Source organism: Nonomuraea sp. NPDC050383 (genome assembly GCF_044459125.1).
Lineage (GTDB): Bacteria > Actinomycetota > Actinomycetes > Streptosporangiales > Streptosporangiaceae > Nonomuraea.
Genome location: NZ_JBITIP010000033.1, coordinates 1 through 56,562 on the forward strand (window position 1 = coordinate 1; position 56,562 = coordinate 56,562).

Below are 56,562 nucleotides of genomic sequence, written 5' to 3' on the forward strand. Positions count from 1 at the left end.
CTCTTCCTCACCACCGAGGCCGTCATCGCCGAGAAGCCGGAGAAGAACCCCGCCGCTCCCGCCGGTATGCCCGGCGGCGGCGACATGGACTTCTAAGTCCTTCTCGCAGCACTCTCACGCAGCATCAAGGGCGGCCTGTCCAGCACTGGACGGGCCGCCCTCGCGCGTTCAGCGGTTGGCCGTCCGTGTGTCATGCACGGGCGGTTCCCATGACAGGCTTCCTTTGCCGGCGGTAGGTACGGACACCTCCCTCTATGTAGGGAAAACGCCGATCATTACCGGCTGCCGGGAAGGACAGGGGACCGCACATGACGTCGGGCCGGCCTCCGCGGCGCGGTGGAGCGGCGGACGGCTCCACCCGGGCGGGACGAGGCAGGGGGGCGTGTTCAGGAGCGCGGTTCGGGGAGGCAGGGGGGTTGCTCAGGGGCGCAGTTCGGGAGGGAAGCCGGTCCAGCGGAGCTCCTCCGGCAGATGCGCGGTGTCGTTGAAGAACAGCACCGACGCCGGCCTGCCCGGCGTGTACCTGATGAGGGTCAGCGCCGCGTTGCAGTGGTTGAGGCCGAACCAGCGCCACCGGGGCGCGTCGAGCGCGGCCCGCACGAGCCAGCCGATCAGGAAGGCGTGGGTCACGACCAGCTCGTGGCGGGGTTCGTCCCCCGCGACCGGGCCGGTGAACCGGTGGATCGCCGCCCGGGCCAGCGCCGCGCCGTGCGCGCGCTCCTCGTCGGTGACCTCAGCCAGGAAGCCGAGCACCCGATCGACCGCCTCCGGCGGCAGCTCGTCCTTCTCCGGCACGTGGGGGACGTAGTCACCCGCCTCCTCCGCCATCCGGACCGGCACCCCGTCCAGCCGCTCACCGACCAGTCCCGCGGTCTGCGCCGCCCGGGGCAGCGGCCCATGGTGGACGGCCGAGAGCGGCACATCGCGCAACCGCTCGCCCAGCAGCACCGCCTGGCGACGGCCGGCCACCGTCAGCTCGCTCTCGTCCGGCGAAGCCTCTCCGTGCCGGGCGAGGTAGAGAAAGCGTGTGGCCGTGGCTGTCATGGGGCGGAATCCTCCATAGGTGTGTCTGAGTCGCTGGTCGAACAGGACGGGCACCACGGAGGTGGCCCACGAGGCGCCGTCACGGCGCCTCGCCACGTGCGGGTCAGAGGCCGTCTTCCTGGAGGCCCTCGGCCACGGTCGGCGGGTGGCGGCCTGCCGGGCTTCGCCGTACAGGATGGGGGTCTTACCGGTTGTGCTGTGAAGACCGACCAAGGCCGTGAAGACCGACCAAGGCCGTGAAGACCGACCAAGGCCGTGAAGACCGACCAAGGCCGTGAAGGCGGTGAAGAGCGGTCAGACGCCGTAATGGGGGACGAGGTGGCCGCGGGCGAGCGTGTTGGCCGTGATGTTGAAGCCGACCACCGCCGGGCTGGCGTCCTCGCCCACCTCCAGGCTGTCCACGCTCAGCGCGTGGACCGTGTAGACGTAGCGGTGCGGGTCTCCCGGCGGGGGAGCGGCGCCGCCGTACTCCCTGGTGCCGTAGTCGTTGCGGGCGTGCCTGGCGCCCTGCGGCAGGCCCTTGAACTCCGGGCCCGTGCCGGCGCCCGTGGGCAGCTCCGTGACGGAGGCCGGGATGTCGAACAGCACCCAGTGCCAGAAGCCGCTGCCCGTCGGCGCGTCCGGGTCGTAGCAGGTGACGGCGTAGCTGCGCGTCCCGTCCGGCGCGCCGGACCAGCTCAGCGCGGGCGACAGGTTCTGGCCGGTCATGCCCCAGTCGTTGAAGACGTGAAGGTCTCCCAGCCTTTCGCCGTCGGTGATGTCGTCGCTGCGCACCTGGAGCGCGGGGACCGACGGCAGGTGTTCGTGCGGCAGAGGTGCGGGCACGGTGTCCTCCTTGCTTGGCGGCCTTGAGAGGTCTCTCCGGACATCCTAGAAGCGCCCGTCCCGCCCCGATCACCGCCGCGGGCCCCGGTCAGGTCGTGGCGCGGTCAACCAGCTCCTGCACCCGTTCGGGCGAGTAGATGCCGTCCACCAGGAGCTGGGCGAGCCCGAGCACCCCCGCGCGCGGGTCGAGGCCGCTGCGGACGATCTGCAGGTTGCGCGTGGCGAGCGGCAGCGACCGCCGGTAGACGATCTCCCGGATGCCGGCGAAGAGCTGCTCGTCGGTGTGGGCGAGCTGGCCGCAGACCGCGATGACCCGCGGGTTGAACAGGTTGACCATGTCGGCGATGGCGCCCCCGAGGATGCGGGCGGCCCGCCGGGCGAGCCGCACCGCGACCGGGTCGCCGCCGCGGATCAGGCGCACGGCGTCGTCCACGGTGGCGACCTCCCGGCCCTGCTCCCGCAGGTCGCGTACCAGGGCCCAGCCGCCGGCGTACGCCTCCAGGCAGCCGGTGTTGCCGCACCGGCACGCGGGCGGCTCGCTCACGTCGTCGACCGTGACGTGGATGTGGCCGACGTCGCCGGCCGCACCGTCGGCGCCCCGGTGCACCTGCCCGCCCGCGATCAGGCCGGTGCCCACGCCGGTGCCGATCTTGATCATGAGGAGGTGCGGGACGCCGGGGTAGCACAGGCGCTGCTCGCCGTACGCCATGGCGTTGACGTCCTTGTCGACGAGTACGGGGCAGGAGTACTGGCCGGCGAACCAGCCGGGGATGTCGAAGCGGTCCCAGCCGGTCATGATCGGTGGGCTGATCACCCGTCCGGACGTGAAGTCGACCGGCCCCGGCACGTCGAGCCCGATGCCGAGCACCGCGTCGGGCGTCTGACCGGCGTCGTCCAGGACCTCGGCGAACAGCTTGTCCACGATCGTGAGGATGCTCTGCGGGCCCGAGGTGACGTCGGCGCGGGCCTCCCGCTCGATGCGGACGTTGCCGCCGAGGTCGCACACGGCGGCCCGCAGCGCGGTGGCGCCGATGTCGGCGACGAGCAGCACGCCGCGCTCGCGGTTCACCACGAACTGGCCGGCCGGGCGGCCGCGCGTCCTCGCCTCCTCCGGGCCCGGCACCAGCAGGCCGGCGGCGAGCAGCCCGTCGAGGCGCTGGTTGACCGTGGTGCGCGAGAGGCCGGTCAGGCGCACCACGTCGGCCTTGGTCAGCCCGTCGGGCTCGTCGCGGAACAGGCCGAGGATCTCGCCGCTGCTCACCCCCATCCTCGGTGCGATGGGGCCTGTGGTCGTCATAGCACCACTGTAGCTATGACGGTGACTGCTCGTAAGTCAAGCATGTTTCGTCAGAAAAAGTCGAAAGAAGGGTTGCCAGGCGTCAGAAGCGGGGATTACGGTCTGGACATCTACGCGGAAAGGGACAACCGATGTATGCCAACGCCAGAGGCCGTCGCGTGGCGGCAGTCGGTGCGATCGCGGCCGCCGGCGCGCTCGTACTGGGATCGTGCGGCTCCGGCCCGGCCACCCGAACCGTGGTCGGCGACACGCAGGCCGCCGCCGAAGCCGAGCCTCAGAACATGGCCGCGGTCATCAAGGGCCTCGACAACCCGTTCTTCCAGACGATGAAGCAGGGCATCGACGACCAGGCCCACACCGCCGGGGTGTCCGTCACCGTGCAGGCCGCCAACGCCATCACCGACACCACCGGGCAGGCGGACAAGCTCAACGGCCTGGCCGGCCAGGACTTCTCCTGCTACATCGTCAACCCGATCTCCGGCACGAACCTCATCCAGGGCCTCGCCAAGCTGTCCGCGCTCAACAAGCCCATCGTCAACATCGACAGTCCCGTCGACCCGACGGCGGCCAAGAGCGCGAACGTCAAGCTCGCCACGTACGTCGGCACCGACAACAGGGCGGCCGGCAAGATGGCCGGGCAGCGGATGACCGAGCTGCTGCCCTCCGGCGGCCCGGTCGCGGCCATCGGCGGCATCGCCGGCGACGTGACCAGCGGCGCCCGGATCGAGGGCTTCCAGCAGGGCATCGGCCCGAACCTCAAGGTGGTGCAGACCGTCGCAGCCGACTGGGACCGGCAGACCGCCCTCACCGCCGCCACCAACGTGCTGCGGGCGCACCCGGACCTGGCGGGCTTCTTCGTCGCCAACGACGACATGGGGCTCGGCGTGTCCCGCGCCATCGCCGACGCGGGCAAGACCGGCAAGGTCAAGGTCATCAGCGTCGACGGCATCAAGGACGCGCTGGAGGCGGTCAAGGCGGGCACGCTGGACGGCACCGTCGCCCAGTACCCGTACACCATCGGGATGATGGGCGTCGAGGCGTGCCAGGCCGCGGTGAGCGGCAAGACGCTGCCCGCCGGCGTCGCGGCCCCGGTGGAGCTCGTCACCAAGGACAACGCCGCGCAGGCGCTCGCGTCCACGCCCAAGCCGTTCGGACCGTACAACGATCCGTTCAAGGCTCTCACCAAGTAGCCGCGACGCATCCGCGGAGGAGAGACCTTCATGACCAACACCACCACGCTGAGGGCCGGTGAAGGACAGAACTGGTCCCACCGGCTGAAGGACGCCGGGTTCTGGGCGGAATGGGCCGCCCTGGTCGGGCTGATCGTCCTGGTGATCGTCTTTCAGGCGCTCAACCCGACGTTCCTCAGCCCCGGCAACATCGCCTCGATGCTCGTGGCCGCGGCCATCCTCATCATCCTGGCGGTGGGGCAGACGTTCGTGATCGCCACCGCGGGCATCGACCTGTCGATCGCCTCCGTGATGACGCTCGGCGCGGTCGTCTTCGGCCAGGCGTACGCGGCCGGGCTGGGGATCGGGATGGCGTCGCTGCTGGCCGTGGTCGCCGCGGCGGTGGCCGGCGCCGTCAACGGGATCATCGTCGCCTGGGGGAAGATCGCGGACTTCATCGTGACCCTCGGCATGCTGTCGGCGGCCTCCGGGCTCGCCCTGATCCTGTCCGACGGCAAGCCGGTCACCGTCATCGACCCGCTGCTCCTGCGCCTGTCCACGAGCGGCATCGGGATCTTCGGCTGGTCGTTCGTCATCGCGCTGGTGGTCGCCGTGGTGGCGCACGTGGTGCTCTTCCACACCCGCTTCGGCACCCACCTGCTCGCCACCGGCGGCTCGCCCGAGTCGGCGACGGCCATGGGCATCAGCACCGCCCGCATCAAGATCGCCGTCTACCTGATCAGCGGCCTGCTCGCCGGGCTGGGCGCGATCCTGCTGGTCGGCCGGATCGGCGCGGCCGAGCCCGCCGCCAACACGGCCTTCCTGCTCAACTCGGTGGCCGCGGTGGTGCTCGGTGGGGTCAGCCTCTTCGGCGGCCGGGGCACCATCATCGGGCCGATCTTCGGCGCCCTGCTGCTGATCGCCCTGGTCAACGGGCTCACCCTGCTCGGCGTCTCGCAGTTCTACCAGCCGCTCGCCGTCGGCATCGTCGTGGTGCTGGCCGCGCTCCTCATGAGGTTCCAGAAATGACCGACCAGCAGCAGAACGGCCGGCCCCAGCCCGGCGTGCTCCTGTCCTGCGAGGACGTGTCCCTGTCCTTCGGCAACGTCCGAGCCCTCGTCGACGTCTCGCTCACGCTGCGGCCCGGCGAGATCACCGCGCTCGTCGGCGACAACGGCGCGGGCAAGTCGACGCTGGTCCGCTGCATCTCCGGCATCCACCGGCCGGACAGCGGAAGCATCGCCTTCGACGACCGCCTGACGGACTTCCACTCGCCGGAGGACGCCCGCGAGGCGGGGATCGAGACCGTCCACCAGAACCTGGCCCTCGTCGAGGACCTCACGGTGTGGCAGAACCTGTTCCTCAACCGCGAGCTCGTCCGCAAACTCGGCCCCGTCGCCGTGCTCGACCGGCGGGCCATGCAGTCCCGGGCCCGCGAGATGGTCTCGGCGCTCGCCGTCAACGTGCCGGCCGTCGGGTCGCGCGTCCGGCGGCTGTCCGGCGGGCAGCGCCAGGCCGTCGCCATCTGCCGGGCCGCCGGCTTCAGCTCCAAGCTCGTCATCATGGACGAGCCCACGGCGGCGCTCGGCGTCCAGGAGACGGCCCGCGTCGAGGAGCTCGTCTTCCGGCTGCGCGACGAGGGACACGCCGTACTGATCATCAGTCACAACTTCGCCCAGGTCATGCGGCTCAGCGAGCAGGTGTGGGTCATGCGCGCCGGCCGCTGCGTGGGCGGCCGGCGCACCGCCGAGACCACCGGCGAGGAGATCGTCGGCCTGGTCACCGGCGCGATCGGCTCCTGAGAACATCCACCGAACGAAAGAAGGCATGCTCCGATGGCCACCGACAACCCGGCCAACCCGATCGGCGTTCACGCCCTGGTATGGGTCGGCGACACGAGTCCAGCCTCGCTGGACCTCGCCATCGGCAAGACGAAGGCCGCCGGGTTCGACCTGCTGGAGATCTCCCTGCACGACTCGGCGAACCTCGACGTCGCGGCGGCGCGCGAGTCGCTGCGCTCCGCCGGCCTGGGCGTGGCCTGCTCGCGCGGCCTCGCCTTCGACGCCGACGTCTCCAGCGACGATCTCGCCGTGGTCGAACGCGGCGAGAAGCTGCTGCACGACTCCCTCGCCGTCACGCGCGGCCTCGGCGGCACCCACTTCACCGGCGCCCTCTACAGCGCGCTGGGCAAGTACGGCCACCCGCTGACCGAGGCGGGCCGCCGCAACGTGGTGTCGGTGCTGCGCCGCCTGGCCCAGGAGGCCGCCGAGGAGGGCATGACGCTCGGTCTGGAGATCTGCAACCGGTACGAGACCAACGTGGTCAACACCGCCCGCGACGCGCTCCGCCTGGCCGACGACATCGGCGAGGACAACGTGCTCATCCACCTCGACACGTACCACATGAACATCGAGGAGGAGGATCTCGTCCGGCCCGTCCACGAGGTCGGGGACCGGCTAGGTTACGTCCATGTGGGTGAGAACCATCGCGGCTACCTCGGGTCCGGGCACATCGACTTCACCGCGTTCTTCCACGCGCTGGGCGACATCGGCTACCAGGGGCCGATCACGTTCGAGTCGTTCTCCTCGGCGGTCGTGATGCGCGGCCTGTCCAACGACCTGGCCATCTGGCGCAACCTGTGGACGGACGGGGAGGACCTGGCCCGCCACGCCCGCGCGTTCATCGGCGGCCAGCTCCACGCGAGCCGCTCCCGATGACCCTCGACGACCTGGCGGACCGGGCCCGCTCCCTGGTCCGGGGCGGCGGACGCGCGCTGCTCGGCATCACCGGCGGGCCCGGAGCGGGCAAGTCGACGCTCGCCGAGCACCTGGTGAGCGCGCTGCGGCAGGCCCCGCCCGCCGGCCAGCCGGCCGAGTGGGTGGCGCACGTGCCGATGGACGGCTTCCACCTGGCCGACGTGGAGCTCGACCGGCTCGGGCGGCGCGACCGCAAGGGCGCTCCCGACACGTTCGACGCGGCCGGCTACGCGGCGCTGCTGCGCCGGCTGCGCGAGGACGAGGACGAGGTGGTCTACGCGCCCGCGTTCGAGCGGGACCTGGAGCAGCCGGTCGCGGGCAGCATCCCCGTGCCCCGGGCCGCCCGGCTCGTCATCACCGAGGGCAACTACCTGCTGCTCGACGAGGGCGACTGGGCGCGGGTGCGGCCCGGTCTGGACGAGGTGTGGTACTGCGCGCTCGACTCCACGGAGCGGGTGCGCCGGCTCGTCTCCCGCCACACGCGGTTCGGCAAGGAGCCGGAGGCGGCCGTGGCCTGGGTGATGGGGACCGACCAGCGCAACGCCGATCTGATCGCCACCACCCGTGACCGCGCGGACCTCGTCGTCCCCGACCGGCTGCTCCGCTCGATCGGCAGGGACCCGATCGGGAGCGACCCGATCGGGAGCGACCCGATCGGGAACGACCCGATCGGGAACGACCCGATCGGGAGCGACCCGATCAGGGCCGACTCGGTCGGCGACGACCCGGGCGGGGCCGGCCTCAGGCCGTGAGCTGCGCCGGCAGCGGCTTGCCGTGGACGACCGTCAACGAGGTGACCGCGCGGGTCAGCACCACGTACAGCCGTGCCAGCCCCCGCGGCTCCGCCTCCACGATGTCGGCCGGCTCCACCACGATCACGTGGTCGTACTCCAGACCCTTGGCCAGCGTCGCGGGCACCACCAGCAGCCGGTGCTCCTCGGTCGAGTCGGGCCCGAGGACGGCGTGGGCGAGGCCGGCTTCCGCCAGCGCTCCCGCCACCTCGGCCACCAGGGCATCGGGCGCGATGAGGCCGATCGACCCCTCGCGGCCGAGCGCGTCACGGACGGCCGTGACGAGGTCGCCGCCCTCCCGTACGCTCAGGGAGCCCGCGCCGGGACGCAGCGAGCGGGGCGCGGCCAGGCCGGGCGCGATGGAGGGCAGCAGGCGGGCGGCGTAGTCGAGCACCTCGCGAGGCACGCGGAAGCCGAGGGTCAGCTCCGTGACCTCGCCCTCCTGCCCGAGGTGCGCCAGCACGGCCTCCCACGTGGTGGCCGACCAGGGCGTGGTGCCCTGGGCCAGGTCGCCGAGGACGGTGGCCGAGCCGTTGCGGCAGCGGCGGCCGAGCGCGCGCAGCTGCATCTCCGACAGGTCCTGGGCCTCGTCCACGACCAGGTGGCCGAGCGACGGCGTGCGCTCCATGAGGTCGGCGAGCTCGTCGAGCAGCGCGGCGTCGGCCGCCGACCACTTCGCCGACTTCCATCCCCGGTACGGCTTGGGCCAGAGCAGCCGCTGCTGCTCCTCGGGCGACAGGTCGGCCTTGGCGGCGCGGGTCAGGAACTCCGGGTCGGACAGCAGCCGGAAGAGCACCTGCTCGGGCGTCAGCTTGGGCCAGACCGCGTCGACGAGCTGCCGCACCGGCTTGGAGCGCGCCACGGCGTCCTGCACCCGGTCGTCGGGCGACTCGCCCCGCTGCTCCATGCGGACCAGCACCTGGTGCGCGAGGCGCTGCGCCAGCGCGGCCCGGCCGGGCGCGTAGCGGGTCGTGCCGCGCAGGGAGGCGACGATCTCGCGGACCTCGTGGTCGGCCACCCGGAAGCGGTAGGCGCCCTTGGTGAAGACCACGCCCTCCTCGGGCTTGACGACGTGCAGCCACAGGGCGCGGTGGAGGACCTTGGCCATGCGCGCGTCGCCCTTGAGCGCCGCCACCTCGGGGGCCTCGGGGGCGGCGTGCTCGCCGAGCAGCCCGGCGACCGTCGTCTGGTCCACCTTGACCTCGCCGAGCGCGGGCAGCACGGAGGAGATGTAGGACAGGAACGCCCGGTTCGGCCCGACGATCATCACGCCGGACCGGGCCAGCCGCTCGCGGTGGGTGAACAGCAGGTAGGCGGCCCGGTGCAGGCCCACGGCCGTCTTCCCGGTGCCTGGCGCCCCCTGGACGCACACGGTCTGGGCCAGCGTGGAGCGGACGATCTCGTCCTGGTCGGGCTGGATCGTGGCGACGATGTCGCGCATCGGGCCGGTGCGCGGGCGCTCGATCTCGTCGGTGAGGATCCGGGACGGCCCGATCTCACGGCCCTCGGCCAGCGGCTCGTCCTCGTACGCGGTGAGCGCGCCGCCGTGGTAGCCGAAGCGGCGCCGCCGTACGACGCCCATGGGCTCGGCGGGACTGGCCTGGTAGAACGCGCGGGACACCGGCGCCCGCCAGTCGATGACGAGGGGGCGGCTGGTGCCGTCGTGGACGTGGCGGCGGCCGACGTAGATGGTGGAGGGCAGGTCGTCGCCGCCGGCGCGGTCGAGGCGGCCGAAGAACAGCGGAGTGTCGGGGTGGTCGGCCAGGGCGGCCACCCGCTGGTCGAGCAGGCCCTGGAGGACCTGCTGGGAGACCCAGTCGCCGGCCGCGTCGGCCGACAGGGACTGGGCATGGGTGCGCATCGCGCGCAGCGCGGTCCGTGACTCGGCCAGGTGGGCCTGCTCGGCGGCGAGCACGTCGGCGGGGGCGTCGGGTATGTCGGGGGCCAGCTGGTGTGCGGGCATGCGAAAGCGCCTCCCTGAGGAGCGTCGGCGGTGGTGGTCATGCAAGGTAGCGAGCCGGACAGTTTAGTGGGGGCTCCGGCATGCTTCCAATGGATTTACCCGGGGTAGGCACAGGGCGTGGGACGCGTTCAGCTTCGCTTCTCGCCGATCATCCCGACCATCGCCAGCTTCCTGCTGGCCGCGTTGTGGGGATTGTCGGTGTTCGCCGGTTGGGGCACGGAGGCGTTCTGCTCGGGCGGCCGGTCCGAGGTCTGCACGCAGCGGCTGGACGCGGTCTCGACGGTGTCGGGACTGTTCGCGGTCCTGGCGGCGTGCTGCACGGCCGGGGCGTGGCTGATCCCGACGACCAGGCGTGATTCGCACGCGTTCACCTGGCTCATGGGGGCGGGTGTGGCGGCCTGGATCGCCGCCGAGGGAGTGCTGTTCCTGGGCGGCATGCTGGCCGGGTAATCAACCTGGAAGAAGGCTGGCAAAACCAAGAAATTGGGACATATCAGGTGGGATTGCCCGATCATGGGGGTATGTCGCCAGCGGTTCGGCTACGGCGGCGGATCGCACGCAGAGGGGGGTGGTTCGATTGTCGACGGCCCGCGGAGTCTCGTGGACGTGACGGACACCGGTGCCCGGCCGCGCAGCGGCCGGGTCATCAGCCGGTGAGGCCGGTGAGGCCCCTGAGCCCGGTCAGCCTCACACCCCGCCCAGCACGTCGTCCGCGTCGATGATCTGGTACGCGTACCCCTGCTCGGCCAGGAACCTCTGGCGGTGCGCCGCGAACTCCTGGTCGACCGTGTCGCGGCTGACCACCGTGTAGAACCGCGCCCCGCCGCCGTCGGCCTTGGGCCGCAGCACCCGGCCGAGCCGCTGCGCCTCCTCCTGGCGCGAGCCGAACGTGCCCGACACCTGGATCGCCACCGCCGCCTCCGGCAGGTCGATCGAGAAGTTGGCCACCTTGGACACCACCAGCACCTGGATCTCCTTGTCGCGGAACGCCTGGTAGAGGCGCTCGCGCTCCTTGATCCTGGTCTCGCCCTTGATGACCGGCGCGTTGAGGTGCTCGCCCAGCTCGTCGAGCTGGTCGATGTACTGGCCGATGACCAGCACCTGCTCGCCCAGGTGACGGCGGACCAGCGCCTCGGTGACCCGCGTCTTGGACGGCGTCGTGGCGCAGAAGCGGTAGCGCTCCTCCGACTCGGCCATCGCGTACGCCAGCCGCTCCTCGTCGGAGAGCGTCACCCGCACCTCGACGCAGTCGGCCGGGGCGATCCAGCCCTGGTTCTCCATCTCCTTCCACGGCGCGTCGTAGCGCTTCGGCCCGATCAGGGAGAAGACGTCGCCCTCGCGGCCGTCCTCGCGCACGAGCGTCGCGGTCAGGCCGATGCGGCGGCGGGCCTGGAGGTCGGCGGTCATCCGGAAGATCGGCGCGGGCAGCAGGTGGACCTCGTCGTAGACGATCAGGCCCCAGTCGCGCGCGTCGAACAGCTCCAGGTGGCTGTAGACGCCCTTCCGGCGGGTCGTCATCACCTGGTAGGTGGCGATGGTGACCGGCCGGATCTCCTTCTTCGAGCCGGAGTACTCGCCGATCTCGTCCTCGGTGAGCGAGGTCCGCTTGATCAGCTCCTGCTTCCACTGGTGGGCGCTCACCGTGTTGGTGACCAGGATCAGCGTCGTGGCGCGGGCGTGGGCCATGGCCGCCGCGCCGACGATGGTCTTGCCGGCGCCGCAGGGCAGCACCACCACGCCGGAGCCGCCGTGCCAGAACGCGTCGGCCGCCTCCTGCTGGTAGGGCCGCAGGTTCCAGCCGTCCTGCGCCAGGTCGATCGGGTGGGCCTCGCCGTCCACGTAGCCGGCCAGGTCCTCGGCCGGCCAGCCGAGCTTGAGCAGCGCCTGCTTGACGTTGCCGCGGTCGCTCGGATGGACGGCCACCGAGTCGGCGCCGAGCCGCTCGCCCAGCATCGGCTGGATCTTCTTGGAGCGCAGCACCTCCTCCAGCACGGCCCGGTCGCTGGAGGTCAGGACCAGGCCGTGGACCGGGTCCTTCTCCAGGCGGAGCCGGCCGTACCTGGCCATGGTCTCCGCGACGTCGACCAGCAGCGCGTGGGGGACGGGGTAGCGGCTGTGGCTGATGAGGGCGTCGATCACCTGCTCGGCGTCGTGGCCCGCGGCTCGGGCGTTCCACAGCGCGAGCGGGGTGACGCGGTAGGTGTGCACGTGTTCGGGCGCGCGTTCGAGCTCGGCGAACGGCGCGATGGCCTTGCGGCACTCGTCGGCCTTGGCATGGTCGACTTCGAGCAGCAGAGTCTTGTCCGACTGGACGATGAGCGGGCCGTCGTTCACGGACATCCTTCCTCCGGTTGACGCCTATCCAACACATCCGGAGCCCGGAACAGTCCCCGAACGGCGAAAACCGCCGGTCAGTCGTCCAGGTAGCCGTTGACACCGAGGAGGACGAACACGCCGACGGCGAGCACGAAGCCGAGACCGAACAGGGTCCAGCTCCACGCGAGCATGCCGCGGGCACGGTGCGGCGGGGTGTCGGCGCGCAGCGCGAGCCCGGCCAGGATCGAGCCGGGGATGGCGAGGATGTTGCAGCAGGAGACGATCGACAGCAGGTTCAGGATGAGCGCGACGAGGGCGGCGGCGTTCACCCCGCCGCTCCGGGGCGGCGGCGGGCCGTAGTACGGGCCTGGGCCGTAACCGGGCGGGGGCTGCTGTCCGTAGGGGCCGCCGTACGGCTCGTACGGCGGATGCTGCCCGTACGGCTCGTACGGCGGGTGCGGCTCGTACGGCCGGTCGCCCGGCGGGCTCGGGTGGCTCATGTTCACCTCCTAGGAGGTCAACATCTATCACGACATGTCGGTCAGACCGCCGGGGAAGGCGATCAGGGAAGGCGGGCGCGCAGGGCCTTGCGGTCCAGCTTGAGCACGCTCGTCACCGGGACCGAGTCCACGAAGACGACCTCGCGCGGGTACTTGACCCGCCCGACCCGCTGCCGCGCCCATGCGATCAGCTCGGCGGCCGTCACCGTGGCGTCCGGCATGAGCTGCACGAACGCCACGACCTCCTCGCCCACGCGCGGGTCCGGGCGGCCGACCACGCCGGACATGACCACCTCGGGATGCTCGTTCAGCGCGGCCTCCACGTCCCGCGGGAAGACGTTGAACCCGCCCCGGATGATCAGATCCTTCTTCCGGTCCACGACGTAGAGGTAGCCGTCGTCGTCGACGCAGCCGATGTCGCCCGTGCGCAGCTCCCCGTCGGCCAGCGCGGTGCCGTCCGGATCGTGCGCGAGCTCTCCCCAGTAGCCCAGCATCAGCGACTCGCCGCGCACGCAGATCTCGCCCACGTCGCCGCACTCGACCTCCTCGCCGGAGGAGTCGCGGATCGCGATCTCGTAGCCGGCCAGCGGCAGGCCGACGCTGCCCGCCCGTCGCCGGCCCGGCGGGTTGAACGTGGTGACCGCGCTGGTCTCGGTCAGCCCGTAGCCCTCCAGGATCTGGGTGCCCGGCATCCGGCGCTCGAACTCCGCCAGCGCCTCGCGCCCCAGCGGGGCCGCCCCGCACGTGAGGAACTTGAGGTCGGGCAGCGGATGCGACTCCAGCGGCTCGGCCAGCAGCATGTGCAGCATCGCGGGGACGACCGTGCCGTACTGGACGCGCTGCTCGGCGGCCAGCGACAGGAACACCTTGGGGTCGAACCAGCGCATCAGCACCGCCTGCTGCGGCGTCGTCGCGTGCATCCAGGCGACCGTGACGATCAATCCGTACGCGTGGGAGAGCGGCACCGGCACGATGGCCCGGTCCAGGCCCTCCTGGTGGGACATCTCGAAGGCGTCCCTGGCCACCTGCCAGAGGCCGCGATGGCTGAGCATGACGCCCTTGGCCCTGCCGGTGGTGCCGCCCGTGTACATGAGCGCGGCCAGGTCGCCGGGCTCGCGCGGCACCGGCCCGTGCTCGTCCGCCTCCCGCAGCTCGGAGGTGTCGACGAACGTGCGGACGCCGACGCCGGCCTCCTCCACGGTGGTCAGCAGCTCGGGGGAGGTCACGATGGCGGAGGCGCCGCTGTCGGTCAGGATGTGCCGCAGCTCGGCGGCGCCCACCAGCGACACCACCGGCGTCACGACGGCGCCCGCCGCCCACAGCGCCTGGTAGATCACCGCCACGTCCGGCGAGTTGGCCATCATCACGGCGACCCGGTCGCCCGGCCTGATCCCCGCCTCGACGAACCCGCCGCAGACCCGCCGCGCCCGCTCGGCCAGCGCGTGACCGCGGTGCCAGACGCCGTCGTAGAACACCGCGTCGTGGTCGTCGAACCTGTTCCATGCCTCCTCGGCCAGCCGGCCCAGTGTCAGCTCACCCACGGCGCCTCCTCGCCTCGCCCGGCCGGGGGCGCGGTCTTTCGCACACTCACGGTCTCCAACCTCGCGCGATCATCGTCCCCGAGTCAAGGGTTGTCAGGACAGTCCGGCGACTCCGGTGATGCGGTGCAGGGCGAAGCGGTGCACGGCCGCCCTGGTCTCGTCGTACGCCGTCAGGTAGCCGCCCTCCATCCGGGCGGGTTCGAGAATGCGGGACGTGGCGTTGCCCTGCGAGTCGAGGTAACCGATCCATACGCGGACTCCCTGCTTGATGGCGTCCTGGAGGGCGGTGATGGTGGTCGTCGCCGGGCCGCGCGGGACCGTGCCGCCCGGCGCGGCGACCGGCTCGCGGCGGGACAGGTGCGCGGCGTCGCCGGCCCGCAGCGCGCGGACGGCCGCCCCCGCCACCTCGGGGTCGAGGCCGTTGGCGACCGGCACGGGCCGGGCCTGGGCCGGGCCCTCGCTGCGCCGGCCGTCGAGCCGGGAGACGATGACGTCGCCGTCCAGCGACTCGGCGACGGGCGCGTACCCCATGGCGCGCAGGGAGTCGACCAGCGCGGCCCGGGAGGTGCGCGAGGCGATGACCGTCGGCGCGAGCCGGCGCAGCCGCAGCGACGCGGAGCGGCGGTCGGCGGTGATCTGGTCGAGCAGGGCCGGGTCGTCGCACCGGACGTACGCGCCGGCTGTGCCCACCCGGATGCGGCCGTGGCGCCGCGCCACGTCGGCGACCAGGTACGACAGCGCCTGCGGCACCGGAGTGGCGGAGTGACGCTCCAGGGCGGCCAGCAGCTCGTCGGCGCCCTGCCCGGCGTCCAGCGCGCGCCGGACGGAGGCGTCGCTGAACCGGTAGACGGTCGCGCCGCCCTTGGACTCGACATCGGCGGCGAGCGTCATCCAGCGGTTGAGCTCGCTGGTCAGCGGGCCGGGCGCGACGGCGGTGAGGTCGGCCTGGAGGAGGACGTGGTCCACCGGCTCGGGCAGCAGCGGCGCGAGCACGGCGGCCGGATCGGCGGCAGCCTTGGCGGCCTTCCTGGCCCCCGGCTTGTCCGTCGCCTTGTCGGCCGCCTTGTCCGCGGTGGCGCCCTTCGGTGAGCCGGACAGCAGGGCGCGCCCGTGGACGGACAGCACGCCGAGACCGGTCACACCGATCTGCTCGGCCTCGCGCAGCGCGAACTCGACGAGCTGCTCCCGCAGCGGCCCCCGGCGGCGCGGCTGCTCCCAGGCCAGCCGGTCGAGCACCGACTCCCGCGTGGGTGCCAGGCCGGGCGCCGTGGCGAGCACGCCGAGCGCCGCCGCCCGCACCACCGGCGCGGCCGTCCTGCGCAGGTCGGGATGGAGGGCGTTGAGCGGCCGGTCCCGCTCGTCGCGCTCCCCGACCAGGCCGGGCAGGCGGTCCATGTGCAGCCACGTGAGCGCGAGCGTCACCCACCGGTCGGCCGTCGGCCGCACCCGCCACAGGTCGTAGCCGGTGGTCGGCAGCCATTCCCCGTCCACGCCGCCGCCGGTGGCGACGAGCCCCGCCGCGTGCGCGACCTCCACGGCCAGCGCCGCCGTCCACTCGGGCACGTCCAGCTCCGTCGCGGCGCGTTTCATGTCGCGGACGCCGAGCCCGCCGGTGCGCAGCACGCCGGGCGGCGCGACGCTCCAGCGCTCGCACAGCTCCTCGACCACCCGGACGAACGTGAACGCCTGCCCGGCCGCGGTGCGGTCGGCCAGCTCCTGGTCGCGTGCCGTCCCCTCCAGGGCGGGCGGCGTGGCGAGCAGGTCGCGGTGGATCCGGCCGCCGCGCAGGTGCAGGCCCACCTCGCGGGGCAGCGTCACGCTCTCCTCGCCGGTGGCGGCCAGCAGCCCGCGGGCCAGCAGCTCCTCGATGGGGGAGCGGGCCGACTCGACGCGCACCTCGCGGCGGGCGTTGGGCACCCGTCCCGTCGCCGGGCCCCAGGCGAGCTGGTCGAGCGCCGCACGGGCCTCGCCGGAGACCTCCTCGACGAGCTTGCCCGGCTCGGCGAGCGCCACGGCCAGCCGGTCCTTGCCCGTGCCGGTGGTGCCGGGGGCGATGTCGTCGGCCAGCTCGCCGAGCTGCTCGGGCGGGTGGTGCCGGAAGACCTCGGCGACGGGCGGCCCCAGGCCGGCCGGGTCGTCGAGCGCCTTGCGCACGCCGGGTGCCAGGTCGAGCGCGCCGTCGGTGCCGTACACGAGGGCGAGGTCGCGCAGCCGGTCGAGCGCGGCGCTCAGCGCCGGCTCGGGCCTGCCGGCGGCCAGCGCGCGGCCGAGCAGGTCGCGCAGCGCCTCCTTCGGCACCGGCCCGTCCTGTACGGCCAGCGTCTCGACGACGGCCAGGGTGAAGCGGTCGAGGCGGTCGAGGGCCCTGCCGATGGCCGAGGGGCTGCCGGCCCGCGCGGCGAGGCCCTCCAGATGAGCGGGGACGGGAGTGATCAGCTCGGGGCGCGCGGACACGAGCGCCCGCAGCTGCTCGTCGCTGCGGCCCCTGATCCACTCCGTGAACTCCATCGATGCCATGGTATGTCCCCCTGATCGGGGTGCCGGGGCCGCGCGGGCGCTCAGCGGCGGATCGCGGGACCTGGCACGAGGCCCATGGCCAGGCACACCCAGGCCGCGACGAACTGGTCCTTGTCGGTGTGACCCGGCGCGTCGCCCACCGTCTCCTGGAACATCCGGTAGTGGACCACGGCGCCGCCGAGCACGGCCGCGACGCCGCTCCAGTCGACGTCCGCCTCGCCGTACTCCGGTTGCGTGCGGAACCACGTGGTGATGGCGTCGAACATCGGCTGCAGCAGCCCCTCACGCACGACCGCCACCAGCTCGGGGAACTGGCTGAGGTCGCGGAAGAAGACCCGGGTCAGCTCCGACTCCTCGCGCACCTTGGCCAGCCCGGCGCGGCACAGCCGCGACAGCCGTGCCTCCAGGTCGACGGACCCCTCCATGTCGCCCAGCACCGCCAGGCTCTCGGCCACCTGGGTGCGGGTGCGCGCGGCGTGCTCGTTGATCGCCGCGGCGAGCACCTCGTACTTGGACCTGAAGTGACGGTACAGCCCGCCCGCGCCGGGGGAGAGCCCCGAGGCGGCCTCGATCTCGGCCACCGACGTCGCGGCGTAGCCGCGCTCGGCGAACAGGCGCAGGGCCTCGTCGATGATCCGCTCGCGCGTGCTCACGGCGGGGCGCGTCCCGGTCCTGGCGGGCCCGCTCCCGGCCGAGGCGGCTGGCGATCTGGTCATGTCCTCGGTGACACCTCCGGTGAGGAGCGTAGTTCGCGATAGGGAGCGTAGTCGCGGTGAGGAGTGCGGTCATCACGGCGGGTCGCGGCCGGTCCGGCCCGACGGCGGCTTCCCCGGGCGCGCGTAAGCGGTCGTCGCTCCGATAAGTCAATGGCGTTTCCGCCCATTCCTCACCGTCGCACAACAAGGGCGGTTGTGGGGAACTCTGCGGCGTTTGGCATCCTGCAGCGTGTGATGACTTCGGTGGGTTTCGATCTGGATCTGACATTGGCGGATACGCGTTCAGGTATCGCGGCCGTCTACGACGAGGTGTCGGCGCGGCTGGGCGTGCCGATCGACAGTGACGCCATCGTCACCCGGCTCGGGCCGCCCCTGGAGACGGAGCTGGCGAACTGGTTCCCGGCGGAGGAGATCCCGGCCGTGGCGACGCTGTTCCGGGAGATCTATCCGGAGGTGGCCGTGCCCATGACGACCACCATGGACGGGGCGGCGGAGGCGATCGAGGCCGTGCGGGCCCGCGGGGGCCGGGTCATCGTCGTGACCGGCAAGAACGTCCATGACGCGGTGCGCACGGTCACCTCGCTCGGGTTCGAGGTGGACGAGGTCGTGGGGTCGGTGTTCGGGGCCGCCAAGGGAACGGCTCTCGCGCGCTTCGGCGCCGCCGCCTATGTTGGTGACCATGTCGCCGACATCGAGGCCGCGCGGGCGGGCGGGGCCGTCAGCGTGACGGTCGCGACGGGCCCCTACACGGTGGAGGAGCTGCGTGATCACGGAGCCGATGTGGCGCTGGGAGACCTGACCGAATTCGCCGCCTGGTTCGCGGGCTGGCGCCCCCAGGACGAACTCGTGTAATTGCTCCGTGAATTACCCGGTCGCCCAGGCGCGCTCGGGGGCATAACCTACATCCATTCATCCTTTACGACAGCTCGAACGAGGTCCCTCCTGTGCCGAGTGGCAAGGTCAAGTGGTACGACGCCGACAAGGGGTTCGGCTTCCTCACCCGTGACGACGGCGGTGAGGTGTTCGTGCATTCCTCCGCACTGCCCGCCGGCGCCGGGCCGCTCAAGCCCGGCCAGAAGGTGGAGTTCGGCGTGGCGGAGGGGCGGCGCGGCCAACAGGCGCTCTCGGTCAGGATCCTCGAACAGCCGCCCACGCTCGCCAAGGCCAAGCCGAAGGGCAAGCGGAAGAAGCCGGACGAGATGGTCGTCATCGTCGAGGACCTGATCAAGCTGCTCGACGGCGTCTCGACCTCGTACCAGCGGGGCAAGCACCCCGACGCGGCCCACGCCAAGAAGCTCGCGCAGGTGCTGCGGGCGGTGGCCGACGACCTCGACGACTGAGCCGCGTCAGGCGTGGGGGCCGCGTCAGGTGTCGGGGCCGTGTCAGGTGTTGGGGCCGTGTCAGGCGTTGGGGTTGGTCAGTGGCTTGGTGCGCTCCAGGGTGGTGTCCAGATCGGCGTGCCCGGAGCGACCGGGCCGCCGATGAGGCTGGGCCGGCTCGGCGCCGGGCTGTTCGTCCGTCCGCGGGTCGGTCCCGCCGCCCGTCTCGGCGCTGATCCGTTCGTCCACCGTCCGTAGTCTGCGGCCCCGTCGTACGGCCAGCCAGCCAAGTGTGGCGGTCAGCACGGCGCCCAGCGTCGCGAGCCCCGCCACGCTGCTCTCCGTCAGGGAGAGCAGCAGCCCGACCAGGCCGCCGAACACCCACGCGAGCTGAAGCAGCGCCTCGACCACCCCGAACGTCGACGAGCGCACCTCCTCGCCGATCTCCCGCTGCACGATCGCGTCGAGGGCCAGCTTGCCCAGCTCCTGGGCGAACGCCGTGACCAGCGAGATCGCCACGGCGGTCCACAGGCCGAACAGGACGGCGCTCACGATCGTGGTGACGCTGGTGACGGCCAGCGTGATGAGCACGATCACCTGGGGCGAGTGCCGTCGCGCCCAGTTGGCGGCGACCGCGCCGAGCAGGCCGCCGAGCCCGGCCGCCGCCGCGAGCAGCGCGATCGTCTTCGGCACGTCGAAGAACGGGTCCCGCCCGCCCAGCCACGGCACGCCGCCGTCCTGCACGAGGAAGAGCAGGAAGAACAGCAGGAAGCCGGAGAACAGCCGGATCGCCACGTTCGCCCAGACCGACTCGGCCACGGCCGGGCCCACCTGGAGCAGCGTGCGCCACTTCGGCGCGCGGCCCTGCCCGCCGCCCTCCTCCTCCACCTCCTCCAGGTCGGGCGAGTCGACGTGCCGCGGCAGCCGTACCGCCGAGACCCCCGCGAGGAGGAACACCACCATGGCGACGCGCAGCACCGCGGCGCTGCCCAGCCAGGCGGACAAACCCGCGCCGACGGGCACCAGCGCGCCCGCCGAGACCAGCGAGAACAGCGCGACCCGGGCGTTGGCCGACACCAGCGTGATGTCGGCGGGCAGCACGCTCGGCATGATCGCCGCGCGTGACACGTTGTACGCCTTGGAGAGCACGAGCACCCCGAGCGCCCCGCCGAACAGCGTCACCACGTCGCCCGGCCCCACGGCGGCGGCCATCGCGAAGCACAGCAGGCCGCGCCCGAACAGCGTGCCGGCCATGACGTAACGCCGCCCCGACCGGAAGCGGTCGAGGATGGGTCCGACGAACGGCGCGAGCAGCGCGAACGGCAGCATCGTGATGACCAGGTACAGCGCCACGGGCCCCCGCGCCTCGCCGACCGGCACCCCGAAGAACACCGTGCTGGCCAGCGCGACCGTGACCAGCGCGTCGCCCGCGCTGTGGCCCGCGGTCAGCTCGATCAGGCGGCCGAGCCCCGTGCGGCCCGCCCCGCCCGCGTGGGTGAGGCGGCGGGTGGCGCGCCCGGCCCCGCGCACACCGCCGACGGTGGTCAGGCCCGCGAGCCTGACGCCGCGGCCGGTCGCCCTGGCGGCCCTGCCGGTGCCGGAGGCGGTGGCCCGCCCGGCGCGTACGGTCGCGCGGCCGGCGCCGGCCATCCCGCGGCCGACGCGCCGCGAGACCCGCCGCGCCCTGTCCCACCCACCCTCCACGGTTACCAGTCTTACCCGATGGACACCCGCTGCCGGGCGATCACGGTTCACCGTTGGCCCTTCGCGGGGTCTTCGCCCGCTATCGACATCTTTTGCGGAATTTCGCACTAGGGACGAATAGGGACCGGATTCGCCTTTCCCGTGGCAGGAGCGGGCGGGGAGATCGGCACAGTCGGCACCTTCAGGTCCGGTCATGGGTGAGAATGAAGTGTGAGCGAACAGCACCTTTCGGCGGAGGCGGTCCGATGAGCCGGACCCGGACCCGCGTCTCCGCCCCCGACCAGGCCTGCGTCGCCGCGGTCGACCTGGCGCGCGCCGCCGCGGAGGAGCTCGCGCGGCCGGGCGAGCCCGGCGAGCACCTCGGCCACGAGGCCGAGGGCGACCGCGTCGTCACTCACTACTTCGCCTGCCTCGACCGGGCCTACCGCGGCTGGCGCTGGGCGGTCACGGTCACCCGCGCCTCCCGCGCGAAGAAGGTCACGGTCAGCGAGGCGGTCCTGCTGCCCGGCTCGGGCGCCCTGCTGGCGCCCGAGTGGCTGCCGTGGAGCGAGCGCCTGCGCCCGGGCGACCTCGGCGTGGGCGACCTGCTGCCGACCCCGGAGGACGACGACCGGCTGGCGCCGGGTTTCACCGAGACCGACGAAGACGTAGACCGCCAGATGGTTTTCGAGTACGGCCTGGGCCGGGCACGTGTGCTCTCGGCCGTCGGCAAGGACCGGGCTGCCAGACGCTGGCACTCGGGCGAGCACGGGCCGCACACTCCGATCGCACACGCCGCTCCCGCGCAGTGCTCCACCTGCGGCTTCTACTGGCTGCTCGCGGGCGGGCTCCGGGAGATGTTCGGGGTCTGCGCCAATGAGTACGCCCCCGACGACGGCAAGGTGGTGGCCGCCGACCACGGCTGCGGCGCCCACTCCGAGGCGGCGGTCATGCCGCCGCCGGTCGAGCAGGCCACCCCGATCCTCGACGACCTCGGGTACGACCTGATCGAGGAGGACCGGGCCGAGCAGGGGTCGGTGGACGAGCTGGCCTCCGAGGAGCTGGGCCACTCCTGAGCCCGTCCGGCGGTCGCGACTCCGTGATCGCCGACGGGGCCGGGAGTGTCGGTGAGGGCCGCTAACCTACGGTGGCCCCCTACTCCCAATCAGGATCGTGATCAATGACCGACACCTTCGGCACCGACCGGATGCGGGCCGCCGTGCTCGCCGCCTGGACGGCCTCGCCCGCCCGATTCCGCGAGGACGCCAACGCCGAGGAGGACTTCGCCCTCGGCGGCTACCGCGACCGGCTGATCGTGGAGCTCGCCCAGAACGCCGCCGACGCGGCCCTGCGCGCGGGCGTGCCCGGGGTGCTGCGGCTGACCCTGCGCGACGGCGTGCTGACCGCCGCCAACACCGGTGCGCCGCTCGACGCCACCGGCGTGGAGAGCCTGTCGACGCTGCGCGTGTCCGGCAAGCGGGGCGAGGCGGGCACGGCGGGCCGGTTCGGCGTCGGGTTCGCCGCGGTGGTGTCGGTGTGCGACGAGCCGTCCGTCGGCTCCCGCGACGCGGGCACGGTCCGCTGGTCGCGTACGGAGACGGCCGCGCTGGTGTCCGAGGTGCCCGCGCTCGCCGTGGAGCTGGCCTCCCGCTCCGGCCACGTGCCGCTGCTGCGCCTGCCGTTCACCGCCGCCCCGCTGGAGGTGCCGGAGGGCTTCGACACGCTCGTACGGCTCCCGCTGCGCGACGAGGCGGCGGTCGCGGCGGTGCGGCGCATGCTGGAGGAGACCAGCCCGGCGCTGCCGCTGGGCATGCCCGCGCTGACGGCCATCGAGATCGACCTCGACGGCCAGGTCCGCACGGTGGCCGCCGACGGGTGGCACGTGGTGTCGGAGTCGGGCGAGTTCGGGCCGGAGCAGGTCGCCGAGCTGTTCGGCGACCGCCCCACCGAGGAGCGCGCCCGGCCGTACTGGTCGGTCCGCTGGGCCGTCCCGGTGACGGGCGCGGGCGCCGTCGCGTCGATGGGCGCGGGCGCCGCGCCGGCGGGCGCGGGCGGCGTGGAGGGCGACGCCGGGGGCGGGGAGCCGGGACGGCTGCCCGCGACCGTGCCTCCCGTGGTCCACGCGCCGACGCCCAGCGACGAGCCGCTCGACCTGCCGGCGCTGCTCATCGCGTCGTTCCCGATGGCCACCGACCGGCGCCACGTCGCCAAGGGGCCGCTGACCGACTTCCTGGTGGAGCGCGCCGCCGACGCCTACGTCCGGCTGCTGCGGGAGCTGCCGCGCACGCCGAAGCTGCTCGACCTCGTCCCCGCCCTCATGGGCAAGGGCGAGCTCGACGCCCGCATCCGGCGCGCCATCCTGCGCAGGCTCCCCGGCACGCCGCTGCTGCCCGCCCTGTCGGCGCCCGCGCCGGCCGTGCAGACGCCGTCGTTCGCCGACGCCGAGGTGTACGAGCCGGACGCCGAGTGGCGGGTCGAGCATCCGGCGCCGGAGCGCCAGGGCGACGGCTGGGTGGTCGCGGGCCGCGAGGCGGCCGTGGTGGCGGGCTCCGGCGAGCTGCTGGCCGCCGTCGCCGACTTCGTGCCGGGCCTGCTGCCCGCGGGCTGGCCCGCCCGGCACCCGGCCATGGCCTCGCTCGGGGTGCGCCGGGTCGAGCTGGCCGAGGTCGTCGACCTGCTGTCGGGCGAGGCCGTCGAGGGGCGCGAGCCGTCGTGGTGGCGCTCGCTGTACGACGTGCTGCCCGCCGACGACCCCGAGTCGCTCGGCGCGCTGCCCGTGCCGCTGGCCGACGGCCGCCTGGTCCGCGGCCCGCGCGGCACCCTCATCCTCCACCTCGACCTCGCCACGGCCGGAGGCGGCGCCACAGCGGGAGGCGCCGCCACAGCCGGAGGCGGCGCCGGAGCCGCGGCCGGGCGGACGGGGCTGGACCTCACGCCGCTCGGGCTGCGCATCGTGCATCCCGAGGCCGCTCACCCGGTGCTGCTGCGCCTCGGCGCGGCCGAGGCCACGCCGCGCACCGTCCTGGAGGACCCGCTCACCAAGGCGGCCGTCTCCCAGTCGCTCGACACCCCCGACCCCGAGCCCGTGGCCCGGGCGGTGCTGTCGCTCGTCGAGGCGGCCGGCCTGGCGCCCGGCGAGGCTCCGTGGCTGGCCGAGCTGGCGCTGCCGGGCACGGACGGCGAGCTGTACGCCGCGGGCGAGCTCATGCTGGCCGACGGCGCGCTGGCCCGGCTCGTCGAGCCCGGCGGCCACCTGGGCGTGGCGGCGGCCGAGCTGGAGGAGACCTACGGCTCGCGCGTGCTGGCCGCCGCCGGAGTGCTCGACGGGTTCGCCGTGGTCCACGACTCCGACGTGCTGCTCGACCACGACGAATGCGACCACGACCTCGACGGCGAGGACGACTGGCTCGACCACGTGATCGACCTGCTGCCCGACCTCGACGTGCCGCCCGTCGTGGCGGAGTTCACGGCGGTGCGCGACCTGGAGCTGGTCGCCGACTGGCCCGCCGCGCTCACGCTGCTGGCCAGGCCGCCGCTGCGGGCCGCGCTGCACCCGCTGCGCGTCGAGGGCGTCGAGGTGCCGTCCTACACCGCGTGGTGGCTGTCCAACCACCCGGTGCTCGACGGGCGCCGGCCGCGCGAGCTGCGGCTGCCCGGCGCCGACCCGCTGCTCCAGGGGCTGTACGCCGACGCTCCGGCCGGGCTCGACGAGGGCGCGCTGGCCATGCTCGGCGTGCGCACCACGCTGGCCGAGCTGCTCGCCTCCCACGGCGGTCCGGAGGAGCTGCTCGACCTGATGGCCGACGAGTCCGTCGAGGTCGATCGGGCCCAGCTCCGGGCGCTGTGGATGGCCCTGGCGGCGGTCGACCCGGCGCGGGTGGCGCCGCCCTCCCACGTGCGGGCGGTGCTGCGCGGTGACATCGTGGTGGCCGCGGCCGACGACGCCGTCGTGGTGGAGGCGCCCGACCTGCTCCAGCTCGTCGTGGAGCGCCCGCTGGTGCTGGCCCCGTACGACCTGGCCGAGGCGCTGTCGGAGCTGCTCGACCTGCCGCTGGCGGGCGAGCTCGCCACCGGCGAGGTCACCTCCGAGGGCGAGACCCGGCCGGTGCCGCCCGAGGTGCGCTCCCTGCTGCCCACGGCGCCCGCCACGTACGTGGAGCACGAGAAGCTCCTCGTCGACGGGGTGGCCTGCACGTGGCGGTTCTTCGAGGGCATGGTCCACTGCACGGGGGTCGAGGGGCTGGCGCGCGGGCTGGCCTGGGCGACGGGGCAGTGGAACGACCGCCTCGCGGTCGCCGCCCTCCTCCGCGACCCGTCCGCCGTCCCCCTCCTGCTCGCCGAGGCCGACCTGTCCTGACATCTCCGGCGCTTCCGGCCCGCCCGGCCGGAAGCGCCCCGGCCCGGCCTCCCCGGCGTAGCGGCCACCCTGGGCGGTGCACCCGTACCAGTTGTGGACCGGCCGCTACATCAGGAGGACTGCGACGATCGGGCACGTCTGGATGACCAGGCCCACCGCGGCGACCTTCGACCACAAGGGTGCGGCGGGGGTGCCGAACCAGGTCATGGCGGCGTACGCGATCTTGCTCATCGGCGCAGCCAAGCACAGCGACGCGCCGCATATGCGTGGATCGGCCGATGAGCGCGGGGTGCGTGCTCATCGGCCGATGCGAGGGCAGGGGACTCAGGCGGCGGGGCAGCTTGTGTCGCGCGCCGGGAGCTTGCCGGTCAGCAGGTACGTGTTGACGTGCTGGGCGACGCAGGCGCTGCCGCTGAGGTACGCGCCGTGGCCCTCGCCCTCGTACGTCAGCAGCACGCCCGTCCTGAGCCGGGCCGTGAGGCTGGTCGCCCACCGGTACGGCGTGGCCGGGTCGCCCTTGGCGCCGACCACCATGATGGGGGCCGAGCCCGTGGCGTCGATCCGCTTGGCCCGGTCGTCGCCCGGCACCGGCCAGTGGGCGCACGGCGCGACCGTGCCGCTCGTGGCCAGGACGGGGAAGATCTTCTTGATCTTGCGGTTGACCGCGGCGGCCTGGGCGAGGGTGGGCCGCTCGGACGTGTCCGCGCAGGTGATCGCCTGCATGCTGGTGAGCGTGGTGGCGTACGTCCCGTCGGCGCGGCGTCCGGTGTAGGTGTCGGCCAGTGCGAGGAGCATGGTGCCGTCGCCCTTCACGGCGGCGGCGACGGCCTGCTCCAGCAGCGGCCACGAGGCCTTGGCGTACAGCGGGGTGATGACGCCCAGCTGGCCCAGCGCGTGGGTGAGCGAGCGCTTGCCGACCTTGATCGGCTTGTCGCGCAGGCCGTCCACGAAGGTCTCGACGGTCTTCCTCACCGCGGCGGGGTCCTGGCCGAGGTCGCAGCCCTTGGCGACGCAGTCCTTGGCGAAGGCGTCGAAGGACGTCGCGAACCCGGTGGCCTGGATGACGGCCCGGTCCGCGAAGGTGCCCGTGGGGTCGTACGCGGCGTCCAGGACGAGCCGGCCGGTGTTCCGCGGGAAGTGGGTGGCGTAGACGGCGCCGAGCTGCGTGCCGTACGAGAGGCCGAAGTAGTTGAGCTTGGCGTCGCCGAGGGCGGCGCGGATGCGGTCCATGTCACGAGCGGCGTTGATCGTGCCGACGTACGGCAGCACCTTGCCCGAGTCCTTCCGGCACGCGGCCACGTACTTCTTGACCGCCTTGTCGCCGCTCGCGCCGTCGGCCGCGTTCAGGATGGTCTCGACGTCGCCGCCGCAGCGGACGCCGGCGCTGCGCTCGACGCCGCGCGGGTCGAAGCTGACCAGGTCGTAGCGGGTGCCGAGGGCGGCGAACGCGCGGGCGGCCATGGCCAGCGTGTCGACGCCGGAGCCGCCGGGCCCGCCGAAGTTGAAGACGAGGGAGCCGAGCCGGTCGCCGGTGGCCTTGACCCGGATCAGCGCGAGGTCGATCCGCTCGCCGCCGGGCTTGGCGTAGTCGAGGGGCACGGCGAGCTTGCCGCACTGGAGGGTCGGGTCCGGGGCGGCGGGCTTGCCGTCGGGGCCGGTCAGACCGGTGCAGGTCCGCCAGGAGATCGCGGCGGCGGCGCCGGTGGTGGTGGCGGTCGTGGTCGCGGTCGTGGTCGCCGGGGTGCCGCTCGCCGCGGCGCAGCCGGTGAGGGCGGCCAGGCAGAGGGCGGAGACGAGGGCGGTCTTCTTCATGCCCATCAGCATGGGCTTGCCGCTCTCGCCCAGGTAGTGGCCGGAAACAGCTCTTCGGGATGACTTCGAGGATCGGCCGGAGATGACGAATGTCAGCTTCTGGTGGCGCGCCTGTGGACGTACCAGAGCCCGAGCAGGCCGAGGAACGCGCCGACGGCGCACGTCCAGATCCACCACTGGTGGTCCGGGCCGGGGCGCAGGACGAGGAGCACGACCAGGGCGACGGCCCACAGGCCGGTGCCCACGGCGATGGTGGCCACGTCGTTGGTCTCGATCGGCTCCGGATCGGGGTGCCACTGCTGGTTCACGTGTCCAGCCTAGCTTCCAATCCGGTCTCGATCCGATTACCAGCACTTTTACCGGAACGCCACTGCTGTCACTCTTCGCGCGTGAGTGACAGAACTACCGCTATCGACAGATTCTTCGCAATCTCCGCACGAGGCTCGACCATCTCCCGTGAGGTACGGGGCGGCCTGGCCACCTTCTTCACGATGGCCTACATCGTCGTGTTGAACCCGATCATCATCGCCAACGGCCAGGACGTCGAGAAGCAGTTCATCGGCGACGGGTCGGCGCCCAACGTGGCACTGGTGGCCGCCGGGACGGCGTTCGTGGCCGGCGTGATGACGATCCTCATGGGTGTCGTGGGCCGCGTGCCGTTCGCCATGGCGGCGGGGCTCGGGCTCAACACCTTCGTCACCTTCAACATCGCGGGGGTGATGAGCTGGGAGGAGGCCATGGGCCTGGTCTTCCTCGAAGGCGTCATCATCGCCGTGCTCGTGCTGACCGGCTTCCGGGTGGCCGTCTTCAACGCGATCCCCGCCCAGCTCAAGACGGCCATCAGCGTGGGCATCGGCCTGTTCATCGCGTTGATCGGCTTCGTGGACGCGGGCTTCGTCCGCCGGGTCGCCGCCGGCCCGCCGCTGGAGATGGGCATCAAGGGCGCGCTGACCTCCTGGCCGATCCTCGTGTTCGTGGTCGGCCTGCTGGCGACGGCCGCGCTGGTGGCCCGCAGGGTCAAGGGCGCGATCCTCATCGGCATCGTCGGCACGACCGTGCTCGCCGTGATCGTGGAGGCGCTGGCCAAGGCCGGGCCGGCGTCGGCCGACAACCCGGGCGGCTGGCAGCTCAACGTGCCGACCGCGCCGCAGAAGATCTTCGACTTCCACAACCCTCTGACCCTCTTCACCGAGTTCGACCCGTTCGGCGCGTTCAGCCGCGTCTCGGCGCTGCTCGTCGCGCTGCTCATCTTCACGCTGCTCATCACGGACTTCTTCGACACGATGGGCACGATGGTCGGCGTCGGCCGGCAGGCCGGCCTGGTCGGCGAGGACGGCGTGCTGCCCCGCACCCGGGAGATCCTGCTCGTCGACTCGCTCGGCGCGGCGGCGGGCGGCGCCGGGTCGGTGTCGTCCAACACCACCTACATCGAGTCGGCCGCGGGCGTCGGCGAGGGCGCCCGGACCGGCCTGGCCAGCGTCGTCACCGGCGCGCTCTTCCTCGTGGCGATCTTCTTCGCCCCGCTCGTCGAGGTCGTGCCCTACGAGGCGGCCACTCCCGCCCTGGTCGTCGTCGGCTTCCTCATGATGACGTCCGTACGCGAGATCGACTTCAGCGACTACGAGCTGGCCATCCCGGCGTTCCTCACGATCGTGGTCATGCCGTTCACCTACTCGATCTCGAACGGCGTCGGCGCGGGCTTCGTCAGCTACGTGCTGATCAAGGTCGTCCGGGGCAAGGCCAGGGAGATCCACCCCCTCATGTGGGTCGTGTCGGCCATGTTCCTGCTGTACTTCGCGCTGGGCCCCATCAGGGCCCTGCTGGGGGTCTGATCCCCGGTCTGATCCCCGTACGATTTCCCTGCTGACCAGCGACGAGGCCGCCCCTCGCAAGAGGGGCGGCCTCGGTGTATCAACAGGTGAGACACGTAATGAGTTGGAGAAATATCTTGCCCTGCCCTATAGTTAGCAAAGGTAATGAGACGTGCTAATGAAGAACCAGCAACAGACAGATCTGCGCAGCGACGCGGGCCTGGCCTTGGCCCTGCGCGTGTCGCTCGCCCGGCTGACGCGTCGGCTGCGACGCCAGGCGGCGGTGCACACGCTGACTCCCACCCAGTTCGCGACGCTCGCCGCGGTCGACCGGCACTCCGGGATAACGCCCGGCGAGCTGGCCGAGCTCGAGAAGGTGCAGCCCCCCTCGATGACGCGCGTGATCGCCGCACTCGAGGAACGCGGGCTGCTCTCGCGCACCCCGCATCCGACCGACCGGCGCCAGGTGACCGTGACCGTGACCGAGGCCGCCCAGAAGCTGCTGAAGGAGGAGCGCCGCCGCAAGGAGGCGTGGCTGACGCAGCGGCTGAAGGAGCTGACACCCGAGGAGCGGTCGATCCTCAGGCAGGCGGCGCCGATCCTGGAGAAGCTCAGCAGGATATAGAAGGCGAACAACCCGGGACCGGGATGTTCCGGTCGCTCAGATATCGCAACTACCGCATGTTCGTGGCCGGTGGCGCCGTCTCCAACGTCGGCGGCTGGCTGCAGCGCACCGCCCAGGACTGGCTGATCCTGGACCTCACCCACGGCAGCGCGGCGGCGCTGGGAACGGCGACCGCCCTGCAGTTCCTGCCGATGCTCTTCTTCGGCCTGTTCGGCGGCGTGCTGGCCGACCGCTACCCCAAGCGGCCCATCCTCATCGCGGCCCAGTCGCTCATGGCCGTGCTCGCGCTCACCCTCGGCCTGCTGACGATCACGCACTCCGTCCAGGAGTGGCACGTGTACGTCATGGCGTTCGTGCTCGGCATGATCTCCTGCGTGGAGGTGCCGACCCGGCAGGCGTTCGTGGTCGAGATGGTCGGCCGGCGTGAGCTGTCCAACGCGATCGCGCTCAACAGCTCCTCCTTCAACCTGGCCCGCGTGGTCGGCCCGGCCGTCGCCGGTGTGCTGATCTACGTGCTCGGGGGCACGGGGCCGCTGTTCCTCATCAACGGGCTGACCTTCGCCGCCGTCATCTCCAGCCTGGTCTTCATGCGCAAGTCCGAGCTCCAGCTGTCGGAGCCGGTGCCGCGGGCCAAGGGCCAGCTCCGCGAGGGGCTGCGGTACGTGCTGGAGCGCGAGGAGCTCCTCATGCCGGTGCTGCTGATCGGCTTCGTGTCGATGTTCTCGCAGGCGTTCTCGATGTCGATCGCGCTCATGGCGCGCGAGGTCTTCGCCGCGGGGGCGTCCTCGTTCGGCCTGGCGTCCAGCATGTTCGCCGTCGGCGCGCTCGGCGGGGCGCTGCTCGCGGCCCGGCGGTCGCGGCCGTCGCGCAGGGTGCTGATGGCGGGCGCGATCGGGTTCGGGCTGTTCCAGGTCGCCACCGGTCTGGCGCCGTTCTACCCGCTGTACCTGCTGCTGCTCGTCCCCACGGGCGTCGCGCTGATCACGGTCAACACGGCGGCCAACGCCAGCGTCCAGCTCGCTTCCTCGCCCGAGATGCGCGGCCGGGTCATGGGCATCTACATGCTCGTCTTCACCGGCGGCGCGCCGGTCGGCGCCACGCTGGTCGGCTGGCTGTCCGACCTCGGCGGCCCCCGGGCCGGCGTGATGCTCTCCGGAGTGCTCGCGCTCGCGGGCACCGGCCTGGCGCTGGTGGTCACGCGGCTGATCGGCTCCCGGGTGCGCCGCACCGTGGCCGCCACCGCCTGAGCGGGGCGGCCGCCGGCCATCCGTTGCAGAATCGGATGGCATGAGGCTCTTCGCGGCCGTGGTGCCGCCGGCCGAGGCGCTCGACGAGCTCGAACGCGTCATCGCGCCGCACGTCGGCGTGGTGCCCGGGCTGCGCTGGCCGGACCGCGCCACCTGGCACATCACGCTCGGCTTCTTCGGTGAGGTGCCCGAGGCAGCCCTGCCGGAGCTGGAGGTGCGCCTGGCCCGCGCCGTACGCCGCCACCACGTCCTGGACCTGGCCTTCACCGGGTTCGGGGCGTTCTCGTCCGTACGGCGGGCCAGGGTCTTCTGGGCGGCCGTCTCCGGCGACCCCATGAACCGGCTGGCCGACTCCGTCAAGGCCGGCGCCCGCCGGGCGGGCGCCGGTCAGGCTGACGACAAGCGCTTCCACCCGCATCTCACACTGGCCCGCGCGCGGGCGGACACGGACCTCCGCCCGCTCGTCGAGTCGCTGTCGGGCTTCAGCGGGACGCCGTGGCGGGCGGAGGCCGTCCGCCTGGTGCGCAGCCACACCGGCGCCCAGGTGAGGTACGAGTCACTGGCCGAGTGGGCGCTGACACCCTCGCGGCCCGATTAGGCTCCACAACGTGGACCGTCCTCGCTCCTGGCTGCTGCCGGCCGTGCTCGGCCTCCTTGTGCTGATCGTCATCATCGGCGCCCTGCTCCGCTGACGCGTCCGCGAACCGCGCCTCCTACCAGGCGTAGTCCTCCGGCGCGGTGCGGTGACCGGGGAAGATCTCGTCCAGACGCGCCAGCGCCTGCTCGTCCAGCGTGATCTCCAGGGTCCGCATGCTGCCGTCGAGCTGCTCCAGCGTGCGCGGCCCGATGATCGGGGCGGTGACCGCGGGCCGCGTCAGCAGCCACGCCAGCGCCACGTACGCGGGGTCCTCGCCCAGCTCGTCGCAGAACTTCTCGTACTGCTCGATCCGGTCGCGGTGCTTCTCCAGCTGCTTGACCATGTGCTCGGCGGCCGAGCGACCCTTGTCGATCTTGCGGAGCACGCCGCCGAGCAGACCGCCGCCGAGCGGGCTCCACGGGATGACGCCGAGGCCGTAGTCCTCGCAGGCCGGCAGCACCTCCAGCTCGACCGCGCGGGTCAGCAGGTTGTAGTGGCTCTGCTCGCTGACCAGGCCCAGCGTGTTGCGGCGGGCCGCGGTCTCCTGGGCCTTGGCGATGTGCCAGCCCGCGAAGTTGGACGACCCGACGTAGAGGATCTTGCCCTGCTGCCGCAGGACCTCCATCGCCTCCCAGAACTCGTCGAACGGCGTGTTCCGGTCGACGTGGTGGGCCTGGTAGATGTCGATGTAGTCGGTCTGCATGCGCTGGAGCGAGGCGTCGCAGGCGCGGCGGATGTTGAGGGCGGAGAGCCGGTCGTCGTTGGGCCAGTCGCCCATCGAGCCGTAGAGCTTGGTCGCGATGACCGTCTTCTCCCGGCGGCCGTCGCCCTTGGCGAACCAGTTGCCGATGATCCGCTCGGTGACTCCCTCGCCCTTCTTCCAGCCGTAGACGTTGGCCGTGTCGAAGAAGTTGATGCCCAGCTCGTGGGCCCGGTCCATGATCGCGAAGGAGTCTTCCTCGCTCGTCACGGGCCCGAAGTTCATGGTGCCGAGGCAGAGCGGGCTGACCTTGAGCCCGCTGCGTCCGAGGTTCACATAATCCATACCTCCCAGGCTAAATACCTGGAGCGCACTCCAGGCTAGTAGGGTGACGCGGGTGGGCGGGGTGATCATCAGGTCGGCGGTTCCCCTCTTCCTCTCGATGGTGACCAGCGTGATCGGCACCTTCGTGGTGACCTCGGTGCTCGGCCGGCACGCCACCGTCACGCTGGCGGCCTTCGCGGTCATGACCGCCGTGCTCAACCCCGCCGCCGCCGCCGTCACGGGAGCGCTGCGCGGGCTCGGGCCGTTCGTCGCGCCGCACCGCGACGATCCCGTCCGCGCCGTCCCCGTCCTCCGTGACGCGCGCTGGCTCACGCTCCTTGTCGGTACGGCCGGCGCCCTCGCCGTCCTCGCCGTGCCCCTGCTCGCGCGGGCCACCGGCGTTCCCGGCGAGGTGGTCGCCGAGCTGGGGCCGCTGCCCTGGCTGCTGGCCCTCTACCTGCTCGTGTACGCCTCCGGCGGCGGCGCCACGACCGTGCTCGTCGCGCTCGGCCACAGCCGGCAGGTGCTCTGGTCCAGCCTGGCGGGCACCGCCGTGATGGCCTGCTGCTCGCTCGTCCTGGTGCCGCGCCTCGGCCTCACCGGCGTGGGCGTCGCCTGGCTGCTGTGGGGGACGGTCGGCGTGGTGGTGGCCAACGTCTGCCTGCGGCGCGCCATCGGCGTCCGGGTGGGCCAGGGCCGGCCGCGGCCCGCCCGGATCGCCGAGCTGGCCCGGGTGAGCGTGCCGCTGGCCGCCACAGTGCTGATCAAGTTCGGCGGGCTGGGGGTCATCACCTTCGCGGCGAGCACCACCAGTGCCCGTGACGCCGCCGCCCACGCGGTGCTGACCACGCTCACCTCCCTCATCATGCTGGCCTCGCTGTCGGTGGCGCAGGCGTCGGTGCCCGAGGTGGCCCGCGCGGCCGACGCCGCGGGAGCGCGGCGCGCCAACCGGGTGGCGGCGCTGGTCGCGCTCGGCGGCACGGCCGTGGGCGCGCTCGTCCTGCTGGTCGTGAGCGATCCGGTGCTGGCGCTGTTCACCGACGACCCGGGCGTCCGGGAGCGGGCGGCCGGGCTGCTGCCGCTGATGCTGCTCGCCTCGGCCGCCGACGGCGCGCAGGCGGTGCAGGGCATCGGGCTGACCGCGCTGAAGAAGTCCGCGGCCAGCATGGTCTACTTCGCCGGCGGTTACGGGCTGATGGTGGCGGCGGCCGTGCCGGTGGCGGCGACCTGGGGGCTCACCGGGCTGTGGACGGCCCTGGCCGTGACCAACCTGGTTCTGGTCGTGCTCCAGGGCACGGGCTTCCACCGGCACAGCGCTCGGGTCGGCCGGGCGGTCGTTGAGGCATGATGGCGGCGTGGGGGACCTGAGACGGGCGGTCGTGACCGCCGCGGCGACATGCGTGGCACTGGGCGCTCTCTCGGCGCCCGCGGCGGCCGACGACGTGGGCAAGAGGCTGTTCCGGTTCAAGGACAAGCGGATCACCGAGTCCAGCGGCCTGGCGGTCTCGCCGACGCACCGGGACGTCTACTACACGCACAACGACAGCTCCGCCGCCCCCGTCTTCTACGCGGTCGGCGGCGACGGGCGGACCCGGGCGACGTTCCGGGTGAGCGGGGCGCAGGCGCGCGACTGGGAGGCGATGGCCGCCACCAAGGACCCGGTCACCGGCCGGGGCGTGCTGTGGTTCGCCGACATCGGCGACAACATGGACGGCGCGTGGCCCGACGTCTCCGTCTACAAGGTGACCGAGCCGGAGACCCTCCGGGACGCGACCCTCCCGGCGGTCCGCTACCGCTTCCGTTACGAGGACGGCGCCCGCAACGCCGAGGGGCTCATGGTCCACCCGGTCACGGGGCGGCTGTACGTGGTGTCCAAGGAGTTCGCGGGGTCCGTGTACGCCGCCCCCGCGAAGCTGCGCACCGGCCGGGTCAACGTGCTGCGCAAGGTGGCCGCCGCGCCGCTGATGGCCACCGACGCCGCGTACGCGCCGGACGGCTCCTCGTACGTGGTCCGCACCTACTTCTCGGCCACCCTCTACCGGCCGAACGGCGAGATGATTTCCAAGGTGTCGATGCCGGAGCTCGACCAGGCCGAGTCGATCGCGTACACGGCCGACGGCAGGTCGCTGCTCGCAGGCAGCGAGGGGGCGTCGAGCCCGGTCTACCAGGTGCCGCTCCCGGACCAGGCGGTGCGGGACGTCCCGGCGTCGGCCGGACCCACGCCGAGCCGGAGCCCCAGGACCTCGCAGCGGGGAGCCCGCACCGCCTCACCGCGGCCGGAGGCGTCGGACGGCGGGGACGGCGGGGCCAAGGGGCTGAGCGCCCGGGACGTGCTCATCTGGCTGGTTGCCGCCGCGGGCGCGACCGGTGTGATCTCCTACATCGCCCGCCGCACCCGCTGACGTCCGGCGGGCTCAGCGGTGGTGGCGCATCGTGGCGGTGAACAGGTCGCCCCGCAGGGCGCGCTCCACCACCTCGATCGAGCGTGACAGCCGTACCAGGCGGGGTCCCTCCTGCCGGTAGGCGTCGAGGACGGCCTCGATGGCGTGCGGCGGCAGGTGGCCCTTGAGGTCGACGGCGGCGCCGCGGTAGCCGGCGCGCGCCGCCTCGACGGCCGAGCGGACGTGGTGGCTCGCCATCCGGGCCAGCGCCACGGGATGGCGCCTGAGCACCTCGTAGGCGCGGTAGTCGGGCGGCACCGCGTCGAGCAGCCAGGCCACGGCGGACGTCTCCCAGTCGGGGACGCTCGGCGGCCGGACCTCGGCGGGCCACTCCGGCGGGACGTACATGAGTCCATCGTACTCACGTTCGATTCCGCGGCCAGGGGGGAGGACGGTTGATCGTTCACCAAGTGAGCGTTAGGTTGGCCGCATGCGCGTGCTGGTCACCGGTGCCTCCGGGTTCGTCGGAGCGCACGCGGCCGTCGCCCTGGCCGAGGCCGGGCACGAGCCGCACCTCCTCGTCAGGGACCCGGCCAAGGCCGCGCGCTCCCTGGCCGGAGCCGGCCTCGGACGGACCGGCGCCTCCTGGCCCCTGCACCGGGCCGACATCCGCGACGCCGCGGCCGTCCGCGACGCGCTCGAGCACTGTGACGCCGTGCTGCACGCCGCGGCCGACATGGGCGTCACCGGGCACGGCGCCGACCTGCGCGGCTCGAACGTCGTCGGCCTGCGCAACGTCCTCGACCAGGCCGTCGAGCTGGGGCTCGACCCCGTCGTGCACGTCTCCACGGTCGCGGTGTTCGTCCCGCCCGCCGGGCCGGTCATCACCGCCGGCAGCCCCCTGGCCGGCCCGCGCAACGCGTACGGCCGGTCCAAGGTCGAGGGCGAGCACCACGCCAGGAGCCTCGACGGCGTGACCATCGTCTACCCCGGCGGCCTGCTCGGCCCGGGACAGCCCAGGCTGGACGCGCTCAACGAGGGTCTCCGGGCCGGGACGCGCTCCGGCTGGCCGATCGTCCCGGGCGGCGTGTGCGTGCTGGACGTGCGCGACCTGGCCGTGGCGCTGGCCCGCTGCTTCACGCCGGGGCAGGGTGCGCGGCGCCACCTCATCGGTGGACATTTCCTGACCTGGGCGGAGCTCGCCGCCCTCTGCGCCGAGCTGACCGGCCGACGCGGGCGCGCGTACCGGCTGCCCGCCGGCCTGCTGCGCGGGGCCGCGGCGGCCCTCGACGGCGCCAAGGCGCTCGGCGCCCGGATCGCCTACCCCCTGACCCGCGACGCGGCCGAGATCATGCTCACCATGGTCCCCACCGACGACGCCCCCGCTCTGGAGGCGCTCGGCGTCGCTTTGCGCCCGGTTCGAGACACCGTTTCGGATACATTGCGGTGGCTCTGCGCGGAAGGCCACCTGGATCGGCGGGAAATAGGCAGACTGTCGCCGTGACGGAGAAGATTGGGATCGTCGGCGCCGGCATCGTCGGCCTGGCGGTCGCCCGCGAGCTGGCCATGCAGCGCGGCGCCGAGGTGACCGTGCTGGAGAAGGAGAGCCGGGTCGCGGCCCACCAGACGGGACACAACAGCGGCGTGGTCCACGCGGGCATCTACTACCCGCCCGGATCGCTCAAGGCCCGGCTGTGCCGCGAGGGCGTGGCGCTGCTCAAGGACTACTGCGCACGGCACGCGCTGCCGTACGCGGAGGTCGGCAAGCTCGTCGTGGCGAGCACCCGCGCCGAGCGCCCGCTGCTGAAGGCGCTGGCCGAGCGGGCCAGGGCCAACGGCGTGCCCGGCGTCGCCGAGCTGGACGCGCTGGGCCTGCGCGAGATCGAGCCGCACGCCGTCGGCGTCGGCGCCGTCCACTCGCCGCACACGGCGATCACCGACTTCGCCGCGGTCGCGCGCCGCCTCGCGCTCGACGTGGCGGAGCTGGGCGGGTCCGTACGGCTGGAGCACCAGGTTCGCGCGATCAGGGAGACCGCCTCGGGCGTGGAGGTGGTGGCGGCCGGGCGGCGCTTCGCCTTCGACCGGCTGGTGGTGTGCGCCGGACTCGGCACCGACGGGGTCGCCGCGCTGGCCGGCCGCCGGGGCGACATCAGGATCGTGCCGTTCCGCGGCGAGTACTACGAGCTCGCCGGCGACGCCAGGGACCTGGTGCGCGGCCTGATCTACCCCGTGCCCGACCCGCGCTACCCGTTCCTCGGCGTCCATCTGACCCGGCACATCGGCGGAGAGGTGCTGGTCGGCCCGAACGCCGTGCTGGCGCTCGCCTACGAGGGCTACCGGCGGCGCGACGTGCGGGACGTGCGGCGGATCATGGGCTGGCCCGGAACGGTGCGGATGGCCGGGCACCACTGGCGCACCGGCCTGAAGGAGATCTACGGCTCGCTGGCCAGGCGCGCCTTCCTCAAGGCGGCCCGGCGCTACGTGCCCGAGCTGACCGCCGAGGACCTGCGCCGCACCGAGGGCGGCGTCCGGGCGCAGGCCGTGGCCAGGGACGGCCGCCTGGTCGACGACTTCGCCGTGGACGTGGACGGGCGGGTGGTGCTCGTCCGCAACGCCCCCTCTCCGGCGGCCACGTCGAGCCTCGCGATCGCGCGGCATATCGCCGCACTTGTTCCAGCACTCGCCCGATGAGTGCATCCTTGGAGGTGATGGAAGCGCGCCTGCTGATCGTCGAGGACGACCCCAACATCCTCGAACTCCTCGCCGCGAGCCTCAGGTTCGCGGGGTTCGACGTGACCACGGCCAAGAGCGGCCACGACGCGGTGGCCGCCGTGCAACGGCACCGGCCGGACCTCATCGTGCTCGACGTCATGCTGCCCGACTTCGACGGGTTCGAGATCGTGCAGCGGCTGCGGGGCGGCGGGACGCACACGCCGGTGGTGTTCCTGACCGCCCGCGACGACACCGAGGACAAGATCCGCGGTCTGACCCTCGGCGGCGACGACTACGTGACCAAGCCGTTCAGCCTCGAAGAGGTGGTGGCCCGGATCCACGCGGTGCTGCGCCGCACCACCGGGGACGGGCCCGCGCCGCCGCCGCGGCTGACGTTCGCCGACATCGAGCTGGACGAGGAGAGCCACGAGGTGTGGCGCGGCGGCACCGCGGTCGCGCTGTCGCCGACCGAGTTCAAGCTGCTGCGCTACTTCATGACCAACGCCGGCCGGGTGCTGTCCAAGCCGCAGATCCTCGACCACGTGTGGGACTACGACTTCCGGGGCGAGGTCGGCATCGTCGAGTCGTACGTGTCGGTGCTCCGCCGGAAGATCGACAACCGGAGCCCTCGGCTCATCCACACGCTGCGCGGTGTCGGATACGTGCTGCGCCTGCCGCCGAGTCCCTGATGTCCGGCCTGCCGCTCAGGATCAAGCTGATCGCCGCGATGCTGGCGCTGCTCGCGCTCGGCCTCACCTTCATCGGCCTGGTCAGCGTCTCGGTCCTGCACGGCTACCTGCTCGACCGGGTCGACGGCCAGGTCAACCTGGTCGCCGTCCGCATGCAGAAGAAGCTGGAGTACGACTTCCAGCGGCGCGAGAAGGGCCGCAAGGTCGGCGACAAGCCGCTGCTCATCGAGTCCGACACGATCGTCCTGGTGCGCGACGGGGCCGGCCGCTACCAGCCGCTCCAGATCGACCGCGACGTGGACTTCAAGTCCAAGCCGGTGCTGTCGCCCTCGCCCGGCCCCGGCATCTACACCGCCAAGGCCGGCGACGGCGAGGGCGAGTGGCGGGTCCTGCACACCGTGACCCCGCACGGCTCGTTCGTCGTGGCCGCCGACCTGACCGAGGTCAGCGAGATCACCCGGCGGCTGGGCCTGATCGAGCTGCTCGGCGGCGGCGGCATCCTGTTGATCCTGGCCGTCGTCGGCGTGACCAGCGTGCGGCGCAGCATGCGCCCGCTGATCCAGATCGAGCGCACCGCCGAGGCCATCGCGGGCGGCGAGCTGGGCCGGCGCGTCCCCGACGGCGACCCGCGCACCGAGGTGGGCCGGCTGGCCCGCTCGCTCAACGGCATGCTCGCGCAGATCGAGGCCGCGTTCGCCGCCCGCTCCGCCTCCGAGGCCGCGGCGCGCCGCTCCGAGGACCGCATGCGCCAGTTCGTCGGAGACGCCTCGCATGAGCTGCGCACCCCGCTCACCTCCATCCGCGGCTTCGCCGAGTACGCCCGGCAGAACCCGGGCGCCGACCCCGCCGAGCTCATGCAGCGCGTGGAGAAGGCGGCCGGCCGGATGAGCCTGCTCGTGGACGACCTGCTGCTGCTCGCCCGCGTCGACCAGCAGCGCCCGCTCAGGATGGGGCCCGTCGACATGCTCGCGCTGGCCGCCGACGCCGTCCACGACGCCCGCATCCTGCAGCCCGACCGGGTGATCAGCCTCGACGTCGTCGGCGGCGCCGCCCTCATCGTCTCCGGCGACGAGGTACGGCTGCGCCAGGTCATCGGCAACCTGGTGACCAACGCGCTCGTCCACACCGACCAGGGGACGCCTGTCACCGTCCGTGTCGGCGCCGGCCGCGGCACCGTGTTCCTGGAGGTCGCCGACAAGGGGCCGGGACTGCCGCCGGACCAGGCCGAGAAGGTCTTCGAGCGCTTCTACCGGGCCGACACGGCGCGCTCGCGGCGGCGGGCCGGCGACGACCGGGGCAGCGGCCTGGGCCTGGCCATCGTGCGGGCCCTCATGGAGGCCCACGGTGGCGCCGTCACGCTGACCACCGAGGTCGGCGCCGGCTGCACCTTCCGCGTCGAACTCCCACTCGCCTTGGAGTGACCCTTCAGCTATTCCTCAGCTCCCTGCGTAACGCTATGTAGGTGACCGAACCCGAGGCGCTGATCATGGTGGTGGACGACGAGCCCAGCATCAGGGATCTGCTGTCCGCCAGCCTGCGCTTCTCCGGGTTCGAGGTGCTGACCGCCGCCGACGGCTACGAGGCCGTCGAGGTGGCCGAGCGCACCTCGCCCGACCTCGTGGTGCTGGACGTGATGCTGCCCGACCTCGACGGCTTCGAGGTGGCCAGGAGGATCACCGCCCCCGTGCTCTTCCTCACCGCCCGTGACGCCACCGAGGACAAGATCGCCGGGCTGGGCGTGGGCGACGACTACGTCACCAAGCCGTTCAGCCTGGAGGAGGTGCAGGCCCGCATCCGCGCGGTGCTGCGCCGCACCCGGGGCGAGAGCGCGCCGGCCACCCGGCTGAAGGTCGCCGACCTGGAGCTGGACGAGCACGCGCGCGAGGTGTGGCGGGCCGGCGAGCCGGTGCGGCTGTCGCCGACCGAGTACAAGCTGCTGCACTACTTCATGTCCAACGCGGGGCGCGTCCTGTCCAAGGCGCAGATCCTCGACCACGTGTGGAACTACGACTTCGGCGGCGACGCCGGCGTGGTCGAGTCATACGTCTCCTACCTGCGGCGCAAGGTCGACGCGGTCGAGCCGCGACTGATCCACACGCTGCGGAGTGTCGGATATGTGCTTAGGGAGCCGCCTGCGGGCTAGCTTGAGGACATGGACCTGCTGGGTGCGTTGGAGGGGCTGCGGCGCCGGCTCGACGGAGAGCTGTTCCCGCTCGCCATCGGCCGTGCCGAGGACGATCGCCGGCTGCTCAGGGAGATGACCGGGCAGCTCGACGACTACCTCCTGCCGCGGCTGCGCGCCATCGACGCGCCGCTGCTGGCCGTGGTGGGCGGCTCCACCGGGGCGGGCAAGTCCACGCTGGTCAACTCGCTCGTCGGCGCGGACGTGGCCGAGCCCGGCGTGCTGCGGCCGACCACGCTCGTGCCGACGCTCGTCGCCAGCCCGGCCGACCTCGACTGGTTCATGGGCGCGAACGTGCTGCCCGGACTGTCCCGCACCAGCGGCGACTCGGCGGGCGCGCTGCGGGTGGTGACCTCCGAGGCGCTGGGCGCCGGGCTGGCCCTGCTCGACGCCCCCGACATCGACTCCGTGGTGACCGCCAACCGGGAGCTGGCGGCGCAGCTCCTCGCCGCCGCCGACCTGTGGCTGTTCGTCACGACCGCCGCCCGTTACGCCGACGAGGTGCCGTGGAGCTTCCTGCGCTCGGCCCGCGAGCGGAGCACCGCGCTCGCCGTCGTCCTCGACCGGGTGCCCCCGGAGGCCGCCACGCCCGTCACCCGCGATCTCGAACGGCTCCTCGTCGCCAACGGGCTCGACGGCACCCGGCTGTTCACCGTGCCGGAGGCGGCGCTGCCGTCCGAGAAGGCGCGCCTGCCCGCCCCGCTCGTCGGGCCGATCGTCGCCTGGCTGACCGGGCTGGCCGCCGACGCCGCCGAGCGGGCCCGCGTGGTGCGGCAGACGCTGTCCGGGGCGCTCGACAGCCTGGCCGCGCGGGTGCCCGAACTCGCGACCGCCGTGCGACGGCAGCAGGCCGGCTTCGACGGGCTCCGGTCCATCGTGACGGGGGCGTACGCGGGGGCGATGGCCGACTTCGACGAGGGCATGCGCGACGGCTCGCTGCTGCGCGGCGAGGTGCTGGCCCGCTGGCAGGACTTCATCGGCACCGGCGACCTGATGCGGTCCCTGGAGAGCCGGGTGGGCTGGCTGCGCGACCGGCTCGTGTCGTTCTTCACCGGCCGCGTGCCCGCCGCCGAGCTGCGCGACGCGCTGGAGAGCGGGGTCGAGGCGCTGATCAGGGGAGCCGCCGACGCCGCCGCGGAGCGCGCGCTGGACGGCTGGTCGGCCGCGCCCGGCGGCCCCGGGATCATCGAGCGGGTCGGCGCCGTCGAGGCCGCCCGGCTCGGCCGCGCCTCGCCGGACCTGGGCAAACGCGCCGAGGCCGCGGTGCGGGGCTGGCAGGAGTTCGTGATGGACCTCGTACGGCAGGAAGGCGGGGAGCGGCGCACGACGGCGCGGCTGGCGTCGTTCGGGGTCAACGGGGCGGGGCTGCTGCTCATGCTGGCCGTGTTCGCCTCGACGGGCGGGCTGACCGGGATCGAGGTGGGCATAGCGGGCGGCACCAGCGTGCTGTCGCAGAAGCTGCTGGAGGCCATCTTCGGCGACCAGGCGGTGCGGACGCTGACCGTCCGGGCCCGGGACGACCTGCGGGAGCGGGTGCGGGTGCTGATGGAGGAGGAGGCGGCGCGATACACCGCGCTGCTGGAGCCCGTCGAGCCGTCGCCGGGCACGGCGGACGCCCTCATGGAGGCGGCCGGGTCGGTGCGGGCCCACCGCGCGGAGCTGCCACCCGGCGCCCTGGACACGCCGGGAGGTACGGCATGAAGCTGCTGCGCCGCAAGGAGGGGCCGCCGCTGGACTCCCGGCTCGACGCCCTGCTGGAGGCCGCCGCGCTGGCCGGGGGACGGTTGCCGGACGGCGCGGTGGAGTCCGCGCGGGCGGTGGCCGAGCGGGCCGGGGTCCGCCGCAGCCTCTCGGCCGAGCACACGGTCGTCGCCCTGGCCGGGGCCACGGGGAGCGGGAAGTCGTCGCTGTTCAACGCCCTGACGGGGACGGAGGTGGCGGCGGTGGGCGTCACACGGCCGACCACGTCCGCCGTGCAGGCGGCGGTGTGGGACGGCGACGCGGGGGCGGGGCCGCTGCTGGACTGGCTGGACGTCTTCACCCGCCATGAGGCAGGCACCCCCACAGGTCAGGATTTTTCCGGACTTATCCTGCTGGATCTGCCTGACCACGACTCCATCCGGCTCGACCACCGCCTGGAGGTCGACCGCCTCGTCGAGCTGGTCGACCTGCTGGTGTGGGTGCTGGACCCGCAGAAGTACGCCGACGCGGCCCTCCACGAGCGCTACCTGCGCCCGCTGTCCGGGCACCGCGACGTGATGGTCGTGGCGCTCAACCAGGCCGACCGCCTGCCGCCCGACGCGGTGGACCGCTGCCTGCGCGACGTGCGGCGGCTCCTGGACGAGGACGACCTGAAGGGCGTGCCGGTGCTCGCCACCTCCGCCCGTACCGGCATGGGGCTGCCCGAGCTGCGCGCGCTCCTGGCGGGGCGCGTCGCGGACCGCCGCGCCTGGGCCGCCCGGCTGGCCGCGGACGTCACCACCGCCGCCGACCTCCTCGCCACCGCCTCCACCGGCTCCTCGGGGACCCCGCTCGACGAGGAGGCGGCGGGGGAGACGGACGAGCACGACCACCCCACGACGGCCTCGCCCGGCACAGCTCTCGGGGTCCTGGCCGCGGGCAGGGAGATCGCGCGCTCCGCCGAGCTGCCGGAGGTGGGGCCGGCCGGAGACGTCACGGCGCGGCTGGGAAGGCGGCTCACGGTGGCGCTGGAGGAGGCGGCCGGCGTGCCGCTCGTGCTGGAGGCCGTGGCGAAGGGGCACCGGCACCGGGCCGTGGTCGCCACCGGCTGGCCGGTCACCCGGTGGATCCGCCGCCTCAGGCCCGACCCCCTGCGCCGCCTCCGCCTCGGCACAGGCATCAGCCCGGGGTCCGGCCCCGGAGCGGAGAACGGATCGAGGAGCGGCACCGGCACGGCGATCGCCGCGTCAGATGGCATGCCCGCCGCCAAGGCCCCCGCCCGGCGGGACGACGGCCGGCAGATCGTCGGGCGTACGTCCCTGCCGGCGGCCTCCGCCGTGCAGAAGGCGCGGGTGGAGACCGCGATCCGCGACGTCGGCGAGGCCGCCGCGACCGGGGCGCCCGGCCCGTGGGCGGCGGCGGTGCGGCGGGCGGCACGGGCGCGCTCGGCCGAGCTGGCCGACGCCGTCGACCGGGCCGTGGGGCGGACGTCCGTCCGGGCGGCCAGACCGCCCCGGTGGTGGAAGGCCGTCGGGTCGGTGCAGTGGCTGGTGTTCGCGGCGATGGTGGTGGGAGCGCTCTGGCTGGGCGTGCTGTTCGCACTGGACTACCTGCGGCTGCCGGAGCTTCCGGTGCCCACGCTCGGGGTGGTGCCGTGGCCGACCGTGCTGCTCGTCGGGGGAGCGCTGGCCGGGATCCTGGTGGCGCTGCTGTCCCGGCTGGCGGCCTGGGCGGGTGGCCGGCGTCGCGCCCGCCGTACGGCCAAGGCGATGCGCGCCGCCATCGGCGAGGTGAGCGCCGAGTACGTCCTCCAGCCCGTGGAGGCGGAGCTCGACGCCTACACCCGCTTCCGCGCCGCGGTCGAGCGGGCCCGCGCCTGACGCCGCACCCTCGTGCATGGCCTCGGGGCCGGCTCCGAACGTGTCCGCCGAGATCCACGACCGCGTCGAACGCTCACTTCCGGATGGATGCGTCGTAGTCGGTCTGGCGTGCTCGGATCTCTTCGGCGTGGTTGACCGTCCAGTCGTAGAGTCGGCCGAACGGCTCGCGCAGGGATTCGCCGAGGGGGGTCAGGGAGTATTCGACCCCGACCGGTGAGGTCGGCAGGACGCGGCGCTCGATCATGCCGTTGCGTTCGAGGCGGCGCAGGGTCTGCGTCAGGACTCGCTGGGTCACACCTTCGAGGCGGCGCTTGATCTCGTTGAACCGGCGTGGTTTCTCGAGCACTGCCATGACCATCATCGACCATTTGTCGGCGATCTGGTCGAGAATCGGGCGGCTCGGGCAGTCGGCCCGGAAAGCGAGGTCGCTGCCCGCGACGGTCCGGTAGATGGTGTCAGCGCCGGTCTCGGAAGCGGCCATGACGGTATCCTCCAGGATCCCTGAGATGCTCAAAGTGCGTTATTGACGCAGGTGACGGCCCGTTTCACCCTAGGTATACATCAGGAACCAAGATGCCTGCCAGATACCTACAGGAGTTCTCTCGTGGTCTACAGCGGTTACCAGACTCTTCGTGTCGCCGACGAAGCCGGCATCGCCCGCGTGACGATCGACAACCCGCCAGTGAATGTGCTGGATGTCGCGCTCATGACCGACCTGCGGGACCTGCTGACCGCGTTGCGCGACGACAGGTCGGTGCGGGTGATCGTGTTCGACAGTGCCGATCCGGAGTTCTTCATCGCGCACGTCGATATGACCTCCACGCCGGACGCGCTGGCCGGACTCGCGGCCACCGCCCCGGAGGGTGTGAACGTGTTCCAGGCCGTCGGGGAGATGCTGCGTCGCCAGCCGCAGGTGACCATCGTCAAGCTCGCTGGGAAGGCGCGTGGCGGCGGAGCGGAGTTCGTCGCGGCCGCGGACATGGCCTTCGCGGCGATCAGCCGTGCCGGGCTCGGCCAGATCGAGGCGCTCATGGGCATCGTCCCGGGTGGCGGAGGCACGCAGTACCTCGCCGCCAGGGTCGGGCGCAATCGTGCGCTGGAGGCGGTGCTCGGCGCCGAGTTGTTCGACGCGGAGCTCGCCGAGCGCTACGGCTGGATCAACCGGGCCCTGCCCGCCGACGAGCTGGACGCGTTCGTCGACCGGATCGCCCGTGACATCGCCGCCCTGCCGGAGGGCGTGATCGTCGCGGCCAAGCAGGCGATCGTGCCCGACGACCTGTCCGCGGGCCTGGTACGGGAGAACGACGCCTGGGCCGGCCTCGTCTTCCGACCAGTGGCGGGGCAGTTGATCAGCGGCGGCCTGGCCGCGGGCGCCCAAACCCGCGACGGCGAACGCGACCTGGAGGCCCTGATGCGAAACCTGGCCGGGTAGAGCCCCTGGAACCATGACCGGCCGGCGGGCATGGATTCCACGGTGGTGCGCGCCTCCCGTACCGCATCCTCGGCCTGGTCGGGTGAGCCGAGCCCTGATCGAACGCCTGGTGGCGAACCTCCTGGACCGCGGGCCCAGTGTCCTCGCGGAGAGGGCGGCTGCCCGGCGCCCCGTGCGGGCAGCAGCCCTCGTACGACCAGGAGGTCGGCCCTCGCGCCGCCTAGGAGGTCGGGCAGTTCGAGCCGCGGCGGCCCCCCGGCTCCTGCGGCTCGGACCCCTCGTAGACGTTCAGGCTCGCCTTGCCCGGCTCCGTCATGCTGCCGCTCTCCACCAGCCACGAGTCCGGGACCGACTCCTTCGTCCCCCCGGAGACGGGGTCCATGTCCACGAAGTCCTGGACGGTCACGCCGCGTTCCCGCAGCATGTCGCGCACCTCGGACACGGGCCGGCCGATGTAGGGCAGGCAGTGCAGCGGCTCGCCCAGGGCGTCGATCGTGGTGCCGATCTCGAACTGCTCGCCGGGCCGGGCCTCCCGCCCGAGGGTGATCTCGGCGGGTCCCTGGAAGTTCTCCGGGATCTTCACCCCGATCGGGCAGCCGCCCATCTTGTCGCAGTCCCCCGGCCGGTCGATGGTCTTGATCTCGTCGAGATACCGCTCGTCGGTGGGCGAGACGGGGAAGATGGACCCGACGAACGCCGGGGTCGAGGGGATGACCCTCAAAGTCACGTCCAGACCGGCGTCACGGAGCTGGCTCTCGTAGGCGGCGGAGTCGGCGTACAGGTCCTTGACCTCGATAACGAAGTAGCCGTCCTCCTTCTTGATGTCGAGCGCCGCGGCCGTCCCGGGGCCGAGGCCGAGCCCGGCGGGCAGCAGCCAGCTCAGGCCGAGGAACGCGGCGGCCAGCAGGGCCACGCCCGGCACCGCGGCGCGCAGGACCAGCCCGCGGCGCCCGTGTCTCTCCGTCGCGGCGGGCACCCGGGCGGGCGCGGCCTCGGCGGTCATGATCTCTCGCATCAGCGCCCGGGCCCCTTCACTCATGCCCGGCCCGGAGGCGGGCTTGAGGTGGGCGACGACGCGATCCACATCGCTGTTCATGACTTCCCCTCCGCGAGTGCGACGGCGCGCAGGCCGTACGTGGTCAGATCCAGGTTGTCGGCGGCCAGCTCTCTGGCCAGCCGCTTGCGGGCGCGGTGCAGGCGCAGGCGTACGGCGCCGCGCGAGCAGCCGAGCACCTTGGCGATCTCGGCGTGGCCCAGTCCCTCCCAGCCGACGAGCGACAACAGCTCCCGGTCGTCGGGCGGCAGGCGTCTGAACGCCTGGTAGGCGGCGTCGCCGTCCCGGTCCGCCACGGGCCGGGACCAGGTGGTCAGCTCCTCGCGCAGCCGCGCGGCCAGCGCCGAGCGGCGCTCCTGGGCGCGGAAGTGGTTGGCGAGGACACGCCGGGCGACGCCGTACAGCCACAGCCGGGCCTCGTCGCCGCCGGGCACGTCGCCGAGCCGCCGCCAGGCCGTCGTGAACGTCTCGGCGATCACGTCGGCGGTGTCGTCGGGGGAGTCGGTACGTCGCGTGACGTAGGCGGCGATGGCGGGGTAGTGCGCCAGGTACAGCTCCTCGAAGCGCTGCTCGGGCGTTGGGGGGCCCATGTTGGCTTCTCTCGGTGTTTTGGACACATCTCAGGAGATGTCCGGCTCTGAGGTTCCGTTTCACTCGGGGCCGTTGCCGAAGCCCTCCGAAACGCACCGCAGTATCCGGACATTTGCTCATGCGTCATGAAGATTCCTCAGGCGATCGCGAGAGGTAGCGCATGAGCTTAGGCAATGGTCTGATGGCCGCCGTCCTGGCCGGGTCGGTCGGCTTCACGGCCGTTCCGGCGCCCGCCGGTCCGGACGCGGCCGACGCCGGACGGACGGTCACGCGGCAAGGGAACGACCGGACGGGCACGGTCACGCTGATCACCGGCGACCGGGTCGTCGTCACCGCCGCCGGCCACCGGGTGGAGCCGGGACCGGGCAGGCAGGTGGACCACTCCAGCCGGTACCGGGAGGGCCACCTGTATGTCTACCCGTCCGACGCCCTCCCGCTGGTGGCCCAGGGTGTCCTGGACGAGCGGCTGTTCGATGTGACGCAGCTCCTGGAGTGGGGGTACGGCGACGCGAAGCGGGGCGACATCCCGCTGATCGCGCAGTCGGCACAGGGGGACGTGCCCGCGCTCCGGAGCGCCCGTCAGGTCCGGCGGATGTCCGCCCTCGGCATGTCCGCGGTGCAGGTGCCCAAGACGAACGCGGCCGAGACGTGGAAGGGCCTGGCCGCCGGCGCCCGGACCCTGGCCGCCGGGCGGACGAAGCTCTGGCTGGACGGGCGGCGCCCCTTCACCCTCGACCGGAGCGTCAAGCAGATCGGCGCCACGGAGGCGTGGAAGCAGGGCATGACGGGCAAGGGCGTCACGGTCGCCGTCCTGGACTCCGGCTATGACCCGGACCATCCGGATCTGAAGGACGTGGTCACACAGTCGCAGAACTTCAGCGACGAGCCCGACATCCGCGACAACCTCGGCCACGGGACACATGTGGCGTCGATCGTCGCGGGCGCGGGGGAGAAGTACCGGGGAGTGGCACCGGACGCGAAGATCGCGCTCGGCAAGGTGGGCGGTGTCCGCGGCCCGGCCGACTCGGCCATCCTGGCGGGCATGGAGTGGGCCGCCGTCGAGGTCAAGGCCAAGGTGGTCAACCTCAGCATCGGCGCACCGGACACGCAGGGGCTGGATCCCCTGGAGCAGGCGGTCAACACGCTGTCGGAGCAGACCGGTGCGCTCTTCGTCGTGGCGGCGGGCAACGAGGGCTCTCCCGGCACGGTGAGCAGCCCCGGCAGCGCCGACGCCGCGCTCACGGTCGGCGCCGTCGACCGGGACGACCGGATGGCCGACTTCTCCAGCGCGGGCCCACGCCGCGACGACCACGCGATCAAGCCGGACATCACCGCCCCCGGCGTCGAGATCACGGCCGCGGCCGCCGCGGGCACGGCCGACGGTCCGTACGTGGCCTACAGTGGCACGTCGATGGCCGCGCCCCACGTGGCGGGAGCCGCCGCGATCCTCGCTCAGCGGCACCCGGACTGGAGCGGTCAGCGCCTGAAGGCGGCGCTCATCGGCGGCGCCTCGCCCCAGGAGGGTGTCAAGCCGTACCAGCAGGGGGCCGGGCGGGTCGACCTGGTCCGCGCGCTGGCCCAGCCGGTGACGGCGTCGACGCCGAACGTGTGGGCCGCCTTCCCCTGGGACGGCACCGGCGAGCGGGTGGTGACCAAGGACATCACGTACGCCAACTCCGGCGACACCCCGGTCACCCTGGCCCTCAGCGAGGACAGTGAGGTGCTGGAGCTGGGGTCCAGCAGCCTGGAGGTGCCCGCGAAGGGGGAGGCGTCGGTCAAGCTCACGATCCGGGGGGAAGGCAAGGCGCCCGGGGATTATCCCGGCACCGTGACCGCCCGGTCCGGCGACGCCGTGGTCCGCACCCTGGCCGGTGCCTATGTCGAGCCGGAATCCTATGACCTCACCGTCAAGACGGTCGACCTGGAGGGTGGCCCGCCTGCCGCCATCCTCTTGGGCGAGGTCTACAACCTCAAGACCGGTGACCGGCATCTGCTCGCCTTCGACGGCCAGGGCCAGGCCACGATCCGGCTGCCGAAGGGGGAGTGGAATCTCTACGTCGACATCTGGGGTCGTGACGCCGCCTTCGCCCACCGGCCCGTGACCATCGACAGCGCCGACCGTGAGGTGACGTTCGACCTGCGCCAGGCGAAGAGGGTCGATTTCGCGGTGGACGAGCCGACCGCGGAGCGTGACCCCGTCACTGACTTCACTCTGGCCAACGGGACCTGGAACACCTCTTGGGCCAGCGGCGGCAAGGACCGGAGCTACTACGTGTTCCCCGTACGCCAGCCGGGTCTGCGGTACATGGCCACGACCACCTGGCACAAGAAGGACGCCAAACCGAGCCCGTACCGCTACGACCTCGTCGACTACGAGATCGACGGGATCCCGGACGACCCCACCTACACGGCGCGGACGCGCGACCTGGTGAAGGTGAGCGCGGCCTACCGCGCGCCGGGCGTCGCCGCCAAGGGAAGGACATGGGTGGGGCCGCAGTTCCCCGGCGCCCGCTGGACGGACGGGTGGCTCGACGGCAGCCCCGAGATGGACCTGCCGGCGACCATGACCCACTACCGCACCCCCGGCTTCGCCTGGACCACGGAGGTCGGGACGGGTACTCACATGGTGGCCGGCAGCAGTGCGGTGCTCGGGCGGCGGCCGGTCACCGAGGTGTGGAACGACGCCGTGACCGGCCCCGCGTTCGGCACGCCGGCCGGTGACCGCGACGGCGACCGGCTGCGCTTCACCGCAGACGGTCTCCTCGTCGCCGGCAGGGCCGGGCAGGCCGGCGGTGACTCCGCCACCACCGGGAGACTCGCTCTGGCCCGCGGCGCCGAGGTGCTGGCCCAGGCCGACCTGGCGGGCTGCGCCCCCGCGGAGCCCGAAAAGTGCCTGCTGAAGGCCCGCATGCCCGCCGAGGCGGCGACCTACACGCTGACCGCGTCGGCGCAGCGGCCGGCGGCGCTGTCCACGAAGGTCGAGGCGGCCTGGACGTTCCGGTCGGAGCGGACGGACGAGGCCCGGCCGCTGCCCCTGACCGCGGTCCGCTACCTCCCCGAGGGCCTGGACGACCACAACCACGCCAAGCCGGGGTCCACGACCGTGATCCCGGTTCGTCTCCAGCGCAACCCGGGCGCCCCTGCGGCGCGGGTCACGTCGATCACGGTGGAGACGTCCTTCGACGACGGGGCGACCTGGCGGCCGGTCCGGCTTGCCCGCTCCGGCTCCGGATGGACGGCCCGGGTCGCGAACCCGGCCGCGCCCGGGTTCGTCTCGCTGCGCGCCAAGGTCACGGACGCGGCGGGTGACCGGGTGACGCAGACCATAACCCGGGCGTACGCCATCGGGTGACGCCGACCATCATCCGGGCGTACGCCATCGGGTGACCAGGTGGCGCTGACCAAGCCACAGGTCTGCGCCATCGGCTGACACCCTCCGCACGTCCGGCCGCTCGGGGAAGGGGATCCCCCCGCGCGGCCGGGCCTCCGGCCGCGCGGGCATGGGCTCCGCCTGGGCGGTCGCGCGTCCGGCCGCGCGGGAACAGCACCCCCCGCGCGGCCGGACGGTCAGTAGCCGGGCGGCGGGGTGACGCCCTGGGCGGGCTCGATGCTCAGGATGATCACCCCGTCGTTGTAGGTCTCACCCTCCGCAACCATCCAGCCCGGATCGACCCGGGAGGCCGGCACCGGCCCCTCGACCTTGTAACCGACCCCCTCGTGCAGCGGCCAGCGGAGCTCGTACTCCACCTTCAGACCGTGCTCGCGCACGACGGGCACCGCCTCGGCCACCGTGAGCCCCCCGATCCTGGTCCCGGCCATGACCTCACCCGGCAGGGTGGCGTCGATGGGGGACTCGTACTTCTCGCCGGGCTTGGCCGGCCGGCCCAACGACAGCGTCGCCGGTCCCTCGGTGTCGGCCGTGATCCTGAATTCCGTCAGGCACCCTTCGACCCGCACCTTGCAGTCGGACAGGCCGGAGACCATCCGGTTGTCCGGGTCCGAGTCCTCCCAGCCGACCACGGGGTGGCGCTCCCGCGGCGACACGGGCATCAGCTCCACCTTCACGTTGCCCAGGCCGACCTTGTCGAGCGCCTTCTGCAGCTCTTCCGGATCGGGGTCGCCGTCGGTGATGTAGAAGACGTACTCGTCGCCGTTGCGGTCGATCGTGACGGCCTGGCTCGCGTACACCTGCCCCGACTCCCTGAACAGGGACGGGCCGACGACGAGGGCGCCGGCCAGGACGACCGAGGCCGCCAGGCCCAGCATGAGGCGGCTCGGCGTCGGCCCGCGCCGGCGCCGCCGGGCAGCCGAGGCCGGGGCCGGGGTCCGGTCCAGCAGGAGGATCTCGGTCAGCAGCGCGTCCGCCCCCGCGGTGGTCGCGCTGCCGGACAGGTCCGCGTCCAGCACCCTCGCCTGCTCCCTGAACACCTGGTCGTTGCTCATCGTGACTCCTCGTTGGTCAGTGGTCGCGGGCGGACGGCCGCCGGGCGGGCGGCCTCCAGGGCCCGGGCGAAGCGCCTGCGGGCGCGGTGCAGCCGGATGCGGACGGCGTTGCGCGAGCAGCCGAGCACCTCGGCGATCTGGCCGGGGTCCAGCTCCTCCCAGACGGACAGGGCCAGCAGCTCGCGGTCGTCGCCGGAGAGCGCGTTCATGGCCTGGTCCACGTGGTCGTACCGGCTGGGGGCGGACATGGCGTAGCGGCGGCGGGTCTCGGCGGTCAGCTCGGCGTGCCCCGTCTCCCTGCGCCGCTCGCCGCGGCGGTGGTTGGCCAGGATGCGCCGGGCCACGCCGTAGAGCCACAGCCGGGCGGCGTCGCCGCGGGGGATCTCGCTCACGCGCCGCCAGGCGGTCACGTACGTCTCGGCCACGATGTCGGCGGCGTCCTCGGCGGAGGAGCACCGTCGCATGACGTACCCGAGGATCTGCTCGTACGTGCGCCGGTACACGGTCTCGAACCGGGACTGGTCATCGGTTTCGTCCACTTCATCCTCGTCGGTGGGCTGTTGTCGGTCTCGATCACGTACGTGTCCGCGGATGGACGCGGAATTTCACACGGGGATCGGAACAGCGACGTGCCGAGGAGGCGGCGTCAGGCCGGGGCGATGGCGCGCAGGGTGTCGAGCACCTGCCGGAGGAGCGGGTGGGCGGCGGCGCCGCGGCGGACGGCGGCGAAGACGCGCCGCTCCGGGCCCGGCGCGGGCCGTACCGTGACACCCGACAGCGTCATGTCGCGCAGGGCGAGCCGGGGTACGAGTGCCACCCCCGCGCCCGCCGCGACCAGCGCCGCCACGGCGCGGAAGTCGTCCGAGCAGTGCGCGAACGCGGGCGTGAACCCCGCCTGCTCGCACGCGAAGGCGATCACGTCGTGGACCGGGTTGCCCGGGTGGGGGCCGATCCAGGTCTCACCGCCCAGGTCCGCGAGCGCCACCGGCTCGTCGGACGGCCCCGCGGCCAGGGGGTGCTCGTCGGGGAGGACGAGGTCGAACGGCTCGGCGTACAGGGGGACCCGGGACAGGCGGCCGTCCGCCGCCTCCGGCCACCCGCGGTACTCCACGACGACGGCCAGGTCGGCCCGCTCGTCGAGCAGCATGGCCAGCCCCTGGTCCCCCTCAACGTCCCGTACCCGGACCTGCAGGCCCGGGGCCTTGAGCCGGAGCGCGGCGACGGCCGGGGCGAGGACGGCGCTGATCGCGGTGGCGAAGCAGGCCACGGTGACCTCGCCCGCCTCCCCGGAGGCGTAGGCGGCGACCTCCGCCTCGGCGCGTTCGAGCTGGGCGAGCACCTCGTCCGCGTGCCTGAGCATGATCGTGCCCACGGCGGTGAGCCGCACGCCGCGGCCGTCGCGGGTGAACAGCCGGTGCCCCACCTCGTGCTCCAGGGCGACGAGCTGCTGCGACACGGCCGAGGGGGTGAGGTGCAGGGTGGCCGCCGCGGCGGTGACCGTGCCGTGGTCGGCCACCGCGCGCAGCGTGCGCAGGCGGCGCGTGTCTATCACGCTGGTGAGGATACCTACGGCGCCCGCCGGGCCGTGGGGCCAGGACGGTCAGCCGCGGGCCTGGGCGAACGCCTCCACGGCGCGGTCCACGTCCTCGGCGGAGTGCGCGGCCGAGAGCTGGACGCGGATGCGGGCCTGGCCGTGCGGCACCACCGGGTACGAGAACCCGATCACGTAGATGCCCAGCTCCAGCAGCCGGTCCGACATGGCGGACGCCTTCGCCGCGTCGCCGATCATGACCGGGACGATCGGGTGGTCGCCGGGCAGGATGTCGAACCCGTGGCGCGTCATCTCGCTGCGGAAGCGGGCCGTGTTGGAGCGCAGCCGCTCCCGCGCCTCCCCGGTGCTCTCCAGCAGGTCGAGGATGCGCAGCGAGGCGGAGGCGATGACGGGCGCGAGGGAGTTGGAGAAGAGGTACGGCCGGGAGCGCTGGCGCAGCAGCTCGCAGATCTCCCGGCGGGCCGAGACGTAGCCGCCGCTGGCCCCGCCGAGCGCCTTGCCCAGGGTGCCGGTGATGATGTCGATCCGGTCGGTCACGCCGTGCAGCTCGGGCGTGCCGCGCCCGGTGGGGCCGACGAAGCCGACGGCGTGGGAGTCGTCCACCATCACCATCGCGTCGTACCGGTCGGCCAGGTCGCAGATCTCCGGCAGCGGGGCGAGGTAGCCGTCCATGGAGAACACGCCGTCGGTGACGATCAGCCGGCGGCGGGCGTCCGACGCCTCCTTCAGGCGGGACTCCAGCTCGCCCATGTCGCGGTTGGCGTAGCGCAGGCGGCGGGCCTTGGACAGGCGGATGCCGTCGATGATGCTCGCGTGGTTGAGCGCGTCGGAGATCACCGCGTCCTGACCGTCGAGCAGCGTCTCGAACACGCCGCCGTTGGCGTCGAAGCACGAGCTGTACAGGACGGTGTCCTCCATGCCGAGGAAGGCGGACAGGCGTCCTTCGAGCTGCTTGTGCACCTCCTGGGTGCCGCAGATGAACCGGACCGAGGCCATGCCGAACCCCCACCGGTCGAGCGCCTCCTTGGCCGCCGCGACCACCTCGGGGTGGTCGGCCAGGCCGAGGTAGTTGTTGGCGCAGAAGTTCAGCACCTCCTGACCGGCGACGCGCACGTTCGAGCTCTGCGGGGTGCTGATCACGCGCTCGGGCTTGAGCAGCCCGGCCTCGCCGATCTCGTCGAGCGTCTCACGCAGCTGCTCGCGCACGTTGGTGAACATCAAGCACAACTCCAATCCAAAATGACCTTGCCCGTACGGCCGCGCGCGGCGGTGTCGAAGGCGGCGTCGAACTCCTGGTACGGGAACCGGTCGGTGATCACCGGGGTCAGGTCGAGGCCCTTCTCCAGCAGGACCGACATGTTGTACCAGGTCTCGAACATCTCGCGGCCGTAGATCCCCTTGATGGTGATCATCGAGGTGACGATCGTGGCCCAGTCGACCGCGAACTCCTCCGCGGGCAGGCCGAGCATGGCGATCTTCCCGCCGTGCGTCATGCTGCCGATCATGTCGCGCATGGCCCGCGGGTTGCCGGACATCTCCAGCCCCACGTCGAAGCCCTCGCGCATGTCGAGGCGGCGCATGCCGTCGGCGAGGGAGTCGCGGGCCACGTTCAGCGCGAGGGAGACGCCGAGCTTGGCGGCCAGGTCGAGGCGCTCGTCGCTGACGTCGGTGATGACGACGTTGCGGGCGCCGACGTGGGTCGCCACGGCCGCGGCCATCAGCCCGATCGGGCCCGCGCCGGTGATGAGCACGTCCTCGCCGACGAGGGGGAACGACAGAGCGGTGTGAACGGCGTTGCCGAACGGGTCGAAGACGGCCGCCACGTCGGGATCGACGGGGACGCGGTGGACCCAGGCGTTCTCGGCGGGAAGCGTGACGTACTCGGCGAAGGCCCCGTCGCGGTGCACGCCGAGACCGACGGTGTTGCGGCACAGGTGGCGGCGGCCGGCCATGCAGTTGCGGCACCGGCCGCACACGATGTGGCCCTCTCCGCTGACCAGGTCGCCGACGGCGACGCTCTCCACGCCGGGGCCGAGCTCGACGACCTCGCCGCTGAACTCGTGCCCCACGACGAGGGGAAGCTTCAGGGTGTTTCTCGCCCAGTCATCAAATTTCCGGATATGGAGGTCGGTGCCGCAGATGCCGGTACGCAGCACCTTGATCAGCACCTCACCGGGCCCCGGCGTCGGCTCCGGGACGTCGACCAGCCGGAGACCAGGCTCGGGCCTCTCCTTGACCAGCGCTTTCATCACACATTCCCCCTCATCCCGAACCTAACGCACTGTGCCGTCCCGGCTCCGGGCATGTCCATCGAGGGATTCTTAAGTGCCCCCACAGCTTCGCTTCACGCCGCCGCCCGGCGTGTTGGCACGCCTCCCGGCCGCCCCGCGATTACGCAACAAGGTTTCTTAAGTAAGATGTCGATCTGACGGTTTCCCTGGAGGTCCGGTGCGACAGCAGAGCGGCGACGCCTCCCTTCTGCGCAGGCTCAACTCCGCCGCGGTGCTGCGCATCCTGCGGGAGGCCGGGGTGGCCACGCTGAGCGAGCTGGCCAGGGCGGCCCGCGTCTCCAGGCCGACGGCCGAGGTGATCGTCGAGGACCTGGTCGCCGAGGGCTGGGCCGAGGAGTGCGGCGAGGAGCAGGGCGACCGCCAGCGCGGCCGGCCGGCCCGGCGCTTCCGCTTCCGCGCGTCGGCGGGTCACGTGGCGGGGGTCGGCATCGGGGCCTCCCACGTACGCGCCATGGTGGCCGACCTCAACGGCGAGGTCGTCGCCTCGCACAAGGCGCCCACCCACGCCACGATGACCGCGGCCGAGCGCCTCGACGCCGTCGCCGGCCTGGTCTCCGCCGTCGCCGACCGGGCCGGGCTGTCCATGGCCGGCCTGGCGGCCGTCGGCGTGGGCACCACCGGTGTGGTGGACAACGCGGGCCGCGTGGTCAAGAGCACCGTCCTGCCCGGCTGGACCGGCCTGGACCTGCGGGCCGAGCTGGGGCGGCGGCTCGCGCCGCCCGTGCTGGTCGAGAACGACATGCGGCTCGCGGTGCTCGCCGAGCACTGGCGGGGCGTGGCGCGCGGTCATGACGACGTGGTCTACCTCTTCACCGGCCATCGGCTGGGCCTCGCCCTGCTGATCGGCGGCCGGCCGCACCGGGGCGCCAACGCCGCCGCCGGCGAGATCGGCCGGCAGGCCCGCGACCACTGGTCGGCCTTCAAGCACGTCTTCGACTACGCGATGGAGGCCGAGCCGGGCGAGCTGCGCTCGCACCAGCAGGCGGCCGACTTCGCCATCGCCCGGGCGCGCGCCGGCGACGAGCGGGCGCTGGCGGCCGTCACCGCGTTCGCCCGGCACCTGGGCGAGGGCCTGCTCACGCTGGTCAACCCGCTCGACCCGGAGATGGTGGTGGTCGGCGGCCGCCTGGCCAGGGCCGGCGACCTGCTGGTCGAGCCGATCCAGCGCTACTTCGACGACGTGTGCTACTACCCGCCGAAGGTCGTGGCCTCCGGCCTGGGCAGCGACTGCGTCACGCTGGGCGCCGTCCGATGGGCGCTGGACCGCGCCGATGACCTGCTCTTTTCGTAGAGTCCTTCGATAATTCTGTCACGAAGCTGTCACGCAGCGGTCGCGTGCGCGCATCTTCTGCAAGATCCTGCACGATTATCTATAGTTGTTTTCATAAATGAGCGCTATCTTCCAGTCACGCGCAAACCCGACAGATGGGGACGACATGACAGGCAAGATGAGGGCGCTGATGTGCGCCGGTGCGCTCGTGGCAGGACTCGCGGGATGCTCCTCGTCTGACGGGGGCGGCTCCGGCGGCAAGGTGACGCTGACCTACGCCTACTGGGACAGCGAGAACCAGGGCCAGGCGATGAACAAGATCGTCCAGGAGTTCGCCAAGTCCCACCCGAACATCGAGGTCAAGCTACAGTTCACCCCGAACAAGGAGTACTGGACCAAGCTCCAGACCTCCGCGGCCGGCGGCACGGCGCCCGACGTCTTCTGGATGAACGGCC

Annotated in this window: 50 protein-coding genes (1 of these 50 only partly in view); 27 read left to right on the top strand and 23 right to left on the bottom strand. The window is 72.7% G+C overall.

All coding sequences use genetic code 11. The features are described 5' to 3' along the window. Positions 1-420: 420 nt before the first annotated feature. The 3 genes from ACIBG4_RS41575 to ACIBG4_RS41585 form a co-directional block, all read right to left on the bottom strand. Positions 421-1,044, bottom strand: a complete 624-nt coding sequence (locus ACIBG4_RS41575; protein WP_310716307.1) for a histidine phosphatase family protein — start codon at positions 1,042-1,044, stop codon at positions 421-423. Positions 1,045-1,338: 294 nt separating this feature from the next. Beyond that, positions 1,339-1,869, bottom strand: a complete 531-nt coding sequence (locus tag ACIBG4_RS41580; protein ID WP_310716305.1) for a YbhB/YbcL family Raf kinase inhibitor-like protein — start codon at positions 1,867-1,869, stop codon at positions 1,339-1,341. A gap of 88 nt (positions 1,870-1,957) precedes the next feature. Continuing rightward, a complete protein-coding gene (locus ACIBG4_RS41585; RefSeq protein WP_310716303.1) occupies positions 1,958-3,166 on the bottom strand; it encodes an ROK family protein in 1,209 nt (402 codons plus the stop codon). 158 nt (positions 3,167-3,324) lie between these two features. Between ACIBG4_RS41585 and ACIBG4_RS41590 the strand changes: the two genes are divergently transcribed. Genes ACIBG4_RS41590 through ACIBG4_RS41610 form a run of 5 tightly spaced genes read left to right on the top strand, consistent with a single transcriptional unit; the run spans position 3,325 to position 7,843 of the window. Then, on the top strand, positions 3,325-4,356 hold the full coding sequence (locus tag ACIBG4_RS41590; protein WP_397208087.1) for a substrate-binding domain-containing protein: 1,032 nt from the start codon (positions 3,325-3,327) through the stop codon (positions 4,354-4,356). A 30-nt stretch (positions 4,357-4,386) separates the two neighbouring features. After that, positions 4,387-5,364, top strand: coding sequence for an ABC transporter permease (locus ACIBG4_RS41595; RefSeq protein WP_310716300.1), 978 nt, complete (start codon positions 4,387-4,389; stop codon positions 5,362-5,364). Beyond that, the gene (locus tag ACIBG4_RS41600) at positions 5,361-6,137 is read left to right on the top strand and encodes an ATP-binding cassette domain-containing protein (RefSeq protein ID WP_355444959.1); all 777 of its coding nucleotides are present in this window, start codon (positions 5,361-5,363) and stop codon (positions 6,135-6,137) included. The genes ACIBG4_RS41595 and ACIBG4_RS41600 overlap by 4 nt, the downstream gene beginning before the upstream one ends. A gap of 33 nt (positions 6,138-6,170) precedes the next feature. Beyond that, entirely contained in the window at positions 6,171-7,052 is an 882-nt protein-coding gene (locus tag ACIBG4_RS41605; RefSeq protein WP_397208090.1) for a sugar phosphate isomerase/epimerase family protein, read from the top strand. Then, positions 7,049-7,843: a nucleoside/nucleotide kinase family protein gene (locus tag ACIBG4_RS41610; RefSeq protein WP_397208092.1), complete on the top strand. Its 795-nt coding sequence runs from the start codon at positions 7,049-7,051 to the stop codon at positions 7,841-7,843. Before ACIBG4_RS41605 ends, ACIBG4_RS41610 begins: the two co-directional genes overlap by 4 nt. Here the strand turns inward: ACIBG4_RS41610 and ACIBG4_RS41615 are convergent. Further along, on the bottom strand, positions 7,833-9,845 hold the full coding sequence (locus tag ACIBG4_RS41615; protein ID WP_397208094.1) for a HelD family protein: 2,013 nt from the start codon (positions 9,843-9,845) through the stop codon (positions 7,833-7,835). The genes ACIBG4_RS41610 and ACIBG4_RS41615 overlap by 11 nt on opposite strands. Positions 9,846-9,962: 117 nt before the next feature. Between ACIBG4_RS41615 and ACIBG4_RS41620 the strand changes: the two genes are divergently transcribed. After that, positions 9,963-10,295, top strand: coding sequence for a hypothetical protein (locus tag ACIBG4_RS41620; protein WP_397208096.1), 333 nt, complete (start codon positions 9,963-9,965; stop codon positions 10,293-10,295). Between the two features lie 237 nt (positions 10,296-10,532). Here the strand turns inward: ACIBG4_RS41620 and ACIBG4_RS41625 are convergent, their stop codons facing one another. From ACIBG4_RS41625 to ACIBG4_RS41645, 5 genes are all read right to left on the bottom strand, one after another. Continuing rightward, positions 10,533-12,185: a DNA repair helicase XPB gene (locus ACIBG4_RS41625; protein ID WP_310716290.1), complete on the bottom strand. Its 1,653-nt coding sequence runs from the start codon at positions 12,183-12,185 to the stop codon at positions 10,533-10,535. Between the two features lie 71 nt (positions 12,186-12,256). Beyond that, a complete protein-coding gene (locus tag ACIBG4_RS41630) occupies positions 12,257-12,661 on the bottom strand; it encodes a hypothetical protein (protein ID WP_397208098.1) in 405 nt (134 codons plus the stop codon). A 62-nt stretch (positions 12,662-12,723) separates the two neighbouring features. Beyond that, positions 12,724-14,202 (bottom strand): class I adenylate-forming enzyme family protein, encoded by a 1,479-nt coding sequence (locus tag ACIBG4_RS41635; protein WP_397208100.1) that lies wholly within the window; start codon positions 14,200-14,202, stop codon positions 12,724-12,726. A 93-nt stretch (positions 14,203-14,295) separates the two neighbouring features. Next, the gene (locus tag ACIBG4_RS41640) at positions 14,296-16,710 is read right to left on the bottom strand and encodes a helicase-associated domain-containing protein (RefSeq protein WP_397208102.1); all 2,415 of its coding nucleotides are present in this window, start codon (positions 16,708-16,710) and stop codon (positions 14,296-14,298) included. A 50-nt stretch (positions 16,711-16,760) separates the two neighbouring features. Then, complete coding sequence (locus ACIBG4_RS41645; protein ID WP_310716283.1) at positions 16,761-17,435, bottom strand: helix-turn-helix domain-containing protein; 675 nt, start codon at positions 17,433-17,435, stop codon at positions 16,761-16,763. Between the two features lie 234 nt (positions 17,436-17,669). On the opposite strand from ACIBG4_RS41645, the gene ACIBG4_RS41650 reads away from it, so the two are divergent. Continuing rightward, positions 17,670-18,287 (top strand): HAD family hydrolase, encoded by a 618-nt coding sequence (locus ACIBG4_RS41650; protein WP_310716367.1) that lies wholly within the window; start codon positions 17,670-17,672, stop codon positions 18,285-18,287. A gap of 92 nt (positions 18,288-18,379) precedes the next feature. Beyond that, a complete protein-coding gene (locus tag ACIBG4_RS41655; protein ID WP_310716281.1) occupies positions 18,380-18,775 on the top strand; it encodes a cold-shock protein in 396 nt (131 codons plus the stop codon). Between the two features lie 60 nt (positions 18,776-18,835). Here the strand turns inward: ACIBG4_RS41655 and ACIBG4_RS41660 are convergent, their stop codons facing one another. Beyond that, positions 18,836-20,458: an MFS transporter gene (locus ACIBG4_RS41660; RefSeq protein ID WP_397208104.1), complete on the bottom strand. Its 1,623-nt coding sequence runs from the start codon at positions 20,456-20,458 to the stop codon at positions 18,836-18,838. 245 nt (positions 20,459-20,703) lie between these two features. On the opposite strand from ACIBG4_RS41660, the gene ACIBG4_RS41665 reads away from it, so the two are divergent. After that, a complete protein-coding gene (locus tag ACIBG4_RS41665) occupies positions 20,704-21,513 on the top strand; it encodes a DUF3027 domain-containing protein (RefSeq protein ID WP_310716277.1) in 810 nt (269 codons plus the stop codon). Positions 21,514-21,617: 104 nt separating this feature from the next. Continuing rightward, positions 21,618-24,794, top strand: coding sequence for a sacsin N-terminal ATP-binding-like domain-containing protein (locus ACIBG4_RS41670; RefSeq protein ID WP_397208107.1), 3,177 nt, complete (start codon positions 21,618-21,620; stop codon positions 24,792-24,794). A gap of 105 nt (positions 24,795-24,899) precedes the next feature. Here the strand turns inward: ACIBG4_RS41670 and ACIBG4_RS41675 are convergent, their stop codons facing one another. From ACIBG4_RS41675 to ACIBG4_RS41685, 3 genes are all read right to left on the bottom strand, one after another. Continuing rightward, on the bottom strand, positions 24,900-25,025 hold the full coding sequence (locus ACIBG4_RS41675; RefSeq protein WP_397208109.1) for a hypothetical protein: 126 nt from the start codon (positions 25,023-25,025) through the stop codon (positions 24,900-24,902). 93 nt (positions 25,026-25,118) lie between these two features. Then, a complete protein-coding gene (locus tag ACIBG4_RS41680) occupies positions 25,119-26,606 on the bottom strand; it encodes an alpha/beta hydrolase (RefSeq protein ID WP_397208111.1) in 1,488 nt (495 codons plus the stop codon). Between the two features lie 92 nt (positions 26,607-26,698). Next, entirely contained in the window at positions 26,699-26,914 is a 216-nt protein-coding gene (locus ACIBG4_RS41685; RefSeq protein ID WP_397208113.1) for a DUF2530 domain-containing protein, read from the bottom strand. Positions 26,915-26,995: 81 nt separating this feature from the next. Between ACIBG4_RS41685 and ACIBG4_RS41690 the strand changes: the two genes are divergently transcribed. From ACIBG4_RS41690 to thpR, 4 genes are all read left to right on the top strand, one after another. Beyond that, on the top strand, positions 26,996-28,438 hold the full coding sequence (locus tag ACIBG4_RS41690; protein WP_397208115.1) for an NCS2 family permease: 1,443 nt from the start codon (positions 26,996-26,998) through the stop codon (positions 28,436-28,438). Positions 28,439-28,595: 157 nt separating this feature from the next. After that, positions 28,596-29,042, top strand: a complete 447-nt coding sequence (locus ACIBG4_RS41695; protein WP_310716267.1) for a MarR family transcriptional regulator — start codon at positions 28,596-28,598, stop codon at positions 29,040-29,042. Positions 29,043-29,065: 23 nt separating this feature from the next. Further along, positions 29,066-30,289, top strand: a complete 1,224-nt coding sequence (locus ACIBG4_RS41700) for an MFS transporter (protein ID WP_355444908.1) — start codon at positions 29,066-29,068, stop codon at positions 30,287-30,289. A gap of 40 nt (positions 30,290-30,329) precedes the next feature. After that, entirely contained in the window at positions 30,330-30,887 is a 558-nt protein-coding gene (thpR, locus tag ACIBG4_RS41705) for an RNA 2',3'-cyclic phosphodiesterase (RefSeq protein WP_397208118.1), read from the top strand. 115 nt (positions 30,888-31,002) lie between these two features. Here thpR and ACIBG4_RS41710 read toward each other — a convergent pair whose 3' ends face one another. Next, entirely contained in the window at positions 31,003-31,971 is a 969-nt protein-coding gene (locus ACIBG4_RS41710; RefSeq protein WP_310716262.1) for an aldo/keto reductase, read from the bottom strand. A 52-nt stretch (positions 31,972-32,023) separates the two neighbouring features. On the opposite strand from ACIBG4_RS41710, the gene ACIBG4_RS41715 reads away from it, so the two are divergent. Together ACIBG4_RS41715 and ACIBG4_RS41720 are read left to right on the top strand one after the other, a co-directional pair. Continuing rightward, the gene (locus ACIBG4_RS41715; protein WP_397208120.1) at positions 32,024-33,298 is read left to right on the top strand and encodes an MATE family efflux transporter; all 1,275 of its coding nucleotides are present in this window, start codon (positions 32,024-32,026) and stop codon (positions 33,296-33,298) included. A 7-nt stretch (positions 33,299-33,305) separates the two neighbouring features. Beyond that, positions 33,306-34,352, top strand: coding sequence for a hypothetical protein (locus ACIBG4_RS41720; protein WP_397208122.1), 1,047 nt, complete (start codon positions 33,306-33,308; stop codon positions 34,350-34,352). A 12-nt stretch (positions 34,353-34,364) separates the two neighbouring features. Here ACIBG4_RS41720 and ACIBG4_RS41725 read toward each other — a convergent pair whose 3' ends face one another. Then, positions 34,365-34,739 (bottom strand): hypothetical protein, encoded by a 375-nt coding sequence (locus tag ACIBG4_RS41725; RefSeq protein ID WP_310716257.1) that lies wholly within the window; start codon positions 34,737-34,739, stop codon positions 34,365-34,367. A gap of 82 nt (positions 34,740-34,821) precedes the next feature. Here ACIBG4_RS41725 and ACIBG4_RS41730 point away from each other — a divergent pair, with 82 nt between their 5' ends. From ACIBG4_RS41730 to ACIBG4_RS41760, 7 genes are all read left to right on the top strand, one after another. After that, a complete protein-coding gene (locus ACIBG4_RS41730) occupies positions 34,822-35,835 on the top strand; it encodes an NAD-dependent epimerase/dehydratase family protein (RefSeq protein ID WP_397208124.1) in 1,014 nt (337 codons plus the stop codon). Next, positions 35,832-37,022 carry an L-2-hydroxyglutarate oxidase gene (gene lhgO / locus ACIBG4_RS41735; RefSeq protein WP_397208126.1) on the top strand — a complete coding sequence of 397 codons (1,191 nt, stop codon included), beginning with the start codon at positions 35,832-35,834 and terminating at the stop codon, positions 37,020-37,022. The genes ACIBG4_RS41730 and lhgO overlap by 4 nt, the downstream gene beginning before the upstream one ends. A 17-nt stretch (positions 37,023-37,039) precedes the next feature. Continuing rightward, complete coding sequence (locus ACIBG4_RS41740) at positions 37,040-37,732, top strand: response regulator transcription factor (RefSeq protein WP_310716251.1); 693 nt, start codon at positions 37,040-37,042, stop codon at positions 37,730-37,732. Next, positions 37,732-39,153 (top strand): ATP-binding protein, encoded by a 1,422-nt coding sequence (locus ACIBG4_RS41745; RefSeq protein ID WP_397208128.1) that lies wholly within the window; start codon positions 37,732-37,734, stop codon positions 39,151-39,153. Before ACIBG4_RS41740 ends, ACIBG4_RS41745 begins: the two co-directional genes overlap by 1 nt. A 65-nt stretch (positions 39,154-39,218) precedes the next feature. Further along, on the top strand, positions 39,219-39,875 hold the full coding sequence (locus ACIBG4_RS41750) for a response regulator transcription factor (RefSeq protein WP_310716365.1): 657 nt from the start codon (positions 39,219-39,221) through the stop codon (positions 39,873-39,875). A gap of 9 nt (positions 39,876-39,884) precedes the next feature. Further along, the gene (locus ACIBG4_RS41755; protein ID WP_397208130.1) at positions 39,885-41,615 is read left to right on the top strand and encodes an ABC transporter; all 1,731 of its coding nucleotides are present in this window, start codon (positions 39,885-39,887) and stop codon (positions 41,613-41,615) included. After that, the gene (locus ACIBG4_RS41760) at positions 41,612-43,474 is read left to right on the top strand and encodes a YfjP family GTPase (RefSeq protein ID WP_397208132.1); all 1,863 of its coding nucleotides are present in this window, start codon (positions 41,612-41,614) and stop codon (positions 43,472-43,474) included. Before ACIBG4_RS41755 ends, ACIBG4_RS41760 begins: the two co-directional genes overlap by 4 nt. Positions 43,475-43,547: 73 nt before the next feature. Here ACIBG4_RS41760 and ACIBG4_RS41765 read toward each other — a convergent pair whose 3' ends face one another. Then, the gene (locus ACIBG4_RS41765) at positions 43,548-43,955 is read right to left on the bottom strand and encodes a winged helix-turn-helix transcriptional regulator (RefSeq protein ID WP_397208134.1); all 408 of its coding nucleotides are present in this window, start codon (positions 43,953-43,955) and stop codon (positions 43,548-43,550) included. 123 nt (positions 43,956-44,078) lie between these two features. On the opposite strand from ACIBG4_RS41765, the gene ACIBG4_RS41770 reads away from it, so the two are divergent. Then, complete coding sequence (locus tag ACIBG4_RS41770; protein ID WP_397208136.1) at positions 44,079-44,906, top strand: enoyl-CoA hydratase/isomerase family protein; 828 nt, start codon at positions 44,079-44,081, stop codon at positions 44,904-44,906. Between the two features lie 220 nt (positions 44,907-45,126). Here the strand turns inward: ACIBG4_RS41770 and ACIBG4_RS41775 are convergent, their stop codons facing one another. Together ACIBG4_RS41775 and ACIBG4_RS41780 are read right to left on the bottom strand one after the other, a co-directional pair. Further along, the gene (locus tag ACIBG4_RS41775; RefSeq protein ID WP_397208138.1) at positions 45,127-46,002 is read right to left on the bottom strand and encodes a hypothetical protein; all 876 of its coding nucleotides are present in this window, start codon (positions 46,000-46,002) and stop codon (positions 45,127-45,129) included. Continuing rightward, complete coding sequence (locus ACIBG4_RS41780; protein WP_397208140.1) at positions 45,999-46,550, bottom strand: RNA polymerase sigma factor; 552 nt, start codon at positions 46,548-46,550, stop codon at positions 45,999-46,001. Before ACIBG4_RS41780 ends, ACIBG4_RS41775 begins: the two co-directional genes overlap by 4 nt. Positions 46,551-46,711: 161 nt before the next feature. Between ACIBG4_RS41780 and ACIBG4_RS41785 the strand changes: the two genes are divergently transcribed. Continuing rightward, a complete protein-coding gene (locus ACIBG4_RS41785) occupies positions 46,712-49,903 on the top strand; it encodes a S8 family serine peptidase (protein WP_397208142.1) in 3,192 nt (1,063 codons plus the stop codon). Between the two features lie 215 nt (positions 49,904-50,118). Here ACIBG4_RS41785 and ACIBG4_RS41790 read toward each other — a convergent pair whose 3' ends face one another. The 5 genes from ACIBG4_RS41790 to tdh all read right to left on the bottom strand — a co-directional run bounded on the left by ACIBG4_RS41790 (position 50,119) and on the right by tdh (position 54,795). Continuing rightward, entirely contained in the window at positions 50,119-50,994 is an 876-nt protein-coding gene (locus ACIBG4_RS41790; protein ID WP_397208144.1) for a hypothetical protein, read from the bottom strand. Next, positions 50,991-51,533 (bottom strand): RNA polymerase sigma factor, encoded by a 543-nt coding sequence (locus ACIBG4_RS41795; protein ID WP_397208146.1) that lies wholly within the window; start codon positions 51,531-51,533, stop codon positions 50,991-50,993. The genes ACIBG4_RS41790 and ACIBG4_RS41795 overlap by 4 nt, the downstream gene beginning before the upstream one ends. A gap of 107 nt (positions 51,534-51,640) precedes the next feature. Continuing rightward, complete coding sequence (locus ACIBG4_RS41800) at positions 51,641-52,546, bottom strand: LysR family transcriptional regulator (protein WP_397208148.1); 906 nt, start codon at positions 52,544-52,546, stop codon at positions 51,641-51,643. A 48-nt stretch (positions 52,547-52,594) separates the two neighbouring features. Beyond that, the gene (locus ACIBG4_RS41805) at positions 52,595-53,764 is read right to left on the bottom strand and encodes a glycine C-acetyltransferase (RefSeq protein WP_397208155.1); all 1,170 of its coding nucleotides are present in this window, start codon (positions 53,762-53,764) and stop codon (positions 52,595-52,597) included. Then, the gene (tdh, locus tag ACIBG4_RS41810) at positions 53,764-54,795 is read right to left on the bottom strand and encodes an L-threonine 3-dehydrogenase (protein WP_397208150.1); all 1,032 of its coding nucleotides are present in this window, start codon (positions 54,793-54,795) and stop codon (positions 53,764-53,766) included. Before tdh ends, ACIBG4_RS41805 begins: the two co-directional genes overlap by 1 nt. Positions 54,796-54,994: 199 nt before the next feature. Between tdh and ACIBG4_RS41815 the strand changes: the two genes are divergently transcribed. Further along, positions 54,995-56,128, top strand: a complete 1,134-nt coding sequence (locus ACIBG4_RS41815) for an ROK family transcriptional regulator (protein ID WP_310715611.1) — start codon at positions 54,995-54,997, stop codon at positions 56,126-56,128. 145 nt (positions 56,129-56,273) lie between these two features. Beyond that, positions 56,274-56,562: the 5' end (the start) of an ABC transporter substrate-binding protein gene (locus ACIBG4_RS41820; protein WP_397208152.1), read on the top strand. It continues 971 nt past the right edge of the window; 289 of the gene's 1,260 nt are visible here — the first part of the coding sequence; it begins with the start codon at positions 56,274-56,276; its stop codon lies off the right edge, out of view.

Excerpts from the sequence above, each read along its gene's own strand:
- ACIBG4_RS41575 (WP_310716307.1), bottom strand. The coding sequence starts at position 1,044 with ATGACAGCCACGGCCACACGCTTTCTCTACCTCGCCCGGCACGGAGAG.
- ACIBG4_RS41585 (WP_310716303.1), bottom strand. The coding sequence starts at position 3,166 with ATGACGACCACAGGCCCCATCGCACCGAGGATGGGGGTGAGCAGCGGC.
- ACIBG4_RS41595 (WP_310716300.1), top strand. The coding sequence starts at position 4,387 with ATGACCAACACCACCACGCTGAGGGCCGGTGAAGGACAGAACTGGTCC.
- ACIBG4_RS41600 (WP_355444959.1), top strand. The coding sequence starts at position 5,361 with ATGACCGACCAGCAGCAGAACGGCCGGCCCCAGCCCGGCGTGCTCCTG.
- ACIBG4_RS41605 (WP_397208090.1), top strand. The coding sequence starts at position 6,171 with ATGGCCACCGACAACCCGGCCAACCCGATCGGCGTTCACGCCCTGGTA.
- ACIBG4_RS41610 (WP_397208092.1), top strand. The coding sequence starts at position 7,049 with ATGACCCTCGACGACCTGGCGGACCGGGCCCGCTCCCTGGTCCGGGGC.
- ACIBG4_RS41615 (WP_397208094.1), bottom strand. The coding sequence starts at position 9,845 with ATGCCCGCACACCAGCTGGCCCCCGACATACCCGACGCCCCCGCCGAC.
- ACIBG4_RS41625 (WP_310716290.1), bottom strand. The coding sequence starts at position 12,185 with ATGTCCGTGAACGACGGCCCGCTCATCGTCCAGTCGGACAAGACTCTG.
- ACIBG4_RS41630 (WP_397208098.1), bottom strand. The coding sequence starts at position 12,661 with ATGAGCCACCCGAGCCCGCCGGGCGACCGGCCGTACGAGCCGCACCCG.
- ACIBG4_RS41640 (WP_397208102.1), bottom strand. The coding sequence starts at position 16,710 with ATGGAGTTCACGGAGTGGATCAGGGGCCGCAGCGACGAGCAGCTGCGG.
- ACIBG4_RS41645 (WP_310716283.1), bottom strand. The coding sequence starts at position 17,435 with ATGACCAGATCGCCAGCCGCCTCGGCCGGGAGCGGGCCCGCCAGGACC.
- ACIBG4_RS41650 (WP_310716367.1), top strand. The coding sequence starts at position 17,670 with ATGACTTCGGTGGGTTTCGATCTGGATCTGACATTGGCGGATACGCGT.
- ACIBG4_RS41665 (WP_310716277.1), top strand. The coding sequence starts at position 20,704 with ATGAGCCGGACCCGGACCCGCGTCTCCGCCCCCGACCAGGCCTGCGTC.
- ACIBG4_RS41670 (WP_397208107.1), top strand. The coding sequence starts at position 21,618 with ATGACCGACACCTTCGGCACCGACCGGATGCGGGCCGCCGTGCTCGCC.
- ACIBG4_RS41675 (WP_397208109.1), bottom strand. The coding sequence starts at position 25,025 with ATGAGCAAGATCGCGTACGCCGCCATGACCTGGTTCGGCACCCCCGCC.
- ACIBG4_RS41680 (WP_397208111.1), bottom strand. The coding sequence starts at position 26,606 with ATGAAGAAGACCGCCCTCGTCTCCGCCCTCTGCCTGGCCGCCCTCACC.
- ACIBG4_RS41695 (WP_310716267.1), top strand. The coding sequence starts at position 28,596 with ATGAAGAACCAGCAACAGACAGATCTGCGCAGCGACGCGGGCCTGGCC.
- ACIBG4_RS41700 (WP_355444908.1), top strand. The coding sequence starts at position 29,066 with ATGTTCCGGTCGCTCAGATATCGCAACTACCGCATGTTCGTGGCCGGT.
- thpR (WP_397208118.1), top strand. The coding sequence starts at position 30,330 with ATGAGGCTCTTCGCGGCCGTGGTGCCGCCGGCCGAGGCGCTCGACGAG.
- ACIBG4_RS41710 (WP_310716262.1), bottom strand. The coding sequence starts at position 31,971 with ATGGATTATGTGAACCTCGGACGCAGCGGGCTCAAGGTCAGCCCGCTC.
- ACIBG4_RS41725 (WP_310716257.1), bottom strand. The coding sequence starts at position 34,739 with ATGTACGTCCCGCCGGAGTGGCCCGCCGAGGTCCGGCCGCCGAGCGTC.
- ACIBG4_RS41730 (WP_397208124.1), top strand. The coding sequence starts at position 34,822 with ATGCGCGTGCTGGTCACCGGTGCCTCCGGGTTCGTCGGAGCGCACGCG.
- ACIBG4_RS41740 (WP_310716251.1), top strand. The coding sequence starts at position 37,040 with ATGGAAGCGCGCCTGCTGATCGTCGAGGACGACCCCAACATCCTCGAA.
- ACIBG4_RS41745 (WP_397208128.1), top strand. The coding sequence starts at position 37,732 with ATGTCCGGCCTGCCGCTCAGGATCAAGCTGATCGCCGCGATGCTGGCG.
- ACIBG4_RS41750 (WP_310716365.1), top strand. The coding sequence starts at position 39,219 with ATGGTGGTGGACGACGAGCCCAGCATCAGGGATCTGCTGTCCGCCAGC.
- ACIBG4_RS41755 (WP_397208130.1), top strand. The coding sequence starts at position 39,885 with ATGGACCTGCTGGGTGCGTTGGAGGGGCTGCGGCGCCGGCTCGACGGA.
- ACIBG4_RS41760 (WP_397208132.1), top strand. The coding sequence starts at position 41,612 with ATGAAGCTGCTGCGCCGCAAGGAGGGGCCGCCGCTGGACTCCCGGCTC.
- ACIBG4_RS41765 (WP_397208134.1), bottom strand. The coding sequence starts at position 43,955 with ATGGCCGCTTCCGAGACCGGCGCTGACACCATCTACCGGACCGTCGCG.
- ACIBG4_RS41775 (WP_397208138.1), bottom strand. The coding sequence starts at position 46,002 with ATGAACAGCGATGTGGATCGCGTCGTCGCCCACCTCAAGCCCGCCTCC.
- ACIBG4_RS41780 (WP_397208140.1), bottom strand. The coding sequence starts at position 46,550 with ATGGGCCCCCCAACGCCCGAGCAGCGCTTCGAGGAGCTGTACCTGGCG.
- ACIBG4_RS41785 (WP_397208142.1), top strand. The coding sequence starts at position 46,712 with ATGAGCTTAGGCAATGGTCTGATGGCCGCCGTCCTGGCCGGGTCGGTC.
- ACIBG4_RS41790 (WP_397208144.1), bottom strand. The coding sequence starts at position 50,994 with ATGAGCAACGACCAGGTGTTCAGGGAGCAGGCGAGGGTGCTGGACGCG.
- ACIBG4_RS41805 (WP_397208155.1), bottom strand. The coding sequence starts at position 53,764 with ATGTTCACCAACGTGCGCGAGCAGCTGCGTGAGACGCTCGACGAGATC.
- tdh (WP_397208150.1), bottom strand. The coding sequence starts at position 54,795 with ATGAAAGCGCTGGTCAAGGAGAGGCCCGAGCCTGGTCTCCGGCTGGTC.